The sequence below is a fragment of the Methanosarcina mangrovi genome (genome assembly GCF_052057765.1).
Classification (GTDB): Archaea; Halobacteriota; Methanosarcinia; order Methanosarcinales; family Methanosarcinaceae; genus Methanosarcina.
Genome location: NZ_CP195120.1, coordinates 1,035,622 through 1,093,292, shown reverse-complemented (window position 1 = coordinate 1,093,292; position 57,671 = coordinate 1,035,622). Strand labels below are relative to the sequence as shown.

Annotated in this window: 43 protein-coding genes and 1 pseudogene (2 of these 44 only partly in view); 23 read left to right on the top strand and 21 right to left on the bottom strand. The window is 42.3% G+C overall.

Annotated elements, in window-relative coordinates:
* Nucleotides 1-4,988 carry the 3' portion of a tetratricopeptide repeat protein gene (locus ACSAZL_RS05120; protein ID WP_440948786.1) on the top strand. It extends 640 nt beyond the left edge of the window, so the window shows 4,988 of its 5,628 coding nt (coding positions 641-5,628); its start codon lies off the left edge, out of view; its stop codon occupies nucleotides 4,986-4,988.
* Nucleotides 4,989-5,720: 732 nt separating this feature from the next.
* Here the strand turns inward: ACSAZL_RS05120 and leuS are convergent.
* The 6 genes from leuS to ACSAZL_RS05090 form a co-directional block, all read right to left on the bottom strand.
* Nucleotides 5,721-8,606, bottom strand: coding sequence for a leucine--tRNA ligase (leuS, locus tag ACSAZL_RS05115; RefSeq protein WP_440947652.1), 2,886 nt, complete (start codon nucleotides 8,604-8,606; stop codon nucleotides 5,721-5,723).
* 282 nt (nucleotides 8,607-8,888) lie between these two features.
* Nucleotides 8,889-10,106 (bottom strand): threonine synthase, encoded by a 1,218-nt coding sequence (thrC, locus tag ACSAZL_RS05110; RefSeq protein ID WP_440947651.1) that lies wholly within the window; start codon nucleotides 10,104-10,106, stop codon nucleotides 8,889-8,891.
* A 608-nt stretch (nucleotides 10,107-10,714) separates the two neighbouring features.
* Nucleotides 10,715-11,050 carry a DUF1622 domain-containing protein gene (locus ACSAZL_RS05105; protein ID WP_440947650.1) on the bottom strand — a complete coding sequence of 112 codons (336 nt, stop codon included), beginning with the start codon at nucleotides 11,048-11,050 and terminating at the stop codon, nucleotides 10,715-10,717.
* 704 nt (nucleotides 11,051-11,754) lie between these two features.
* A complete protein-coding gene (locus ACSAZL_RS05100; RefSeq protein WP_440947649.1) occupies nucleotides 11,755-12,087 on the bottom strand; it encodes a DUF1622 domain-containing protein in 333 nt (110 codons plus the stop codon).
* An 18-nt stretch (nucleotides 12,088-12,105) separates the two neighbouring features.
* Entirely contained in the window at nucleotides 12,106-12,444 is a 339-nt protein-coding gene (locus ACSAZL_RS05095) for a DUF1622 domain-containing protein (protein ID WP_440947648.1), read from the bottom strand.
* Nucleotides 12,445-12,759: 315 nt separating this feature from the next.
* Nucleotides 12,760-15,606, bottom strand: coding sequence for a DUF3458 domain-containing protein (locus ACSAZL_RS05090; RefSeq protein ID WP_440947647.1), 2,847 nt, complete (start codon nucleotides 15,604-15,606; stop codon nucleotides 12,760-12,762).
* 257 nt (nucleotides 15,607-15,863) lie between these two features.
* Here ACSAZL_RS05090 and ACSAZL_RS05085 point away from each other — a divergent pair, with 257 nt between their 5' ends.
* Together ACSAZL_RS05085 and ACSAZL_RS05080 are read left to right on the top strand one after the other, a co-directional pair.
* A complete protein-coding gene (locus tag ACSAZL_RS05085; RefSeq protein WP_440947646.1) occupies nucleotides 15,864-20,486 on the top strand; it encodes a hypothetical protein in 4,623 nt (1,540 codons plus the stop codon).
* A gap of 467 nt (nucleotides 20,487-20,953) precedes the next feature.
* The gene (locus ACSAZL_RS05080) at nucleotides 20,954-21,310 is read left to right on the top strand and encodes a carboxymuconolactone decarboxylase family protein (protein ID WP_440947645.1); all 357 of its coding nucleotides are present in this window, start codon (nucleotides 20,954-20,956) and stop codon (nucleotides 21,308-21,310) included.
* A 542-nt stretch (nucleotides 21,311-21,852) separates the two neighbouring features.
* Here the strand turns inward: ACSAZL_RS05080 and ACSAZL_RS05075 are convergent.
* The 5 genes from ACSAZL_RS05075 to ACSAZL_RS05055 form a co-directional block, all read right to left on the bottom strand.
* A complete protein-coding gene (locus tag ACSAZL_RS05075) occupies nucleotides 21,853-22,080 on the bottom strand; it encodes a type II toxin-antitoxin system HicA family toxin (protein WP_440947644.1) in 228 nt (75 codons plus the stop codon).
* Nucleotides 22,049-22,294 (bottom strand): type II toxin-antitoxin system HicB family antitoxin, encoded by a 246-nt coding sequence (locus ACSAZL_RS05070; protein WP_324445927.1) that lies wholly within the window; start codon nucleotides 22,292-22,294, stop codon nucleotides 22,049-22,051. The genes ACSAZL_RS05075 and ACSAZL_RS05070 overlap by 32 nt, the downstream gene beginning before the upstream one ends.
* A gap of 358 nt (nucleotides 22,295-22,652) precedes the next feature.
* Nucleotides 22,653-23,420: an ABC transporter permease gene (locus ACSAZL_RS05065; RefSeq protein WP_440947643.1), complete on the bottom strand. Its 768-nt coding sequence runs from the start codon at nucleotides 23,418-23,420 to the stop codon at nucleotides 22,653-22,655.
* Nucleotides 23,407-24,363, bottom strand: coding sequence for an ATP-binding cassette domain-containing protein (locus ACSAZL_RS05060; protein ID WP_440947642.1), 957 nt, complete (start codon nucleotides 24,361-24,363; stop codon nucleotides 23,407-23,409). Before ACSAZL_RS05060 ends, ACSAZL_RS05065 begins: the two co-directional genes overlap by 14 nt.
* A 961-nt stretch (nucleotides 24,364-25,324) precedes the next feature.
* On the bottom strand, nucleotides 25,325-25,864 hold the full coding sequence (locus tag ACSAZL_RS05055; RefSeq protein WP_440947641.1) for a protease inhibitor I42 family protein: 540 nt from the start codon (nucleotides 25,862-25,864) through the stop codon (nucleotides 25,325-25,327).
* A gap of 431 nt (nucleotides 25,865-26,295) precedes the next feature.
* Between ACSAZL_RS05055 and ACSAZL_RS05050 the strand changes: the two genes are divergently transcribed.
* The 10 genes from ACSAZL_RS05050 to ACSAZL_RS05005 all read left to right on the top strand — a co-directional run bounded on the left by ACSAZL_RS05050 (nucleotide 26,296) and on the right by ACSAZL_RS05005 (nucleotide 36,521).
* Entirely contained in the window at nucleotides 26,296-26,523 is a 228-nt protein-coding gene (locus tag ACSAZL_RS05050) for a hypothetical protein (protein ID WP_440947640.1), read from the top strand.
* Nucleotides 26,524-26,824: 301 nt separating this feature from the next.
* On the top strand, nucleotides 26,825-27,070 hold the full coding sequence (locus ACSAZL_RS05045; RefSeq protein ID WP_440947639.1) for a hypothetical protein: 246 nt from the start codon (nucleotides 26,825-26,827) through the stop codon (nucleotides 27,068-27,070).
* A gap of 449 nt (nucleotides 27,071-27,519) precedes the next feature.
* On the top strand, nucleotides 27,520-27,813 hold the full coding sequence (locus tag ACSAZL_RS05040) for a hypothetical protein (protein ID WP_440947638.1): 294 nt from the start codon (nucleotides 27,520-27,522) through the stop codon (nucleotides 27,811-27,813).
* A 479-nt stretch (nucleotides 27,814-28,292) separates the two neighbouring features.
* Nucleotides 28,293-28,994 (top strand): helix-turn-helix transcriptional regulator, encoded by a 702-nt coding sequence (locus ACSAZL_RS05035; RefSeq protein WP_440947637.1) that lies wholly within the window; start codon nucleotides 28,293-28,295, stop codon nucleotides 28,992-28,994.
* 455 nt (nucleotides 28,995-29,449) lie between these two features.
* Complete coding sequence (locus ACSAZL_RS05030; RefSeq protein WP_440947636.1) at nucleotides 29,450-29,740, top strand: hypothetical protein; 291 nt, start codon at nucleotides 29,450-29,452, stop codon at nucleotides 29,738-29,740.
* Between the two features lie 533 nt (nucleotides 29,741-30,273).
* Nucleotides 30,274-30,498 carry a formaldehyde-activating enzyme gene (locus tag ACSAZL_RS05025; protein ID WP_440947635.1) on the top strand — a complete coding sequence of 75 codons (225 nt, stop codon included), beginning with the start codon at nucleotides 30,274-30,276 and terminating at the stop codon, nucleotides 30,496-30,498.
* A gap of 638 nt (nucleotides 30,499-31,136) precedes the next feature.
* Nucleotides 31,137-31,319 carry a hypothetical protein gene (locus ACSAZL_RS05020; protein WP_440947634.1) on the top strand — a complete coding sequence of 61 codons (183 nt, stop codon included), beginning with the start codon at nucleotides 31,137-31,139 and terminating at the stop codon, nucleotides 31,317-31,319.
* A 398-nt stretch (nucleotides 31,320-31,717) separates the two neighbouring features.
* Entirely contained in the window at nucleotides 31,718-34,957 is a 3,240-nt protein-coding gene (locus ACSAZL_RS05015) for a LamG domain-containing protein (RefSeq protein WP_440947633.1), read from the top strand.
* A 15-nt stretch (nucleotides 34,958-34,972) separates the two neighbouring features.
* Nucleotides 34,973-35,464, top strand: a complete 492-nt coding sequence (locus ACSAZL_RS05010; protein ID WP_440947632.1) for a hypothetical protein — start codon at nucleotides 34,973-34,975, stop codon at nucleotides 35,462-35,464.
* A gap of 31 nt (nucleotides 35,465-35,495) precedes the next feature.
* Nucleotides 35,496-36,521: a hypothetical protein gene (locus ACSAZL_RS05005; RefSeq protein ID WP_440947631.1), complete on the top strand. Its 1,026-nt coding sequence runs from the start codon at nucleotides 35,496-35,498 to the stop codon at nucleotides 36,519-36,521.
* 285 nt (nucleotides 36,522-36,806) lie between these two features.
* Here ACSAZL_RS05005 and ACSAZL_RS05000 read toward each other — a convergent pair.
* A protein-coding gene (locus ACSAZL_RS05000; RefSeq protein WP_440945076.1) for an IS630 family transposase occupies nucleotides 36,807-37,818 on the bottom strand; the annotation gives its coding sequence in 2 pieces (ribosomal slippage) (nucleotides 36,807-37,335 and nucleotides 37,334-37,818; 1,014 coding nt in all).
* A gap of 317 nt (nucleotides 37,819-38,135) precedes the next feature.
* Between ACSAZL_RS05000 and ACSAZL_RS04995 the strand changes: the two are divergent.
* Nucleotides 38,136-39,311 (top strand): annotated as a pseudogene (locus ACSAZL_RS04995) (IS256 family transposase).
* A 166-nt stretch (nucleotides 39,312-39,477) separates the two neighbouring features.
* Here ACSAZL_RS04995 and ACSAZL_RS04990 read toward each other — a convergent pair.
* Together ACSAZL_RS04990 and ACSAZL_RS04985 are read right to left on the bottom strand one after the other, a co-directional pair.
* On the bottom strand, nucleotides 39,478-39,885 hold the full coding sequence (locus ACSAZL_RS04990; protein ID WP_440947630.1) for a hypothetical protein: 408 nt from the start codon (nucleotides 39,883-39,885) through the stop codon (nucleotides 39,478-39,480).
* A 447-nt stretch (nucleotides 39,886-40,332) separates the two neighbouring features.
* Nucleotides 40,333-41,838 (bottom strand): tyrosine-type recombinase/integrase, encoded by a 1,506-nt coding sequence (locus tag ACSAZL_RS04985; RefSeq protein WP_440947629.1) that lies wholly within the window; start codon nucleotides 41,836-41,838, stop codon nucleotides 40,333-40,335.
* A 238-nt stretch (nucleotides 41,839-42,076) separates the two neighbouring features.
* On the opposite strand from ACSAZL_RS04985, the gene fae reads away from it, so the two are divergent.
* From fae to ACSAZL_RS04970, 3 genes are all read left to right on the top strand, one after another.
* The gene (gene fae / locus ACSAZL_RS04980) at nucleotides 42,077-42,352 is read left to right on the top strand and encodes a formaldehyde-activating enzyme (protein WP_440947628.1); all 276 of its coding nucleotides are present in this window, start codon (nucleotides 42,077-42,079) and stop codon (nucleotides 42,350-42,352) included.
* 537 nt (nucleotides 42,353-42,889) lie between these two features.
* A complete protein-coding gene (locus tag ACSAZL_RS04975; RefSeq protein WP_440947627.1) occupies nucleotides 42,890-43,831 on the top strand; it encodes a hypothetical protein in 942 nt (313 codons plus the stop codon).
* 283 nt (nucleotides 43,832-44,114) lie between these two features.
* Nucleotides 44,115-44,390: a hypothetical protein gene (locus ACSAZL_RS04970; RefSeq protein ID WP_440947626.1), complete on the top strand. Its 276-nt coding sequence runs from the start codon at nucleotides 44,115-44,117 to the stop codon at nucleotides 44,388-44,390.
* Nucleotides 44,391-44,502: 112 nt separating this feature from the next.
* Here the strand turns inward: ACSAZL_RS04970 and ACSAZL_RS04965 are convergent, their stop codons facing one another.
* The 3 genes from ACSAZL_RS04965 to ACSAZL_RS04955 form a co-directional block, all read right to left on the bottom strand.
* Nucleotides 44,503-45,129, bottom strand: coding sequence for a histidine phosphatase family protein (locus tag ACSAZL_RS04965; RefSeq protein WP_440947625.1), 627 nt, complete (start codon nucleotides 45,127-45,129; stop codon nucleotides 44,503-44,505).
* Nucleotides 45,130-45,363: 234 nt separating this feature from the next.
* Complete coding sequence (locus ACSAZL_RS04960; protein WP_440947624.1) at nucleotides 45,364-46,278, bottom strand: nitrilase-related carbon-nitrogen hydrolase; 915 nt, start codon at nucleotides 46,276-46,278, stop codon at nucleotides 45,364-45,366.
* Between the two features lie 80 nt (nucleotides 46,279-46,358).
* A complete protein-coding gene (locus ACSAZL_RS04955) occupies nucleotides 46,359-47,120 on the bottom strand; it encodes a hypothetical protein (RefSeq protein WP_440947623.1) in 762 nt (253 codons plus the stop codon).
* Between the two features lie 473 nt (nucleotides 47,121-47,593).
* Here ACSAZL_RS04955 and ACSAZL_RS04950 point away from each other — a divergent pair, with 473 nt between their 5' ends.
* The 5 genes from ACSAZL_RS04950 to ACSAZL_RS04930 all read left to right on the top strand — a co-directional run bounded on the left by ACSAZL_RS04950 (nucleotide 47,594) and on the right by ACSAZL_RS04930 (nucleotide 51,962).
* Nucleotides 47,594-48,091, top strand: a complete 498-nt coding sequence (locus tag ACSAZL_RS04950) for a pyruvoyl-dependent arginine decarboxylase (protein ID WP_440947622.1) — start codon at nucleotides 47,594-47,596, stop codon at nucleotides 48,089-48,091.
* 655 nt (nucleotides 48,092-48,746) lie between these two features.
* Nucleotides 48,747-49,784, top strand: a complete 1,038-nt coding sequence (locus tag ACSAZL_RS04945) for a deoxyhypusine synthase (protein ID WP_440947621.1) — start codon at nucleotides 48,747-48,749, stop codon at nucleotides 49,782-49,784.
* Between the two features lie 64 nt (nucleotides 49,785-49,848).
* On the top strand, nucleotides 49,849-50,370 hold the full coding sequence (locus tag ACSAZL_RS04940; protein ID WP_440947620.1) for an ArsR family transcriptional regulator: 522 nt from the start codon (nucleotides 49,849-49,851) through the stop codon (nucleotides 50,368-50,370).
* The gene (locus ACSAZL_RS04935; protein ID WP_440948785.1) at nucleotides 50,370-51,158 is read left to right on the top strand and encodes a DUF7839 domain-containing protein; all 789 of its coding nucleotides are present in this window, start codon (nucleotides 50,370-50,372) and stop codon (nucleotides 51,156-51,158) included. Before ACSAZL_RS04940 ends, ACSAZL_RS04935 begins: the two co-directional genes overlap by 1 nt.
* A 255-nt stretch (nucleotides 51,159-51,413) precedes the next feature.
* Complete coding sequence (locus ACSAZL_RS04930; protein ID WP_440947619.1) at nucleotides 51,414-51,962, top strand: metallophosphoesterase; 549 nt, start codon at nucleotides 51,414-51,416, stop codon at nucleotides 51,960-51,962.
* Nucleotides 51,963-52,106: 144 nt separating this feature from the next.
* Here the strand turns inward: ACSAZL_RS04930 and ACSAZL_RS04925 are convergent, their stop codons facing one another.
* From ACSAZL_RS04925 to ACSAZL_RS04910, 4 genes are all read right to left on the bottom strand, one after another.
* Nucleotides 52,107-52,328: a hypothetical protein gene (locus tag ACSAZL_RS04925; protein ID WP_440947618.1), complete on the bottom strand. Its 222-nt coding sequence runs from the start codon at nucleotides 52,326-52,328 to the stop codon at nucleotides 52,107-52,109.
* A 406-nt stretch (nucleotides 52,329-52,734) separates the two neighbouring features.
* A complete protein-coding gene (locus ACSAZL_RS04920; RefSeq protein ID WP_440947617.1) occupies nucleotides 52,735-53,304 on the bottom strand; it encodes an RPA family protein in 570 nt (189 codons plus the stop codon).
* On the bottom strand, nucleotides 53,305-54,558 hold the full coding sequence (locus ACSAZL_RS04915; RefSeq protein ID WP_440947616.1) for a replication protein A: 1,254 nt from the start codon (nucleotides 54,556-54,558) through the stop codon (nucleotides 53,305-53,307).
* A gap of 410 nt (nucleotides 54,559-54,968) precedes the next feature.
* Nucleotides 54,969-56,807: a cation:proton antiporter domain-containing protein gene (locus tag ACSAZL_RS04910; protein WP_440947615.1), complete on the bottom strand. Its 1,839-nt coding sequence runs from the start codon at nucleotides 56,805-56,807 to the stop codon at nucleotides 54,969-54,971.
* A 249-nt stretch (nucleotides 56,808-57,056) separates the two neighbouring features.
* Between ACSAZL_RS04910 and ACSAZL_RS04905 the strand changes: the two genes are divergently transcribed.
* Nucleotides 57,057-57,671 carry the 5' portion of a calcium/sodium antiporter gene (locus ACSAZL_RS04905; protein WP_440947614.1) on the top strand. It continues 354 nt past the right edge of the window, so the window shows 615 of its 969 coding nt (coding positions 1-615); it begins with the start codon at nucleotides 57,057-57,059; its stop codon lies off the right edge, out of view.

The following is a 57,671-nucleotide window of genomic DNA, read 5'->3' as shown; positions in this document are numbered from 1 at the left end:
CGCTCGAATGTTTTGATTTCCTTATCCGGGAAAACCCAAAAGATACTGATGCTCTTGAACAGAAATGCCTCATCCTTGCAAATCTCGGGAAAAAAGAAGAGGCTCTGGAAGCTCTTGAGGACTTTTTAAAGAAATTCCCTGCAAATGAAGCTACCCTCTACCATAAAGGCATCCTTTTAAGCGAACTTTCAAAATATGAGGATGCCGAAAGAACCTTTTCAAAAGTATTGAAACTCAATCCAGGACATCGGGAAGCCTGGTTCAGGAAAGGTTTCGCCCTTGTACAGCTGCTCAGGCTCAACGAAGCGATAGAAGCTTTTAACGAAGCCATCCGGCTCGACCCTGCTTATTTTGAAGCCTGGAATTACAAGTGCTTTGCCCTCATGAAACTTGAGGTATATGAAGAAGCCCTGGAAGCCTTCGATGCCATGCTTGAAACCTATCCCGATATGAAGGAGATCTGGTACAACCGGGCACTTGCTCTTCTGAAACTGCAGAACCTCCTGGAAGCTGCCCGGTCTTTTGCCCGCGTTACGGAACTTGACCCCGGCAACACGGACGCCTGGTTCCAGCAGGGTCGTCTGCTTGCGCGAGCAGGAAAATATGAAGAAGCCCTGGAAACCTTTGACCGGCTGCTTGAATCTCACCCTGATTTTACCGAAGCCCAGAAGTTCAGAGGCACCGTGCTTGCAGGGCTCGGCCGGTTTGAAGAAGCCCTTGAATCCCTTACGAAAAGCCTGGAAAAGGAACCTGAAAACTACAACATGTGGCTCCAGAAAGGACTCCTGCTCCTGGACATCGGAAAATTCGAACCCTCCCTGGAAGCTTTTGAAAACGCCACAGGTCTGAAGCCTGATGACGAAATCTGCTGGATGAACAGAGGTTTTGCCCTCTATTCCCTGGAACGTTATGAGGAAGCCCTGGAAGCTTTCAGGGAAGGCCTGCAGCTGAACCCCTATCTTGAGAAGGGCTGGAACAAGAAAGGAATAGTGCTCGGAAAGCTTGGGAAAACCGAAGAAGCCCTGGAAGCTTTTGAGGAAGCTGTGAAACTCAGGCCCGACTTCGAAGATGCCTGGAAAAATATGGGACTCCTGCTTTTTGCCTCCGAAGAATACGAAAAAGCCGAAAAAGCCTTTGCCGAAGTCCTTAAAACAAACCCTGAAGATCTCGATTCCCTTTACAACAGGGGCATATCCCTGCTCAGGCTGGGAAGAAATGAAGCTGCCCTCGAATACCTTGAAAAGGCAGTTTCCCTCATGCCCGATTATCCTGACCTTGCCTACAGCCTTGGGGTTGCCCTGATGGAACTTGGGGAGCTGGAAAAAGCCCTGGAGACTTTTGAAAAGCTTGCTGCAAAAAATCCGGAAGACCTGGAGGTCCAGTGCAGGAAAGGAAAACTTGCAATGGAGCTCGGGAAGCATGAAACTGCTCTTCAGGCTTTCGAAAAGGTACTGCTTGAAAAACCCGAATCAAGAGAAGCCTGGTACAGGAAAGGGCTTGCCCTGCTGAACCTGGAACGCTTTGAGGACGCAGTACGAGCCCTTGCCGAAGTAACTGCAAGGGATCCCGCTTATGAAGATGCCGGAACCCTCAAGGGTTTTGCCCAGATGCAGCTAGGAAACTTCATTCCTGCCCTTGAAACCTTTGAAAGTGTACTTGAGAAAAGTCCGGACTCCGGTATGACCTGGTACTACAAGGGTCTGGTCCTGCAGAACTTGAAGAGGCAGGAAGAAGCAGCCAGGGCTTTTGAATCGGCTCTCCGCCTTAACCCGGAACTTTCCGATACCTTTGAATACAGGGCAGTCTGCCTCTTTGAAATCGGACAGTACGAAACCGCTCTCGAAGCCTTTGAGGCCTTACTTGAAAACGACCCGGAAAATCTATCAACCCTGAACAGCAGGGCGATTTGCTTCCTTGAACTCGGGAGGCATAAGGAAGCAGTCGAAGCCCTCTCAAACCTGCTTGAAATTAACCCTGAAAGGGAAGAAACAAAGTTCAGGCTCGATGAAGCAAAGTTCAGGCTCGGGATCGAATATTTCGAGCTTGGACGCTATGATGGAGCTCTCCCCCTTTTTGAGGGAATAAATGAGGAAGTAAAAGCTAAAAGTGGAGAAGCAGGTGGAGAAGAAAGCGAAAATTCTCATAAAGACTCTCCTCTTTACTGGAAGGGGCTTGTATTTATCCGGCAGGAAGCTTATGAAAAGGCCCTTGAAGTCTTTTCAAAGCTCACCGGGCAGGACCCGCAGTTTGCGGAAGGCTGGTATTTTATCGGGCTATCCTGCTCAAAACTCGGAAAACATGAAGAAGCCTCAAAAGCCTTCAAAAAAGTCCTTGAAATCGACCCGGCATTCCGGGACCTTCACGACATATATTACAGGCTGGGGCTTTCCTGCTTTGAACTCGGAAACTTTGAAGAAGCCCTTAAAGCTTTTGAAGAAGCCCTTTCAACAGATCCGGAAAATTCTGAGAGAAACCTCGACGAAGCCAGGGACATTATATATAAAAAGAGCCTCTCCCTGCTCAGGCTCGGGAGATACGCGGAAGCCGAACCCGGTTTTAAGGAAGTGCTTATCCGGGACCCGGCAAATACCGAAGCCCTTGCCCACCTGAGCACTGCCTGTTTCAAGCAGGGGCATTACAAGGAAGCCCTCGAGATCTTTGAGAGGGTGCTCAGCCAGACCCCGGCAAGAAAAACTATCCTTTTCAGGAAGGGGCTTGCCTTAAAAGCCTTTGGGAAAAACCAGGAGGCTCTGGAAGCCTTTGACCTTGCCCTCAAACTGGAACCCGAATGCACATATGCCCTCGACCAGAAAGGATACACGCTTTTCGAACTCGAAAAGTACGAGGAAGCAGCTGAAGCCTTTAAAGCAGCCCTGAAATACTCCCCCAAAAAGGCAGACATGCAGTACCTGAGGGCTCTTGCCCTTTTCAGGCTCGGAAACTTCAAGGAAGCCCTGCAGGAGTTTGAAAAAGCCTTTGACCTCGGGTGCCATAAATCTGACATTCCTTATTATACGGGGCTTTCCTGCTTCGAAACCGGAGATTATGCAGGAGCCGTAAAAGCCTTTGATATAATCCTCGGAGCAGGCTCACAGGACCCGGAAATCCTGCAAAAGAGGGCTCTTGCCCTTTTCGAACTCGGGAAGGCAGAAGAAGCCGTATCCGCAGTAAATTCCCTTCTTGAATTCTCCGCAGAAAACCTGACCGGAGAAATAGTACAGGACTTGCCCGAAGAAACCGGAGGAGAAAATAGAGATACGGAAAAAGCTCCTGTAGGAGAAGCTCCGCAGGCAACAGAAACTCCGCAGACAGCAGAAGCTTCTCAGATCAGACCTGAACTCCTTGAGAAATTCGCATCCGCCCAGATAGAACTCGGGAACTATGAAGAAGCCCTGCTGCCGCTTGAGAAGCTTGTAAAAGGGGGCTTAGCTTCAAAAGAGACCTTTTACAATGCGGGGATAGCACTTATGGGACTCGGAAGGCAGGAAGAAGCCCTTGAAGTCTTTTCGGAGATCCTTGAGGTTTACCCGGACTTTAAGAAAGCGTGGTACGGAAAAGGCCTTGTGCTGTTTTCGCAGGAACAGTATGAAGAAGCCCTTGAAGCCTTCGAACAGGTTGTGATGGAAAGTCCTTACGAAGAGGTAAAAACGGATGAGTCGGAAATTGAGGAAAAAATAAGTGACCCGGAATTGGAAGATGCCTGGACAAAAATAGGGCTTGCCCAGCTTAAAACCCGGAGATATGAGGATGCCTTTGAAACCTTTGAAAAGGTCCTTGAGAAAACTCCGATGGCTGCAGATGTGTGGTACCTGAGCGGACTTGTCATGCGCGGGCTTGATCAGAATGAAGAAGCTGTGGAAGTTTTCGAGAAAGCCCTGGAACTCAACCCTGCCCTGACAGCTGCCCTTGAGCAGAAAGGGCTTGCCCTTCTTGCCCTGTGCAGGTACGAAGAAGCCCGGGATGCCTTTAGTTCGGCCCTTGCCCGGAACCCTGAAAACGCCGATACCCTTTACAGCCGGGCAGTTGCCAGTTACAAGCTCCTTGACTTCGAAGAAGCTGCAAAAGACCTTGAAAGGCTGCTCCTCTTTGCCCCGGACTTCCCGGACTACACCAAAGCCTGCTACATGCTCGGGATTGCCAGTATAGAACTCCAGGACTACGAAAGAGCCCTGCAGGCCCTTGACCTGGTCCTTGAACGCGAGCCTGCACACCGGGATGCACTCTATAACATGGCCCTCGTGCTTTTCAACCTTGAAGAGTACGAAGAAGCTGCCAGGACTTTTGAACAGCTGCTTGAAGCGTCCCCGGAAGACCCCGAAAGCCTGAATTACCTCGGGCTCTGCCTCCTTGAACTTGAAGACCTGAAAGAAGCCCTGAAAGCCTTCGAAAAAGCCGCCCTTTTCAATCCCAAAAACGAAGAAGCCCTTTACAACGCAGCCACGACCCTCATCAAGCTGAACAGGGTTCAGGAGTCCCTGGGGTACTTTGACCGCATCCTTGAGCTCTCCCCTGAGAACTATGACGCCATGAACTACAAAGGGGTCGCCTTCTGTATGCTTGAGCAGTACAGGGAAGCCCTCAGGTCTTTTGACAATGTGCTTAAAAAAGACCCGAACAACATCAAGGCGATCTATAACGTGGGGGTGGTCTGCTTCAAACAGAAACTTTATGATACCGCAGCCAGAGCCTTCAAAGAAGCCCTTACCATCAACCCCTGGCACGAGCCGTCCCTCAGATATCTCGGTCTCTCTCTTGCAAAAACCGGAGATTATGAAGATGCCCTGAAAGCCTTCGAAAAACTGCTCAGGATAAAACCGCAGGACCCCCAGTCCATGAACTACAGAGGAGTCCTCCTCGGAAAGCTGGAAAGATACGGAGAAGCAATAAAAGCCTTCGACGAAATCCTGAGCATTTACCCTGACATGGCGGATGCGAAGGAAAAACTCGAGGTATTAAAGTCCCTTGAGAAAGAAGAAGAGTCCTGTTAAGTGGTCTGCAAAGGGTTCTTTGATGGTTTTATAAAGGAAACAATAAGGAAACAATAAGGAAACAGTTCCTCAGAAAAAGCAGGGATCTTTTCCAAACACTCTTTTTTTGGGTTTTCAAACCATTTTTTAAAAATATTAACTTCTGGTGGTCCCGTATTAATCGATTGATATTATTCAGATATCCGAAGCTGGGATCTTGTGTTTTTTGATACTACTCCTTGCAGGGCTAAACTTTTTGTCCTCAACACAAAAGGAACAAAAGAATTCATATCTTGACCTGGGGAACCTCATTAAAATTCATAGATAAGTATAAACGCCTCCGCCAGTTTGTCTGGTGGCCCTTCACAAAAGGAAAAAAGCAGAATAATTGAAAGAGAAATAAAGAACGAAAATTATACCAGTTTGATCTACTCGGTTCTCGTTTCTGTTTACGAGCTCACGCAGCAGCACTTTTTTGCTTTTTTCTTCATTTTTACGGGAAAGACCGCTCTCCTGCGTCGAGCGGGACAAGAACGGTTCAGGATAGCGAGTGATGTTGTACTGGTCAGATAGCTCTGTAACTTAGTCCGCTTGGAGACAGAGAAAAGCAGCGTTACTTATCCATAAAAAAGTAAAAACTAAGAAAGTAAAAACTAAAAAAAAGAGTAACGGGCTATATTCTACAGCCCGGATACCATTGTTTCAGATAAAATCAAAAGTCCTCTTAAATCAACAGTCTTCTGATTTTACTTTTTACTCGATGTAAATCGCAGGCCTGAGAGGTTCTGCAAACCTGGCCTTCTTCTGGGGGTCATACTCCGGAGAGTCGGCGCTGTAGATCTCGACCGGACAGCCGATTTCTTTTTCCAGGAAGGAAGCGGACTCTTTCAGGAGGGCCTGTTCATCAAGGCCGAGGTAGGCAAAGGTTTCGTAGCGTTCGGCACCCCCGCTCTTGAACTCGGGCACTATCTTCTGCACGAACTTCGGGATCTCCTTGCCAAAGCGCTTGAGCCCGGGGTTTGCCATCAGGGTTTTGATCAGAGTACCCACTTCAAGGGGGGCTTCGATCTGCAGTTCGCAGGCACACCTTATGGCTTCGGCTTTCCAGGCGGGGGCTGTGTAGAGGTAGACTTTTTGAGGAGTCATCTTTGTAACCCTAATGATCTCTTCGATATCGTTAAGGGTGCTCTTTACAGCTTCTTCTGCAAGTTCGGCTCCTTCATCTATCAGGTCTTCGTTGTCGAGCGGGTACTGGGCAAGGGAGATCGGGTCTTCGTGCCCCATGGCTTCCCAGATTTCCTCACAGAGGTGAGGAGTGAAAGGAGCCATAAGCCTGACCCAGTTGTCCAGCACATAATAGAGAAGGGCTTCCCCGCCTCTCCGCTGGTACCATCTGACATCGTTTATGAGCAGGAAGAAGGAGTTCTGGATGGCTTCCCTTGTCTGGATGGAGTCAAGGGCAACGTTTGTCTCCCTTATGTATTTCTGCATCCTTGAGAGCATCCAGCGGTCGATCAGCTTTAGCTCCGTGCTGAGGTCTGCCCGTTTTCCACTCTCGATTACATCCTTTGCAAAGGAGTAGAACCTGTCCACCTGCCTGCGGGCAGAATCGATTCCGGTCTTCTGCCAATCGGCGTCCTGGGTCTGTTCGGCTGTTGAGAGGATATACATCCTTGTTATGTCTGCGCCATAAGAACTGACTGCGCTTTCCAGGGTCAGGATGGGGCCCTTGGACTTGCTCATCTTCTGCCCTTCGAGGGAGACAAAACCGTTTACTGCAAGGGCTCTCGGCCATTTTTCCTCCTCAAAGAGGGCTACATGGTGGAAGAGGAAGAAGAGCAGGTGGTTCGGGACAAGGTCCTTTCCGGAAGAGCGCAGGTCAACCGGGTACCAGTAATTGAATTGGCTGCGGATTTCTTCCACAAGTTCCTGTTTGAGGCCGGTTTCCGCAGAAACTGCTGCAGAATCATCTTTTCCGAGCAGGACGTAGTCAAAGAAGGAAAGGGTAAGCTGTTCAAGGGCAAGGTCGCCTCTTTCGATGAACCTGGCAATTATATAATAGCTCATGTAGATTGTCGAATCCCCGAGAGACTCGATCAGCCATTCCTTGTCAAAGGGCAGGCGGGTCCCGAGGCCTTTCCTGCGGGCACATGCCTTATCCTTGAGCCAGTCTACCTTGTTTTCGAACTCGACCCTGTATTCTTCGGGAATGATCCGCATCTGGCTGAGGCATTTGTAGACCTTTGCTTTCCATTCGGGGTCCGAATAGTTAAGGAACCACTGGCCTTTAACCATGTTCACAACACAGGGAGTCCCGCAGCGGCAGACTACAGGCTCACTGAACTCGTAGAAGATTTCGCCTGCGTTTGAGGCTATAAGGTCCCTGGTAAGGACGTCCTTGATCTTTGAGACCGGGTATCCCTTGTATTTCCCGGTAATCTCCTTAAGGACTCCTCCGTGGAACTCTCTCCGGTATACGATTTTTGTAGCTTCCTCGGCTTTCGGGTCTTTCTGGTTTGCAATCCCCATGCTTTCCACGATCTCTTTTGCCGGGAACTCCCCGAATTCGGGCACCTGGATAAGGGAAATCAGCTTTATGTCCCTGAGGTCTCCGGTAATCTCGTACTCGCTCAGGTCCGCATCGTAGAGGTCGCGGAGGGCAAGGTAGTCAAAAGGCGCGTGGGCGGGGACACTCATCACTATTCCGCTCCCGTTTTCAGGCTTAACGAAAGAAGCCGGAAGCGAGATTACTTCATCTCCGGTTACCGGGTTTGTGAGTTTTATCCCTATGACGGACTTTGCGGGCATTTCCTCAACGTATTCCACGTTCCTGTCCGTAAAGGTGAGTTTTCTGAAAGCTTCCTTGCTGACAACCCAGAACTCCACGTTTCCGTCCTTCTCAACCCTTGCCTTTACATAATCGACTTTCGGGTTGACCCAGAGGTTTGTCACTCCGAAGGTTGTCTCCGGCCTGAGGGTGGCACAGGGCAGAACCAGGTCTTTGTACCTGAACTTGATAAGGGTGTACTCCACGATTGTGGCTTCTTCCCCATGCAGGATATCGTGGTCTTCTACGGGGTTGTTGTCGTTCGGGCACCATTTAACAGGGTGGGAGCCTTTCACGATCAGGCCCTTTTCTTCAAGCCGAATATACTGCCATTCGATAAACTTCTTGTAGGTCGGGTCGGTTGTCGTGAACTTACGCCTCCAGTCAATGGAGTACCCGATCATGCGCATGGCTTTCTCGGCTTCGCGCTTGAAATAGTCAACGATTTTTTCAGGGGTATCGAGGGCAGGCAGGATATCTCCCGGAATCCCGTGGAGGCGTTCATAGACGTCCATGGTCTGCGGGTCCCGGTTTGCGATCAGTTCGGCAAGCCCGACAATAGGCGTCCCGGTTACGTGGAAACCCATAGGGTAAAGCACGTTGTACCCTAGCATCCTTTTGTGCCTTGCCACCACGTCGCCGATGGTGAAGGTCCGGGTATGCCCTGCATGCAGGTTCCCGTTAAGGTAGGGGTAGGGGATTGTTATGAAGAACTTTTCCCGCTTATCCGGCTCAGCCTGGAAAATCCGGCTTTCATTCCATTTTTTCTGCCATTTCTCTTCGATCTCGTGAGGCTTATAGTCCTGCTCCATTCGTGTTCACGCCCACCGATAATTATTATGGTATAAAAGAATCTGAATACGACCGTAAAATATGAATAATAACAGTAAACGGTTCGGGGGAGCTAAGAAGCTGTCCCCGGAAACCTCAAAGGATTGAATCGCACCTGATCCCGGTATGTCAATCTTTCAACTGTTTACGGTTCCGGCACGTAAATATTTATCTTTGTATTTGGCCGATCGGGTTTTGGAACCGACCCGGTTCTTTAATTCAATCCCTGATTCAATATTTTATCTAATGTGTTTCTCCGGATTTTATTTTGCCTTTCCGAAGATTGCTTCCCGGATAGCATCGATGCTTGCATCAACAACTGTCGGCTCCTCGCAGACATCAATTACGGTCTGCGGGTCTTTAAGGAGGTGACCTGTCGTGATACAGACAACGGTTTCGTCCCTGCCTATAACACCCATATCGACAAGTTTCCTGAGCCCTGCAACCGAGGCTGCACTTGCGGGTTCTACCCCTATGCCTTCAAGCCTTGCAAGGTCTTTCTGGGCTGCAAGGATTTCCTCGTCGGTCACGGACTCTGCAGTGCCGCCGGACTCCCTTATGGCACTGAGGGCTTTTGTTGCGTTTACAGGGTTTCCGATTCTGATTGCCGTTGCAACGGTTTCGGGGTTCCCTTCGGGGGTAATTGCCGGAGCCCCGCTCTTTATGGCTTTTACTATTGGGCAGGAACCTTCGGCCTGGATCCCGGTCATTTTCGGAAGAGAGTCCGTTATCCCGAGGATTTTGAACTCCCTGAAGCCCTTGTAGATAGCAGTGATATTTCCTGCGTTTCCTACGGGCAGGACAATTCTGTCAGGCACCTTGAAGCCGAGCTGGTCTGCAATCTCAAAGCCGATAGTTTTCTGGCCTTCAAGCCTGTAAGGGTTGATTGAGTTTAAGAGATAGATCTTTTCCTGAGAGCAGAGCGTGCGTACAAGAGCAAGCGCGTCATCAAAGTTTCCGCGGATGCTGAGGACCTTTGCCCCGTGCATCAGGGCCTGGGCAACCTTTCCGAGGGCTACCTTTCCTGCCGGGAGCAGCACGACAACAGGGATTCCTGCTTTTGCCCCATAGATTGCGAGGGCTGCGGAAGTGTTCCCGGTTGAGGCGCAGGCAACGGTATTCATGCCTAGTTCAAGGGCTTTCGTAACCCCGACAGTCATACCCCTGTCCTTGAATGAGCCCGTCGGGTTCATGCCTTCGTGCTTTACGTAGAGCTCTTTTATCCCTATTTTTTCGGCAAGCCGGTCGCATTTATAAAGAGGGGTCCCGCCTTCCCGGATCGTCACAGGCTCCCTTTCCACAGGCAGAAGTTTTGCGTACTTCCAGACCGAGGGACATTCGGTCTTTAATTTATCCATATCAAGTTTAATTGAAGAATAGTCATAGATAACATCAAGCAGCCCGTCACATTTGCTGCAGGTATAGATCACTTCATCCTTGGAATATTCTGCACCGCATTCGATACATTTCAGGTGATACATTAAATTGCTCCTGTTTCTTATGATTTTGAATTATCCGGATACCGGGTTTTGAGCAGTACCCAATTTCATGTTAGAATTTATTACACGATTATTACAAGGTTTCACGTTTACACGATTTCATGTTGTTGCATAATTTCACGGTAGCATTTGTTAACAGTACCGGTTACATGATTCCATGTCATTGCACAATTTCATATCAGTTTATTATGTCACTTCATTAATACAACCCGGAGTTCAGGTCAGCATAATCTGGATTTCGGATTAGTATAATATTGGAGTTTAATAATATTTTGTATCCTTAACACTTTACTTGCTTTTAAATCATACTATTTTTTAGAGTTGTACGGTATTCAGGCTTTATAATAGCTCCGTAGAAGCAGGCATACCATATGCGTCTAACAGCAGTTTATTCATCTTCAAGAAGCGTGGGGGGAGATTGGAGAAGATTGAAGAAGAGTAGAGAAGATTAGAGAAGGGTAAAAAAGATTGAAGAAGACTCGAAAATTTTTGAATTTTTTTCAGGTACCAGACCCGGAAGGGCGAGAAAGGGTTGGTGTTAAAGGCACAGAGGATCAGGAAGATTTCGGATCAGGCAGTTTAAACCTGTTTTAATCCAGCTCGTATTCCGTAACCTCCTTACTGAGGAAATAGCCAAGGACCGTCCTTATCAATACGACCATTCCCAGCAGGAGCAGTTCTTCCTGAGAGGGGTTTCGTACGGTTTCCAGAACGTCGGCTGCAATGAAAAACTCAAGCCCGAAGACAATTTTGTTTGTTAGCTCTTTTCTCACCTGCTGGTAGCTGTACGGTTTCTTCAAAACTTCAATCAGGAAAACCCCCAACATTGCCCTGAGCCCGCCGTATATTATAAGAAAAGATCCCATAATGTTGAACAGAGCAAAGAATACGTCCAGTAACAGCCCTTCGTAATATAAAAATGTCATTCCACCATCCCCCTCAATCCCCCTCAAAAGCCAGATCTCGAAATCCGGGAAAAGGTTCCCGAATAACAATCATGACATTTCATTTCTCCGAGATAAATATTCTTCTTGCAAAAGTCAGAAAGTGAGACAGGCTTCCAGGCAAGCTGACGGAGACCGCTATATTTCCCTTTAATCGAAAAGCATTCTCAGGGTTTAAGAAAAAAATATTCTCCCAGGAGAGGGGGATTTCTTTAATAATTTCTTTTAATATGTATTATTTCTTAATCGCGGCACCAGGTAGTTTTCAAGCTGTTATTTGCCGATTGACGGGTCAGCCAGGGCCGGGGACGGCACGGAGAAAGAACTCTGATATTTGCTTCCGGATTTCGGAACAGGTCTTTCAGGACTTATTAACAAAACTTGAATCGGAATGAGGGATTAACGTACTAAAAAACCTGCTGTCGGGAGTGGGTTTTGACGAAAATTCATACAGTGGAAGGTGATTTACAGCTATTCATGATAATTTCAATCCATGTGTCTTCGGTAAAGTGAGGAATCGTGATAAATTGCCTCCATTCTCACAACAATTGCCAATAATTTTAATGTGTTGCGGACTGGAACGGGGTATCGATTTCAGGTAATAAGGCCAAAATTTAAGGCAGCTTTTTGGTGCAAAATCGATAGCTTTCAGGCAAGAAAATTCCTTAACCGATGACCGATGAATTTCAATCAAACTTATACTCCTCAATTTCCTTATTTAAGAAGTAGCCGAGTACGGTCCTGATAAGCACTATTACACCCAGAATAGATAGGTCCTGCATCGAAGGGTCCCTCATGGTTCCGAAAACAGCAACGACGATATAAAATTCGAGCCCGAAGAGTATTTTGTTTGTAAGTTCCTTTCTGATATCTCCCAGGTTGTAAGACCTTTTTGATATTTCCTGAAGAATGATTTGAGCTACTGCTCTCAGCCCTCCGTAAATTATAATAATCGTACCGATAGCTTCGAAGACCCATTCAAAGATTTGTAAAAATGTATTAAACAGTCCCTGGACCAATTTTATCCCTCAAGCCCCTCAAGATTCGGTTAAGACAGATTCTTCTGTTTCCTTACTCAGGAAGTAACCAAGAATAGTCCTGATAATCACGATGGCTCCGACTACCAGCAGTTCTTCAAGGAAAGGCTTTCTCAAAGTTTCGATCAAATCAGCAATTATCAGCAGTTCAAGCCCGAAAAGAATTTTGTCCGTGAATTCTTTTCTTATGCTCCTGTAGTCTTCGGGCTGCTTGTGAACCTCCATAAAAAAGATTTTAGTTGCAGCTTTTAGTCCCCCATAAGTAATCAGAACCGCACTCACAGATTCAAAAAATATTGCAAATGCCTTCAGAACCACACCGGTAAGTTCAAACACCATTCTCCCTCTTCCCGAGATAGCCGAATCAGAAAACGTACTGATCTTGAAAATGAAACTTTATAGAGTAAAGAAGCGAGTTTTGAATTTCCCTGTACTTTGCCCCGAATACTCAAATATATTTATCTATCTTAATATAATAGATTTCCCTGCCCTGTCCGCAAAAGACAGACCTGCCGGACCTATAAAAAAGAACGAACTCACTAAATGTGGAGAGATCTGAAAAACAGGCAGGAAATTCGAGTAAAATGTTTTGCTCCGGGAAAATACCGGAGCAAAGAAAACGGCTTTAGGTAAAGCTTACTTGTTCCAAATAATTCAGGATTGCAGAGCCGGAATTTCACCGTGCTCTATCCCGTAGGCTTTGACAGCTTTCGGAGCTCCGAGAAGGAGTTTTCTGATCCTGTTATAGACACTCGGGAAATTCTGCGGGTCCAGTTCTCCGAGGAGGTCTGCCAGGATCTTGACCAGGGGGATATGATACTTTGATTCCATCAGGTCTATGTTTGCAAAGGCATTGAGCATATTGACTGTGCTGTACTCGTTTACGGGGGTCAGTTTTCTCAGGATTTCCTCAAAGAGGGCCCTGCCTTCTTCGGTCTGGAGGGATTTCTTGCGGTTCCTTGCAAAGCTGCCGTAAAGGGCACGCTGGTCGTTTGTCTGCTCGATCCTGAAGGCAGGTGACCTTTCCATTTCCCTGACAAGTTCGACTGCATCAATGCTGCTGTTGTTTCCTATTACTCCGAGGAAGGCTTCCCAGGCAACAAGGTTCTTTTTGGATTCGGCTTCAAAGGCCCTCAGGACTTCTATCTTGTCCGGGGCCGAACTGTTCAGGTATGCGGCAAAGGCGCTCAGCCGGTCCGTTGCACAGGTTGCAGTCTCAAACTGCTGCTTTATAAGGGCATGGATGTCCGGGGTGTCGAGGGTTGCAAGGATGTTCAGGCAGAAGTTTTTGGCCTGCCTGACTTTGATTACCCTTGCAGCCTCTTCGAGGGTCGAGTCCCTTGAAACCGAGGAGTTTTCAAAGAAACGGTAGGCAGAAATTATAGAACTTCTGTATTTCCAGGCAACCGCTTTCAGCAGTTTCTGTTTTACGTCGTAAAGGGCCTGGTAGCTGTGGGCAAATTCTTCGTCTTCTACGGACTCAAAGATGGTCAGGAACTGACCTCCTGCCCTTTCGAGGAGCTGCCGGTCGTTCAGGAGCCTGTAATAGAGATCGACAAAGTCTTCGGAAGGCTTTGCGTCAGGATTTTTAAGCAGCCTGAACTTTTCCCGGTCCACGAGGGTATAGAAAGCCGTAAACCTGCCTATGATATCGCTATCTTTCCGGACCTGCAGCAGGAGCTCTTCCTGGCTTGCTTTGTAGACGAGTTTTCCGTAGAAAGAATAGCCCCTGTTCAGGGAGAGGAAAGCCGGAAGGTCCACGTTTTCAATCGTGATTGTCGAAGTTTCCTCGCTTATCCTTTCCATGACTTCGGCAAGGTCATTCCCGTTTTCGTCAACAAGGGCTGCCTTGAGTGGGAACTCCCAGGGCTTTCCGCCCTCAGGCACCTTCTGCTTGATCAGGAAAGTGAACTTCTTTTCAGCCCTGTCGTATTCGGCAGAGACTTCGACTACCGGGAACCTGATCTGCTTCAGCCAGGTCCCGGACATCTCTTTTAAGGGCTGTCCGCTTTCTTCTTCCACGGCTTCGATCCAGTCCTCTGTGGTCGCATTCGAATGGCTGAACTTTTTGAAGTAGCGGTCCAGGCCCCGGACAAAAGTGTCCCTGCCTATAAGGGTCTCGACCATACGCACGTATTCGGGAGCTTTTACGTAAGTTACGGCAGTGATCAGGTCGTTGGGGTCATTGAAGCCGTCAGGAATTATGGGCATGGAGGCAGCTCCCGAGTCCAGGGCAAAAGTCCCCGACGCCGGGGCAAGCAAATCAAGCACCCTGCCGAGCCTCTGGTAGTCTTCACCGAAAAGGAAGGCGTGGTACTGCTCTTCCACATGCACGGTCACGGCTTCGTTCAGCCAGATCTCAAACGGGCTCTTTCCCGTGACCTCGGACCCGTTCTGGTTGTGGTGATATTCGTGCACCTTGACCCGGATCATGTACTCAAAAGCAGGATCGGTTATCTGCGGGAAAGGCATTATGCGGTTTGTGGTAATCGTGGTGTTCCCGACATTTTCCATGCCCCCGAAGTCCGAGTTCTGCATCCCGATTTCCCTGTAGACGGTCCCGGTGTATTTGTACCCAGACGTGATGCCTGCAGCAAGCCCGGCAAGCTTTTCCCTGAGCTCCTGAAGCTCTTCCAGCCTGACCTCCTTCCCCTCAAGTTTCATGTCCTCTCGCTTGCGGACAAGCTCCCAGAGCTCTTTCCTGACAGGCAGTTTTGTTTCATCAAACTGCTCGGGCCCTGTAAAGAGATAGACCCACATGACCGCGTCGTGCAGGATGTCAAGCGCTTCTTCGGCAGCCTCTTCACTTGAGCCCGGCGGCACCAGGAGTTCGAGCATGAAGGTATCCCCGTCCGGGTACTCGAATTCCCGCTTAAAAGTAGCATAAGTCCCCACGCCCAGGAAAAAGAGATACGTAGCCATCGGAGTTATCGAGTTGTCGTAGACGATTTTGTCCCTGCCCGGCTTTACGGTCTGCCGCTCGACTGCGACGTCCCCGTTTGTTATCAGGTTCGTATACCGCGAATCCGCAATGATGGTCGTCCTGTAAGTACACTTTGCACACATGTCATCAATACACGGCACGATTCTCTGGAACCCCCACTGCTGGCACTGCGTGATCTGCTGAGGAGGAGCCCCTGCCGGCGTCTCGTCATAGTACAGCCCCTCAAGGATGTTCTTTGTAGGCCTGCAGACCGTATCCGTGATAACCGCAATCTCGGTCTGCGGAGGAATCGTATCCATGAAGTCGATTTCGAGAATTGCATCGTCTTTCCTGTACCTGTAAGAGACCTCGGACTGAAAACAGCTCACAGCCCGGACCTCAAGGTCCCTGCAGTTCAACTCCAGTTTCTCAATGGGCTCGTCCTTCGTCCTGACCCTGAGCACGGACTTCACGTTAGTCCTGTCGTCATAGACGTCAAACACCAGGTCCATATGTAAAACATCAACAGTAAGCTCCCCGAAGTCTTCGGGATAATATTTGTACAGCCTATTATTCATAAAAATGTCACCGAGTAAAAGTTATGAGAGTAATATTGTGAGATAGAAAAGGGTGAGGAGGGATTTAAAGGTGTAGTTTGAGAAGGAGAAGAATGTAATATTAATTCAAGGAAGTTTATTTAGCATGTTTAGGATTTCATTTATTTCAAGAAGAAACTAAATAATTATTTCAAAAACTTAAATTACTAAATACTTATACTAAATGAGTATTTGTAACAAATTTGTCCAAATTAGTTCCGAACTTAAGAGGTAATCTTTTGAACTGGACTCGTTTTCGTACATACAATGAAGCGCCAGAAAGAGCTTTTGAAGCCCTATGCGACCAGTTATTTGAAAAATGGTCCCATCGTGAATATGGAAACAAAATTCTATGCATAAACGTTGTGAATGGTGCTGGTGGTGACGGGGGAGTAGAAGCATATACAAAACTCCAAACAGGCGAATACATAGGTCTTCAAGCAAAATGGTTCCCAAGTTCAATAGAAGATACTCAAATCAAACAAATTCAAAGTTCAGTTAAGACGGCAAAAAAAATCAGAAATAATATCACGAAGTACATAATATGCATTCCTCGAAATCTTTCAGATGAAAGAATGGGAAAAGGTCAGAAAAAAATAATAAATCATGAAAGATCACGTGTAGAAAACTGTTTTGAGAATATAAAAAAAGAATATCCTGAAATGGTTTTGGAACTTTGGGATGAAAAGCGATTATCGACTGAATTACAGTATCCTGAAGCAGAAGGAATTAGAAAATTTTGGTTCGAAAGAGAAGAGATTTCATTAGAATCATTAAAAAAACGTTTTGAATTAGCCAAAAACGGATGGTTAAAAGAACGATATGTTTCTTCCCTTCATGGGTCGGGATATATTTGTAATTATATTTCAGAGATGTTAGGTGTCTTCACATATAGGCAAAATTTAGTTTTTGATTTGACACAAGTTGAAACAAAAATTATCAAAGCACTTAGCGAAATTGAGCATTTTCTGTCATTGCCTAACATTACCACTGTTTATAACCATGATGAACTAACAAAATTTGAGAGAGCAAAGAAAGTTCTAATGATATATTTACAAACATGTCAGTACCTTATCGACGCTACAAAATATGGTGCATACATAGATCCATTAAAACTGGAGGAAAACGCAGGTTTTCGGGAACTTTTCGATCTATTAAAGAATCGCTCACAGTGGAAATATAGAATCACTTATCGAGATTTAGAAAGGGCACTTGTAGATGTAAATTCTCCTCCTTTTGACTATCCTGATCTTGCAACTTATTTTAATGAGGTTTCTTCATCTTTGGCTTCTTTTAACATGATAATTTTAGGAAATCCGAGTACTGGGAAAACACATGGATTAGCTAATTATGTAGAAAACAATTTAAAAGAAAACTTTCCTGCACTATTAATCCGAGCTAGAGATGTTCGTGCTGATGAAGGTTGGGGTTCGATTTTAAGGCGATCTTTAGAGCTATCTGGAGAATGGTCTACAGACGAAATATGGTCCGGATTAGAGGCATGTGCCTCAATATGTGATGTGAGAAGAGCTCTGAATGAAGAGTTTGATTCAGAAATTGAAAATGAAACTACTAGATTTTTGATTTGCATTGACGGGGTTGATGAGTCAACTACATGGAATTCATGGATTGAAAGAGTTGGGGAGCTAGAAACAATCAATAAGTGGCATCCTAAACTGAGATTTTGCTTCAGTAGTCGACCATATGTTTTTAAAAATGAACATGTTGAATCTGACTTAAATAGATTGATATATCTCCCACTAGAAGGAGATGTATCTGTCAATGAATTGTTTCCAGCATATGTAAAACACTATAATATTAATGTAATCCAAGTAAACTGGGTACGTTGGGCTATAAGAGATCTGCTGTCTTTAAGGCTTTTCTGTGAAGAATACAGTGACTGTTGTTTAACCCCATCACATCCGATATACACGACTGTTTCGAGTCTACTTAAATCAAAAATCGCTCGCGTAGATAAAGAAATATGTATTATGCTTGGAAATAGGTGGGGAGAACGTGATTCTGTCATTTTAAGGTGTCTTACTTCTCTAGCAAAATTTTTCCTGTCAACCGTTGAAGTGAGCAGGAATGAATGTTGCAGTTTAATCAAAAGTTCGCAAGGTAGGACTGGACTGATAGATGAGAATACAGCTGGAAGAATATTAGATTGTTTGGTCAATTATGGGCTTCTGTATGAATACGTGCTCCAGTCTCATGATCCGCTAGATCCTTCTGAGCAGAAATATCAAATTGCATTTAATCCTCTAAATGATTATTTGATAGCTAGAGAAGAAGTAAAGGAAATTGTTTCTGGAAGATCAATCAGACAAAGTTCAGGATTAAGAGACAATTATTCATCACAACAGATGGCTGCTGTTATTTTACTGGCTGAAAACAATTGGCTTGTTGGAGATAGAGATTTATGGACTGATGACCTCTCAAAAGACACTATTGCTGACTTGAGGTTATCTGCCTTATCTTATGCCTCTATAGAAACAGCTGCAATATATAAGGGTTGGGTTGAAACTAAGCTAAGGGAATCGATGCCCTCATGCAGAAAAACCCTTAAGATATTAGTTGTAAGGGTCGCCCGCATGGAAAATCATCCACTCGGACCAAAATTAGTTCATGATATTTTAACTTGTTTTGATGATGTAGCATCAAGAGATCTAATTTTTTCTGGTCCTGATTATATCCCAAAGAATCAAGACGAGGTTTGGGAAGGATATGGTAGGAATCCAATTCGTGACCTTAAATTAGAAAAATATGATAAATTTGATGGTTTACCTCTATTATTTACTTGGACATTAACAACTGTAGACAATGATTTGCGTCTTTATTGTCGCAAGGAGCTAACTAAATGGGGAACAAATAATTTAGACCAATTAATCAATTTACTTAACCTCACATTTGGCACAGATGATCCTCAAATGAAGGAGGATTTAATATCTGTTGCTTTAGGGGCGGCTTGTTTAGTTAATCAAAGTGACCGAGAATTAGGCAGGTTAGCTGAATGGACAATTAATGAAATTTTTGAAGATGAAAAGATTCAGTCAATTAATAACGTTGTGATTAGACATGCAGGGAGACTAATAGTAGAAAGAGCTTTTTTTTGTAACTTTGTTAGTGAAGAACAAGTTCTCAAATCCAGACCTCCATATAAAATAAAAGAAAAGCTACTTAGATTAGATGAGGAAGCTGTCCAAAGTCAATCAGAAACTTTTACACCAGTTGATATGGACTTGGGTTGGTACGTGCTAAAAGAAAGTTATGAAGGATTTTTTGAAACGGATAGAGAATTAGATAATAATTCCGCTCATCAAAACAATGAATGGGAAAATTTGTCAACAGAATTGATTAAAAACTTATTGGAAGGAACATTTGGGGAAATCGAGCTTTCTGTAGAGAATTGTTTAAAGGAAATTTTAGAAAATAGAGAACGAAAAAAGGAAGAAAAAACTAAACTCTTAGAAGGAACACGCGAAGAAATTGAACTCATCATAAACAACCTTCGGGAGAAAGTTTCAGAAGAGAAGAAGAGAGAAAAAGACGAAGTAAAGAAAGTAAGAGATAATACTAGAAATCCAGAAGCAACAGAGCTGCTCAACAAATATGCTGCGAGTATTGGCGTAGAAAATATAACACCTCATCAATTAGCTCTTGGTGCAAGTATCAGATACATAAAAAATCTTGGTTGGAACGAAAAACAATTTTATGGTATACCTAATGGAGGAGAAGAAGGAGAACTTCTGGGTGCAGATATTGCGATAATCCGTAAGTACCCTCCTGCAACACATGGAGAAAGAAGTCGAATTTCTAGTTTTGCTGAAAAGTATGTTTGGTGTGCTGTTCATGAACTAATTGGATATTTTTCAGATATACTTGAATATCAAAATCCCTATGGAAGTAATAAATTCAAGATTAATGACTATAGTTCCATAATCTATATTTCCAACCCTGCTCAAGAGTTATTAGAAGAAGACCAGGATCAAAACAATGAATTAATAGGTTGGTTTTTACCTAGTGACTTATGTCCAAAATTAGAGATATACGAAAGTGATAAAAAAAGAAATATCGTTAAATGGATTAATGAAGCCGATATCCCTCCGTTTTCGTCATGGATATTACCTACTATCGAAGACATAAAATTGATTAACAGAAATTTAGATGATTTATGGACCTGCTTATATAATTTTACCATTTTAACAGAGAATGAAACTGATGCACAATCACTGCTGTGGATAAGCAGTTATTTTACAACTGAAAATGAATTTAATTTTTTTAAAAGAGAGTGCGCATCAAGAGTTTCAGAGATTGATTCTCTGCTTTATATGGGGGGCACATATTGTACTGTAGAAGGCCATGAATTTTATTCAAGTCCCGTTGATTTATTGTGGATTCCGTGGAAAAGAGAATATAGAGATCAAATAGATTTTTGGACAATATATGAAGGGAAACCATTTAGATATACAATATCTCCTGCAGTACTTGAGGGAATGTATGATTCCGCGAAATATGGGGAATCAACTTACTATCTTCCTTCAAAAAAAGTGCGCAATATCTGTAGTATAATGGATGGAGATAATAAAAGATTCTGTGATAAAAAAGGTAATCTAAAAGGGTTTAATTCGTCATGTGGGGAGAAGTTAAAAGATAATCAGTATTCATTGTTTGTCAGAAGATCGTGTTTAGAATCTGGGCTTCAAAAAGATGGTCTTAAATTGTTTTGGCTTGTTAAGTTGATACGTGAACAATCTCCGCGCGCATGGTATGAACTGGATAGTTTCAGGTTTAGACGTGAAAGAGTATATTTATTATGGGTAGAAAATGATGAAATAGAGTCGTTGCCAATAAAAAAATAGTTTGACGAACAATATAGTCAATGTCATATGAAATAACAGAATTGGCATATATCTAAACGCAGTATGAACATCTCCTATTAAAGCTACCCACCACCTAAAAAGTTACTACCCTGCAAATTTTACTTTTATTGAGTTTTCAGCTTATTTTAGCTCAATATTAACAAAGGCAATTCCGGTAAACTTCAATGGAACCGCACACAGTTAAAAAATAAAAATTCCCTCTTAAAAATCCCCCATCGCCTGAGAAGCATCCGTCCCTGCAAGTATTTCAAAAACTCATCCTAAAACCTATACTTATTCCTCTAAATCCTGAATTCGAAGTTATGAATCGATTTTCTGGTTGGAAGAATCGGTTTTAAAAACTTTATTAACATTGGAGATAAATGGTTCTGGAATTAATCCGGAGTTTAAACTGGATGAATAATCAAATAGAGTTAGAGTGATACTGCAGATAAGGATGTGACTGCATGGATAAATTCGTCAAAGATAAAATAAATCAAAGTAGAATTGACAGAAAACAACATCATTCCCGATTTTTGGAAAATTGCAGTACTTACAACTCTTTTCTTGAATTAGAAAAGAAAGCATTTGAAGCTGGTTCTCTTTCACGGAAACAGAAGGAACTCATGGCTCTGTCTATTTCTATTGTTACTAAATGTGAGCCCTGTATTGAATGGCATGTTCAACAGGCCTGTTTAGCAGGTGCATCGGATAAAGAGATATATGAGACTATAGATGTGGCCATCGAAATGGGAGGAGGCCCCGCTGCTGCTTACTCACGATTTGCATTGAATGCACTGGATTTTCACAGAGAAGAAAAATAGAAAATCTGCACTTGCTGTTTTTAATTTACCTTTTTAGCTGATTTTGCTTTTTAGTAAGTTTCTTCAAAAATAATAAACCGGCTATTTGTAGATTCTGTGGAGAATTGTAGTTTTGCAACGATGGGTTTTAGGAGCCACTTCAAATCAAAAAAAGGAAAAAAGTGAAAAACCTAAGAAACAAAAATGCCTCTCATACAACCTCGATAGCAAGTGTAAAGTTCTCCTCAGTTCCGGTTGTGTTCTCCCATGGCCTCTTGTATATTCCATTCACCTGCTGGCTGCCCGGAGAACATGTAAATGAAAGTAAACGAAAAAGAAAAGGGAATAGTTTCCCGATCTTTCGACGGTTAGTGGGGAGAGAGGAAGAGCCGCCCGCCGGAAATATAATTTTATAGTTATGTTTTGGCAATTTCCGGTAAAATTTGCCTCTTACATTTTCAGAAACTCCCAATCGTCACTTTTTAAGGTCAAAATATCCTTAAAACAACTTATTTTTTCGCGAACTTAAAAAACTTTTCTGAAGTGTTGGGAAATAAAAAAAGTTATAATAACCTGATGAACTCCTCATCGGTCATTCCAGCTTGCCGGATAATGGACTTCAGGGTTCCTGCAGGTATCTCAGGATGGTCGGGGATAATAACTATTCGTGTCTCATCTGGAGATATCCTTTTCATCTTTATATGGCTTCCTTTCTGAGACACAACCTGAAATCCCTGGTTGCTTAGTGCCCTGATGACTTCACGAGCTGACGGGGTGGGAAGTTTTGGCATGGGAAGAAACCTCCACCGTCGTAGTAAAAACCTGTCCGGCTGCGGGGATCTGAGCATCTTCGTCTTCAAGGTAGAGTTCAATAGCTTCTTTCAGGTTCTCGATGGCTTCTTCAATAGTTTCTCCCTGACTTGCAATATCAAGCTCGGGGCACCAGGAAACATACCATTTTCCTTCCTTCTGGACAACAGCTGAAAACCTGTACGTCTCTTCCATAATTATGAGATTAACGCAGGGTTATAAAACATTTCTCTTGCGAGTGCCAATTGAGACTTCTGATCAATATGCGCACTTTACCGGAATTTCTGCAGGTTATTTTCTTGGCTAATAAAGTGCTTTTATGATTTGGCAAGACCCTTAAATTACTCATTTCAACCTACTTATTTATTTTTGGGAAGGCCGTCAGGCAAGCTGGCGGAGGCGTTAGCTCAATCCGGTTAAAAAGAAAGGTATCATTGTTTAAAGAGCGAGAAGAAAGCACTACAGGCAATTTTTTTCCGTTTTTTTCAGCTTTCCGCGGTAAATAAATTTTTATTCTTGTATTAATTAAAATTTAGAGATGCAGTTACGTTGTTCACTCGTTGAAATTCTTATACATATAGTTTGTAGCCAGATGGAAGATTATAATGAATATCACAAGCATTGAAATATCTATAAGTGGAGAAAATAGTGAATTACCCGTAAATGCGTATTCTATCATATCGTTTCCATAAGTAAGTGGGGATATCAGTGCAATCTTCTGACCTATCTGAGGCATAGAAGATATCGGAATGAAAATGCCGGAGATAAATATAAGCGGTAGCCTGACAGTATTAAGAATTGCCATGACCTCGCCCGCAGTCTCGGTGGGGTACGCAGCAAATAGCGTCCCGAGCATAGCAAAACAGAACGATGTGAGAATCATGGAAATAACAAGGATAGGTGCATTTACTATCTGCGTATCGAATATGAAGATGCCGACAACGAGCGGTAATAACGCAATGACGAGACTGTAGAGAAACCCGCTGATGCTCTCCCCGAAAATCATTGAGTTCAGGGAAATAGGTGCTGAGATCAAGCGTTCAAAAGTCTTTACGCGCCGCTCAAGAGTTAATGAAACCGGCTCTATTTGTGAAGCAGAAAACAGTAAAGTGATTGAAATCAATCCGGGTATCAGTGTTTTTGGGGGTGCATTCTTCCCGATAGCAAAAGATAGGAACATAAAAAGAGGAAAGAGTATGCCGGAAACTATAATATTGGACCTGAAGTAGTAGATTCTCATATCCTTTTTGGCGATTGCCCATGCACCGTTCATTTCCCGAGATAGGTGCTTTGTCCATCCTTTATGCTCAATCGATGGCATGAATTCCATCACCTGCCCGTTGAAGACCGGTTAACATTACAAATACATCCTCAAGACTCGGACCGGGAGTTGCTATACTGAGAATTTTTAAGTTATAAGAGTGGGCATAAACAACCAGAGAATCAATAACTTCAGACGGAAGTTCGGTAAAGATCTTAAATTTGTCACCTGCTTTGTGAACTTCGTTTATCATTGGAAGGCAGCTGAGTTCTTTGAGGTGATCTATGGAATTATTATCAAAAGCAACTTCTATCGACTGAACACTCCGAATCGTCCTTTTCAACGATTCAGGCGTATCGACTGCAACGATATTTCCTTTATTGATAATTGCTACCCTGTCACACATAACATTTGCCTCCTCAATATTATGAGTTGTTAAGAAAACAGTGACACCTTCGCGGACCAGACTTGAGATCACTTCCCGGATGATAAGATTGCTCTGTACATCGAGCCCTGAGGTCGGCTCATCCAAAAATATCAGACGAGGACTATTGACCATGCCCATAGCAAGTGTCAGACGCCTTTTCATTCCTTTTGAAAAACCCTGAACTTTGTCATTACGCCGTTCGTATAATTCAAACTTTTTGAGCAGTTCGTTAGCTTTTTTTTCTCGCTCTTTTCGTCCTACATGGTAGAGTTCAGCTGAAAACATCAGGTTCTGCCAGGCAGTCAGGTCATCGTACACGTTTGAATTTTCAGAAACAATGCCTACAGACTGCCTTGCAGCAATGGTGTCGTGTTTAACATCATGACCAAAAATGGTTGCAGTTCCGGAAGTAGGTCTTGATACTCCTGTCAAAATACGAATAGTAGTTGTCTTGCCGGCACCATTGGGACCTAAAAACCCGAAAGTTTCTCCTTCACCGACTGAGAAACTGATGTCATTGAGAGCAGTAAGGGAGCCAAATTTTTTAATGAGATGAGATACTTCAATTGCTTCCATGGTTAGTCCGTGACCTCAGTGCATTAATATTAAACCTTAACTCCTATTTTTTGTAGGGGATATATTAGGACATACAATTTTTTCCAAGTAATTTCGGTCCATTTGATTACGATTTTGATGAGAAAATGAGCGAAAAATTTATTCCCATTCAATAGGGAATATATTAAATATGTATTTTTTTATAATCAAGTTTATCGCATTTGAAAACAAATTAATTTTCAATTTATTGAATATACAGTTTTCGTAAACCTGAAGATTACACTAAGCTTAGGAGATACTAAAGGAAGGAAACGATTTAAACAATTATTTCCCTTCAGTTTTGGTCTGCATTAAGCTATTACTGTTCTAATTTAACCATTGAGTTTTTGAAAGCTATGTAAAGAATTTAGGAATCAATTTATAGTACTTTTGTCATCGAGGCACTTGTAGTTGAAAATTACCATCCTCTTGATAAGATCTCTATATTCCCCACAAAACATTGGAGTTAAGGATTAAAATCAATTGGTAACAGTAATAGGTTCTATAAGTTAAAGTTTGCTGATTTTTAGAATAAAATTTAGTTCTGTATAATCTTCGGTTGCAAATAAGTTGTCCAGAGGCATAAACGATATGGATTTAATTTAAAAGCTATCCATGCCGCAATATTTTATGGGAAGAATCTAATATTCCTGATTTCGTTCCATCAACGAGGACTTAAAGAATCTTAAATTATAAACTCTTTTCTAAATCTTCTAAACAGGATCAGTTTAAAAACATGGCCTGCAAACGTGAATATAAAAGTGATCTCACCTCAGGAAGTAAGCGAGATCATCCATACAGCACTGGAACAGAATCGCAGTAGCTAAACATAACCTAAAAGTCCTCTCTTAAAAAACTCCTGCAACCTGAAAAGCCTCCGACCCCACAAGAAATTCAAATCAAAAAAGTAAAAAGGGAAATAAAACCTGAGAAAAAATCCCTCTCACTCAACCTCAACAGTGAGTGTAAAGTTATCCTCAGTCCCGGTTGTATTCTCCCATTGTTGCATGTATATGCCGTTTACCTGCTGGGTGCCCGGAGCCACGGCCTGAATTATCCATGTATAAGTTCCGGGAACACCAGTAGATTCTTCAGGAGCTTCATCCTGAGCATAATCTTCATCGAGAATACTGAGCCCCTCGCTCACGTTGAGTTGCCAGGAATAACCTGTAGTGGGGTTTCCCCTGAGTTGAAGGGTAAAATTCTCTCCATTATTGAGACTGATGCTTGTCCCGTTGTCAGCTTCGGTTACTACCTGTCCTGTTTCTACGGTTTCATTAGCTTCGGTTGTGTTTTCTTCTGTGATATTTTCGGTAACATTTTCCTCTGTCATGTTAGAAGTTTCCGGTGTTGCAGGCGTAACATGTTCGGAATCTTCCGGAGTTTCATTTTCTGCAGTCTCTGGATTTTCGGCACAGCCGGCTGCAAAGACAACAGCAGCGATGACAAGGAGCATTGCCATTAACTTTAAGATTTTCTTCATAACTATTCCCTCAAAAATTCTCTTCCTCTAACTTAGTAATGCCTAAATTATTGTACTTCCTTACAGGATATCGTACTTCTTTACTGATGCTACTGTTTTTGGGAATAAACCCTTAAAAACGATCGATCCTCATATTTTCATATTTTGAGAATCAATATTCTTGCAAAATTTGACGACGGCTGCCAGGTAAAAATAAATCCGGACGGATCAGGATGGAAAATCAAGATGTTGTTTTGTACCTTTCAGAAAACATCCGGATCTCCTGACAATAAATGTTAAGTAGTAACTTTCTTTTGGATTAAAGTTTTTTCGTTTTAGTGAGAATTATAAAGTAGAGATATAAAAAGTGAAAAACCCCGCTTTTATTCAGACTTCCGGCTCCGGATAATGACTTCTCGATATAATCCTGAAATTTCGAGAAAAGGTATGGAATGGATTCGGACCTTTTTATGAAAAAATTTGACTCGGGAGATCTTGGAGACGACGATGACTTTTTCGAGTGGTATGCAGCAAAAAGAAGCCTTGTATATCTGGAACGAAAAGCTAAAAATTATCTCGGCAATTGGGATCTGAACCCCACTTCCACCCCAAAACCGATTTCAGTCTCACCGCCACCCCTCCTTTCCTCGCAAGTTTTATATATAATCGCACTCAAATAGTAATATTGTATAAAAGTCTCTAAAATCGGAGAGTGTTTTTTAAGGTAATGCTGCACCCAGGGATCAATTCAAACGAACCTTCAGATGCAACTTTTGAAGTTTTCAGCTTTTTATCTCGTTTTAATGGCTTCAAGAAAGCTACGTTATACGTTTTAAAAAGTGGGGGCATTATTTAATTTTTAAGCCGGTTGAAAACTGCAAATAAATTACCTGAACCGAATTCCAAAAAATATACAAAAACTAAGGAAACCAGAACCAAAAAACACTCCATAGAGCCTTTATTCATGAGGTTAGAAACAAGATGTCAGACGAATCCGATGATTCAGACAGTAGTGATAGTAGCGATAGTAGTCGTCAGAAAATGTTCACAGCAGCCGGAATGGTCCTGTGTGTCATACAGTTTGCCTTCTTCGTGGGCATGATTTTGATGTTCATGGAGATGGACTTTGCCCAGGGCTTCAAGTTCATGCTGCTTGCATATTCTTCAGCGTTCATTTATAAGAACATGGAGAATTCCGGGATAATCCGGCTTGTAACCCGGAACTGATGACGGTGTGGATTTAACCAAATCCACACTTTAGTACAGCCCTATCACCTGCCCTGTATCTTATTTTACCTATTTTTCGATATTTCTTTTTTGAAGCTCTTTTCGTTTCAGCCGTAGCTGCCTGCATTTGAAAAACGATACTCTGAGCGGTCAAAATAATATAACCGGCAGAACCTTATCAGCAGAACCTTATCGGCAGAACCTTATCAGCAGAATCGGTTTGTATTTCTGCAGAAACAGGGAACAAAGGAAAGAGTTCTGTCCGAGAATTTTTTAAGTCATATAGTTGTGATTAAAATACTTATATTTATGATCTTAGCCTTTTGCATCCTGTATTCCGTAGATTTCAGAGGTTGCAACTCATTAATAAATAGAAAAAGAAATATAGGATAAATTTTTACTATCAGCAACATTTTTAGTATCAGCAACAATTCTTCTATGGGATAAACATGGACCTTACATTGCAGATTGATACCGATTACTCGCTGCAGGAAGCAAGCGAGGTTATTCGCTCGGCTCTGGAACATGAGAAACATCTTGCGAAATACAAGGTATACCGCTATGCCATGATCTGCGATGAATATGAAGACCAGTTCGACCTGATCTCCACGGAGTTCATACAAAAATTCGAAGCCGGCGAATTTGTTATGGACGACGAGAAATACTTCGACTGGTACGCCGCAAAAAAAGGGCTTGACCACTGGAAGAAAAGGCTGGCCGTCCTTGATGCTGTCAGGTTCTAACCGGCAGAATGCCTCTCACTTCAAGAATCATATCCTTTTTCCGGCAACACTTTTTTCTGAACCTGTAGAATACTTTTCTTTCATTTTTCTTCTTTCATTTTCTTTCTTTCATTTTTCTTCTTTCATTTTTCTTCTTTCATTTTCTTTCTTTCATTTTCTTTCTTTCATTTTCTTTCTTTCATTTTCCTTCTTTCGTTTTCCTTCTTTCGTTTTCCTTTAATTTTTCCTTACTTTTTCTTTTTTATTTTTTTCTTTCTACATTCTTTCCTTTTCCTCACTTTTCCTTTCCGATTTTTCTGTACACTGTAAAAATGTCTAAATTTTATGCTAATGTTTAAATAACTGTTTTACCATAATTTTAACATTGATAGTTTTTTAATGGTGTCGAAATGGGGGAGCAAGTCAAATTAACAGATCTGGTTTTTCTGTCCGAGAAGAGAAAAAAACTTCTTCTTTATCTGAAAGATAAGCCCAGGAGTATGGCTGAAATTCAGGAATATCTTTCATCAGATCCTGTTTCAATTTTACCACAGATAAAAAAATTAAAAGAAGGTAACTTAATTGTGCAGAAGGGGCACACATATGAACTCTCTCTGATGGGGATCGTGATTGCCGACCAGATGCCGCATTTTTTGGGCACCCTTGAAGTTCTGGAGGAAAATTTTGACTACTGGACAAAAAGGAACCTTGAAGGAATCCCCCCTTTTTTACGCAAAAGGCTTTTTGAACTGAAAAACTGTAAGCTCATCCTTCCGGATATGAGCCATATGTTCGAACTTAACCCCGAATTCGTAGAAAAACTTCATCTATCCAAGCATATTTTCGGTTTTGCTTCCTATTTTCACCCTTCCTTTACCACCCTTTACCCTGAAATCGCAGAGAAGGGAGTGGAAATTTCTTTGATATTTACGGAGCCGGTGCTTCGGAGGTTCGAAAAGGATTTCAGGAAAGAAATGCGCATTTTCTTAAGTTTTGAAAATATTAAGGTGTTTATCTTCCCGCAGGACCCTAAAATTGCAGACTTTACAGTAACAGACAGGTTTTTTCTGCTTACCCTTTTCCCAAAAGAGAAAATCTTTGAACACGAAAGCCTTCTGTGTTCCGAGCCTGAAGCCCTTAAGTGGGGGACCGACCTTTTTTCGTACATGCTAAAAGAAGCAATTCAGGTAAAAGATATTTGAACTTCCTGTTCTGCATGAACTCGTATCTGCATGAACTCGCATCTGCATGAATTACTGTAAATCTGTTGTATCCTCATAACTTTTTCATCTGGGTATCTTATCAGTTCCTCTCACCAATTTTTCCTTTACAGAGCAGACAGGAGATGTCTGATATGTCTTCATGGGCCATACTATCGGTTAGAAAGACCAATCAGGAGTTTCCACGCTATCAAGGTTTTTGTCGGGTTCATGGCAGTACTTCTGACAGGAATTGCTGTAACGGAGAAAAAGAAACAATAAAAACGGTATAAACGATAAAAACGATAAAAACGATAAAAAGAAATAAGGCAGTTATGAAAATAGATTCTAAAAATGGAAGGTCTGAAAAAGAGATATTTCGGGTAATAAACCTGACCAATTATTTATTTTCATAATTCCTTTATATGAAATAGAAGACTATTTTTAATGGGATAGACATGAGTTTCACGCTTAACATAGAAACCGATTTTTCACCTCAGGAAGTATGTGAGGCTATCCGTTCGGCTCTGGAACATGAGAAGCATGTTGCAAAATACAAGGTCAAGCGGTATTCCATAATCTGTGAGGATTTCGAGACAAAGTTCGGGTACAGCTCCAGTGAGCTCAAGGCGAGGTTCGAAGCCGGGAACATGGGAGATGAAAGTGATTTCTTCGACTGGTATGCGGCAAAAAGAGGACTCGACCACTGGAACAAAAGGCTTGAGATCCTTTCAGGAATTTCCTTTTGAGAGAGGTCTCAAATTTATCCGTTTTTAAAAGAATTCTGTCTTCCTGTTTTCCGGAAGCTGGCTTTGAAATCCGGAGCACTCTTACGGGATCGTATCTTATCCGAATCTTTTGCTGCCGGACCGCACGACGGAATTTCGGGACGCTCTGGTTCCCTTTGGAGCACTTTCCTGGTCCCTTTTGATACATTACTCCGGTTATAAAGCAGGAAGAGCCAGGACAGGAAGGGCCCGGCCTCCGGACAATAGCCCTTGACTATGATTTACCCAATCCTGATCCTGTGTAAAAATTTTTCCGCTAAAGGGGAAAAAATTTTCCGAGAAAATACTTCTCAATCATCCAGGCTGAGAATTGACAAATTATTTATGTATGTTTCAAAGTATTACAGGCTAATTTATTCTCTACATATGGAAACAGCCTTGTTCTCTACCTCCCCGATTATCTGAACATCATCAAAATACCAGTAGGTTTCTCTTTCCGGAAAAGGGGTCTGGCACGACTTTTCCATTGTATAAACAGACTTGAGGTGTTTAAAGTGGTAAAAACTGTTTTAAAAAGCATGGTAGGAGAAGCTCTCATCGGTTCAGGCCCGGAAATCGCACACATCGACCTTATCATAGGGCCAAGGGGCGGACCGGTCGAAGCAGCGTTTATGAACTCCCTTGCAATGCCCAGGCAGGGGCACACCCCGCTCCTTGCTGTCCTTGAACCGAATGTCCAGCCAAAACCTGTGACCCTGCTAGTAATTAGGGAAACTTAAATTTGGGTTACCCACATGAAATAGCGAAGAGCCCAAAGAACCTTGTTTTAAGCATCTAAACAGGAATGATGTCCAGGCACAATAAAAACATCAGGGATTTAATTTATTTTATGCATTTTACTTTATGACATCAATATTGATAGGTATGACAGGTCCTTAGATGATGTTGTTAAGTTCCTTGCTAAGGCTCTTAAATAAGCTATTTTTACAACTTCTTTATAGCCAGAAAAAGAAACTTCTGTTTCTTTAAGTGCCGAAACTTCAGAAATTGAAGTTTTGCCAAAACTAAAAAAAAAGAGGATTTTTAGTGATTTTAATGAGTTACATTGAGGGGGAGAATCGAAGCCCTATGGAAAAACAGGGATGTTATCCTGGTCGTAAAAGACTCTGCAGAGCAGCAACTCAAGCGTGTGAACTAAGGGCAGGATACCGGCTTCCTTCAAAAAGTTTCCTTTTACGAATATACGGAAGTCCCGGAAAATTTAACATCCGGGTATGCGTCGATTGAACTCTATTATGGAGATGAACTCAAAGCCTCCGACTGGTTCAGGATTGAAGCAAGCCCCATAGAAGATATTACGGCAGAAGCTTTTAACCAGCTGCTTTCGGCAAACTACCAGAGAAACATCCATACATTCATGGAATACGCTATCAATGTCGAGCCTGACATCGAACCCGAACAGATAAAGGTAAGGAAAGTCAATGGAACCCTGCAGCGGGAAATTTCCCCTTCGTATAAAAACTATGCAATTTACTATGTCTTTGAGATTCCTGTTCTGAATTGTAACATTTATTTTTATATATTTGATTTGTTCTATTAATTTTTATTCTAAAGTCAATTTTATCTATCTTTATATAAAATTTATACAGTTAAATAGTATTTTATACTGGGACGTTCATTATTGAATATTACTCCATCACTATACAAAGAAAAACATAAACGGTTGACTGAGATGGAATTCCAAAAAGTATGGTGATAGAGTCAAAATTTCATAAAAAATCAAATATTATTCCTCATCTACAAGAATGCGCTCTTTCATGAAAAAAACCTTTTTTATTTTTTTCCAATTTCAGAAAGAGCATACAAAACATGACTCGTAAATTTACTAGGTTAAGATTAATTCAATGTAATAAACGAAAGCTCGAGTATAAAACAGAAAATATTCGACATCAACTTTGTAATTCAAAATAGATACAATTTTACATGGGTGAAATTAGCATGACAATTAGTGACCCCCGTAATGATGGAAGTTACATATCGATGTCTCTTGATGCCCTTTCTTGGGCTGAGACCAGTGCAGAAGCGGCGAGTCTTTTTACTGGCCAAATTCAATTTTCTGTTGATGCTTGGATACGTTTCAATGGTTTGCCGGCAAATACAGCAGTGATTGGCAAGAACGGAGTGTTCGCTTTTGGTAGTCAAGGCCCATCAATTTATTTTCAATTTGCGGATCTACCGATCATTTTGTCTGACTTAACCGTGTCAAAGCTTCAGGACGACCACTGGCACTATATTTGTGCTACTTTTGATGGTTCAGCAATTAGGCTTTACATTGATGGCCAGTTTAATGCTGGTCAAAACTGTATGGGACAAGTTACCAGTAATAAGAATCCTGTCTTTATTGGACAGGGAGTACAAGGACTCATTAAACGTGTGCGTATTTATAATATTGTCTTGGATTCAGAAACAGTGCTTACCAACATGTATGGTACACCTGCAAGCAGTACACTTGTTGCGGACTTTGATTTCAGTATCAATGCACCCATTGACCGCGGACCTTCCTCCTACCCTATAAATCTGCAAAATAATGCTTTTATGGTAAAGATTTCACCTGCTGTATCTCTTGGCAACACAGGCTTTATACGCCCACTTAATGATAGTAATATTAATCCTGGAGGAGGGCAGAATGATCCATATTCCTTACAGGCTTGGATTTTTGTATCGAAACAGATTAATCCCAACCTTATTCAGACTATTTTTGCCAACAGTGATCTGATGCTCGATACTGGTATGGCACTATATTTACAATATGATTCCTCTGTGTTAGCCTATCGTTTAGTATCTCAACGTGGATCTGGCAGAACCGGCGGCCAAACACTAGCCTCCGCGAAAATAGTTCCTGTAGGAATCTGGACGAATGTTGCCACAACCTTTGATGGAATTAATCTTAGTCTCTATATAAATGGGAAACTAGACAGTTCGATAGCCTGTACACCAATTCCACTTTATAGACAGTTTAGCGACCTTTTGATTGGTGCCACAATTGAAGAAGGTAACCCTTCCGGCGTTACTACTTTACAAGGCTTTATCCGAGAGGTAGATGTATGGTCACGTGCATTAAGTAATGCGGAAATTGCAAATTTTATGGACGCGCCACCAGATGTCGAATCTGATGGTTTACAAGGTGCTTATGTTTTCACTAATTCTCCAGCCCGCAACCAAGTTAATGGTCATCCAATTGCTCTAGCCGAAGGTGCGGTTCTTTCCGGACAACTAGAACCAGCTCCTGTTACTGCTTATAGCTGCAAAAGTGATAGTGTCGAAATACCAGAGATGGGAATCAACCCTGAAATTATGGAAAAGATACGCGCCGAATTAAATATTCGTCAAATTTATGAAAGCAATCGAAAAGCGTTTGATGTAGCACAAGATGCAGATATAGCAGCCTTTGATGATCCAGCCGATAAGGAACTGATACGAAAGGCTTGGGCTGAGTTTCGTGACAAGATGGTTAATGATCCTACTTCATTACCGTTCTTGATGACGCATCATAAGATTGATGGAGAACATCTCCTAATAATCCATAGACCATCAGGTTCCTATGTAGCCTATCGAACAGCAGAGGAAAATATTGATTCATGCACCTTGTGGAAAATTAACCTAGTATTCATTGTTATTGCTGGAGCATTGTCTGCATTTACCGGTATCGGGGCTAAACTGACAGATAAGGCTATTGCCTATATTTTGCGCATTTTGACTACACCAAAAATTAGTTCAATAATGGCTCTTGGAACTTCGATGACGGCTTCCAATATTTTTTCAATGTTAGGTACTTTTTGTGAATTGGGGATGTTGAGGCAGTTAATTTTACTGGTGATTGATGTAGGTTTCTGGACTCTAATTAGAGTGATTGCAAAAATATTGCTAATTGCTGCAGGTATCGGTTCTGCATATGTGATTGCATCCCTCGTTGCTACAGCAGGAATATTTATTATTACTTATGCAAATAGGCCGGCATCCTGCGATCCTCTTCCAACCGTGAATCTAGCAAGCATCTCATTTGATCATGATCCTACTGGAGCTTCAGTAGAGGCATTGACAATACGGCATAATTTTGGTTCAAATATTAGTGTACCTGAATGGATCCCCTCTAAAACACTGCCAGAAGAAGCACCATGTGCCTATGTAATAAATGCTGTATCCGGAAAAATTCCTACTATAAAGGTTGTGCTTAACATCTCAACAGCCACCCCACGTTCTATTTCTATTCGGGCTACTGGCGGCGGAATCTTAGGAGCAATTAATCCAGTTACAGTCAATTTTGGATCGAGTACCACGGTGGAAAAAGAATTGCCTTTGTCTAATCACACGCTTGCAGTAGGAGGGATACAAAGTGCCGATGTAATTTGGAATTGGCAATACCAGGTTGATGACAGTGCTTGGATCAATATGGCTTCTACAAGCCACCGTGTATATGTCACTCTTAGTGCTCCAACTGCTCCTTGGCAACAGACTCCAGATCGTACCAATCTGAACTTGCCATGGACCGATGTTCTAGATTATGCTTGTGATTGGGCTAAGGGAGCGAAAAGCATCGATGAGATCTTAAGTCTGATTACTATCAAAGTAAATTCAGGCATTAATCTAGAATATGATGATTTTATGGGAAAATCATATTACACCATCATATTTATGGGCATGAACCTGTTTCAGTGTACCCAATTCATAGATTTTTTGAAAACAAATGTTGGAAATGGAAAGAATGTCAATTGTACAGACTGTGCCACAATTGTTACCACTTTTGGAAATATTTTGGGTGCTGATGCGTGTGAAGCAGTTATATCCGATAGTAAACCGCCAGTTGATGGTTTCTTATGTAATCAAATACTGGCCATTGGTAAGACAACATGGAAGGTACCCTTCGGTATTGGTTTTAGCTATCATGAAGTTGTATGGACAGGTGCAGGTTCATCCTTAATAGATAACTTGTATGATGCCTGTTTGAGATATCCCATAGACGACGATCCTTGGAAAATAGATCCAAATCATAAAGCGGGATTACCTGTTAAGGTACCGTTTACTACATTAGAATCAACGCCTCAGATCCCAATTTCTGCACCGTTTCTAGATTCAAGTTATCGAGAAAGGCTAGCTGCTAATAAAGACGGCGGTATTCCAAAATGTAAACCCCAAGGTTCATGGGATGGTACCAATTCAGGCCACAGACAGGTCATATGAAAAGGAGATAGTTATATGGATACTAAAGTTTGGCTAGAAGGTGCCAAGAAGAGATTTAATTTTGATGCTTGGCCACTTTCAGAGGAGATTTTGAAACTCCAGATACGAGATTTAAGTCTTGATGTCAAGCAAATGGCTGAAACTTGGAACTTGGAGAGGCATCTGCCCTATGGCAACAAAGGATATGTGGACTATTATAAAAGTGCAGAAAATAAGAAACATAGAATTATGGTATCTATCAGTGAATATCTTAGTAGTCAGGACGCTTATTTGGCATTGCTTAAGGAAATCAGTTTTTCTTCTGCGAGAACTCTGCCTCGTTTAGATCAACTAGGAATAGATATTGGAGATGTTGGATTTACAGGTTATGGCAATATATACGTTAGTATCATCTTTGTTCGCCATAATGTTCTTGCAGATGTTAGAAGTATTGGTGATGAATCTTTTTCCGTTATAGAGTTTGCTAAGGAAATTGATAACAAAATAAAAAATCTAGCTTCACTGTGACTATAAAAACATAATTTAAGGAGGTACCTTAATGACAAAGTATAATGATTTGTATATCCGTGATGCATATAGTGATACTGGAATCATTCCTTCAAGTGGTGACGCATACATGTCACCAGACATAATTCCCTATCAGAACAAGATGCTCAATTGGAGTACTGCCAATTCTACTTATGCAGGTCCAGATATCAGTAAATCCATTATTAATAATGCGGTAAACAATATCTATGTCCGATGCAAAAACCTCAATAATTCTGCAGGTTCTGGTACTGTCAGCCTTTATTATGCAAACTTTTCATTTATTCTTTTACCAACAACGTGGACTAAGGTGATGAGTTCTGGAGGGATAGGTTCCTTATCATTTGTTGACGAATCGGGAAATACTTCGATCTCATCAGGCAGTGTGGCACTATCAAATCCGTCTTTTTATCTAGCAGGTTTACCTGGTAATTTTCATTACTGTTTTATCGCAGTGATACAAACACCCACACACCCTGTCACGATTCCAACTGATTTTTCATCAAATGCAGAATTTGTCCAATGGGTACAAAAAAATCCCTCTATAGGTTGGCGTAACATTAGTTATTCGCCCAATTCTGTCAAGCAACTTAGCCGTTATTATCGCTTTGGTAACATCAATCCATATGACACCTATTTCATCTTCACAATTACAGCGGTAAATCATGTTCCTGGTACGAAGGTAAATTGTCAGTGTACCGATATATCATGTCCCATCAATTTTGATGGGTCGATTCCAGAACCTGACAAAAAGGGGAATCAGATAGTCACCTTTAACGTTCTTATTCCTCCTAATTTCAGTGGTGATCTGATAACAACAGTTACTTCACCAAGTGGGAGTTTCCCAATAGGTGCTGACTTTCATACTGAGTTTTTACAAGTACCCGATATGTCTAACGAATTGGATTTAGCAGTGTCTAAACGATTTACTGTGGTAAGTGGAACGGAAGAGAATCGGATTTACCAAGATGCCATGCTAATCAAGGTAGGGGAATGTACGATTACCATTACAGATAACCTAGAGAAAGTCCAAGGATAATCAACATTACTTGGACACTAATTTAATCCCTTGAGAGGACAAATGAAGTCTTTTCTATTTTTCTCTATGGTTTTTTTGGAAACGGGTTCTGTGGGAAAAATATTTATTTAATTGTAAAAAACTGAAATTAGATAACTAAAAGTGTATATGGCTATCCAGTATTAATTAATTGAGATTCACTGTTTTAGAGAGATTCTGCAGAGCCCGAAAATGGGGCTTTGCCTTCTCAAATCACATAAATTCCAAAAAATCTGTAGCTGCTGAAGAACCCAAAATGAAGTATAGTCACCATTTTAAATAATGCGACATTTTGTGTGTAAATTTGTGTTTCTCCCAAAATTCATCCAGTTCTTTTCTTAATACGTTAATATTTTTGAATGATTTTATTGACGTTAACTCTTCTCTTGTCGTTTTCCAACAATATTCTGTTGGATTCCTATCTGGAGTAGCTGGAGGAAAAAACAGAATTTGCAGCCACTGTTTATTATTTTGATAAAATTCCTTTGCCTTTGCTGATCTATGCCATGTAGCTTTGTCTAGTATGAGAAATATCTTTACCCCTATCTCTCTCTTAAAATCGATTAATGACTTTAAGTAAGAGTCTGTATTCTGTGTAACTCCTAAATCATACCCATAAAACTCTTCGTTTTCAGTGTAGAACCCTCCAATATTGACTTTGGCTTTTGAACCACTTGTAAACTTAATAGGCTTCGAACCTTTGATAGCCCAACATTTTGATCTGTTTGAATCCACACAAAAACTGCTCTCATCTTGAGTTACGAATAAGTGGTTAGGATTTAGGAATCTTTTTTTGAACTTCGGCTAGAAATTCGTTTGTGAGAGTCTCATTTCGCCTTTTTGATTGAGGTCGACATGTTATTTTGCTAAACCCTAAATTTTTAATGATTTGTCTCATTCTTGATTTTGAATAAGATATGTTGAATTTCTCTCTGACAAATTGAACTGCATCCTTTGTTTGCCAACCACGATAATAACCGTCATCTGTTGGTATTGGCTCGGATAATGCTTTTTTTAGCTCAGATACTTGTTCTGCCGTTAAAAAAGACTTTACTCCTCGACCGGGTTTACATTTAAGGCTAGACAAACCTTCTTTTTCAGCTCTCTTTATCCAACGATGTACTGTTGAACGATGGACTGAAAACTCTTCGGCAATTTTAGCGGGACTTAAACCATTTTTAACCAATAATAACGCTTGAAGTCTAATCTGCTCAGTTTTATTGCAGGAGCGATATATAGCAGTAGAAATATCAGAAGTGGTAAACATCTCCAAGCTCATAGGTAACTAATATATTGATATTAGTATAATAATGTTGCATTAAATGTAGAGGTAACTATAGTATATCCTCCATTGAAATTGAAAATCTATTAGAACCTCAGTTTGACAGTACCCACTAATTGGTACTGAATATTTTCCTTCTTTTTTGGTTCAACTGGAATTGCCAGGTTCTATAAATTTATAAAAATTTATTACATATGTTATATAATTCAATTCCATTTTGCTACTATCAAGCTATTGATCCTACTAAAATTCGCAAAAATATACTTTTTGACTCCATTTATCTGGTAGCGTACCGAAATTTCTGTAAAATATGATTGACTCTGTATCCTTTTTCTTCACCACAAAAAAATAGGAAGCAGAGTCAATGGCAAATTTATTCTCACTCAAAAAAGATTATCTTTTCGATCAGGAAGATGGAATTCGCCAGTTAATTACCTGGTTTTTAAACCTTGTAATGGAGGAGGAAGCCCTCCTCCAATCTGGTGCAAAACGTTATGAGGGGACCAATTCTCGCAAAGCCAGTAGAAACGGTTACAAATCTCGTACCCTACAAACCAAATATGGCGAACTCGAATTATTAAAGCCTCAATTCCGTGAGTTTCCCTTTTCAACTCAAGTATTTGATAAGTATTCTCGAGTTGAAAAGGCCATTTTAGCTGCCGTAAGTGAGTCTTACCTTCAAGGTGTTTCCACCCGATGGGTGGAAAAAGTCATGGCTGCTTTAGGAGTTGAAGGAATCTCAGCTTCCTCTTTTCAGGATTACCAAAGAACTGGATGAAAAGGTTGAAGATTTCTTATCAAAGTCAATAGAACACGAAATTCCTTATCTTTTCATTGATGCAACTTATCTTAAAGTGAGAGATGGACTTCACTAGGAAAATAAAGCTCTTTTCATAGTTGCTGGAGTCAGAGACGACGGTTATCGTGAGATTCTTGGAGCAAGATTAGCAGACAGTGAAGACTCTCTATTCTGACAAGATCTATTCGAAGACCTGAAAGAAAGAGGATTAAGAGGTGTCAAGTTAATTGTTTCTGATGGGCATAAAGGAATACAAAAAGCGGTTAGAGAGTCTTTTATTGGATCAAGCTGGCAGATGTGTCATGTTCATCTGATCAGGCAAACTCTTAAGAAGATTCCAAAAAAGAAGCAAAAAGAAGTAGCGGATAAAATAAAAGAAGCATTGGTAGACTGTCAGAAGTTACAGGAATTGATTAGAGAACTGGATAAGATGGGATATAAAAGCGCAGCTGATCCCCTTGAAAGGTTCCAGTATGATATAATGAATTATTTGCAGTTTCCACAGAACCATTGGAGAAGAATAAGGACAACAAATATGATGGAGAGAACTAACAAGGAGATTAAAAGAAGGAGTAAGGTAGTAGGGGCATTCCCGAATCAGGAATCAGTATTGAGACTGATTGTCTCAATACTGATCGATATAAATGAAGAATGGATTACTGGAAACAGGTATATAGTAATGGAGCAGTAATCAAAAATAAGAGTAAAAGGGTATAGAGAGAATTTTACAGAAATATAGGGACACTACCGATCTTATACAAAAAACCGTAAAAACGTTATCTTTTGACTTTTTCTGTTGTGCCAAAATACCATTCTGGGATCTGAATCCAGGTGAATTCTATATTTTGGATAGACTCTTAGTTTATTTCCAGCTTCTTAATTATTTCTTTAATACGCTCCAAATCTTCCCTATATTCTTTAACCATCTTAATAAGGACTTGCCCGGATATATTAGACTTAGATGAAATTTCCAAGTCTTGAAGATTACGAAACCAACCCGTAATAATTCGGAACTCCTCTGCACTTAAATTTTCGAGATATGCCAAATGCGTATACCAATCCTTATCATATACTATAAATCGGCAATCAATACCTTCATTTTCGTTTACGTTATCGAGTTCTGAAAACATCTCAGAACTAATTTGTAATTGAGTTAATAATCTTTTTCTATGTGATTCAGATTCCCTTTTATCCGAATATTTTTGGTTGTCTAAAGACAACTTTACACCAAGAAATGTAAACATCCCTCCGATAATTCCGCCCAATATTGACCCGAAGTAAGATAAAGAAATACTATCCTTATTGTAATTTACAAAAAGGATGTATATCAAAAATAGAAGAAATAAGCATACTAAAATAATATGAAACTTCTTAATAATTTCATTCTTCATGTAGAATCTATTAAGTCGATTGCTATATTAAATTGGTGTAAAATTATTATATGATATTTCTAAACTCTTTTACATTGAGCTCATCCTAAAATTTCAACGTCCTGAACCAAGACAAGAATTTTGTCTGATTTTCGAGGAAGTTGTGCCACAATAGGTTTGTACTCGCATACCCTTCGGATCTTCCAGGATCCCGCAACCTGCAGGCCAATCTCCCGGGATAGGCTTTCCTAACTATGGCCTACTTTGGTAAAAGTATGTCCAGGAACTCAAGCGACAGGTCCTCGAAGGTCTACTACCGTAATTGGCTTTTTTGCAGCGGGCCTAAAAGCTTGATATGAACTTTTCCCTTGAGGGAAGAGCATTCCGGAAAGGGGGGTCCCAACCTGCAGAAAGCCGAACCCGGACGCTATGGCAGGCCACACAGTTCGCAGCTATCTGCCTTCCACACATACAGATTTTTCGCGTATATAGTTTTGTTTTAACATTTTCTATAAAACTATCATAATATGCTTTTGTATTTTCAATTTGTTCTTGTAATTCATCTGTTTTTTCAGGAAGCATATCAATCATCATTTCTAATGATTGCATTCTTGAATCTTTTCGTGTTTCAAGCATTTGAATTTGAGTATCAATTTTATATTCTTCAAATTCAATATTTATCCTTTGAATTTCGGCTCTTTCTACTGTTGCCTTTGCGGTTTCTCTTGCGAGAACTTCATTCTCGTTTTTAAGTTTTATGAATTCGGGACTTTCGGAAATATTCAATTCTTTCTGAATTGTGAGATATGGAACATATTTTTGATATTCATCTCTTAATGCCTTTGGATCAGCACGATAATAAGCATCTCTTGTACTGTCTATCTGGTGACCCATTAGGAAATCAGTGAAAAACAATTCAGCATGATTCGCTAATAAAGTGCTATTGAAAAACTTTCGTATATTGTGCGATCTTACTAGATTCCATTCACCAGAAGGACTTGCTTTTCTTGAACGTTCAGAAAGCTCACGGTATATTTTTTGAATGGCTTTTGTCTCAAGCTTTCTTAATTCTTCAGCGTTTTTCTTTGCCGTGAGATATTCAGAAGGTATATACCTTCCAATGAAAAGATATCCTATCACTTTTCCGTTTTTATCGTACTCTACTTTTTGCTTTAAAAGATGCTCTTGTCTTTGTTTATCATTGATTTCAGATGTTCTATTTCTGAGTTCCAAATATTCAATTATTGCTCTTGAAGCTTCGGGACTCAAGAAAGTGTAAAATTCGTATCCTACCTTTTGTCTGACTAGGTGAAGGGTTGTAATTTCTGTTTCAGGATCGTAACCATCTAAGAATTCTTGTACTTTCAGGTTTGAAATTTCATTCACTGCTAGACCTGAACTAACACCTGTAAGAACTATTGCTTTCTCTAGTGGATCAGCTATACTAATTATTTCCCTGATATCGTCTTTTGTGGGGATATCACGATGCTTAAAAGGGGGTCTTGCTTTTGTGGTGGATTTCGGCAAAAATGGAAGCTGAATATCATAATATCGGTAGAAACTACGAACTGCTGTCATCCTGCCTTTTATGCTCATTGGTGCAGCATCAGAGTTTTCAAGATATTCACGGAACTCTCGAAGATCTGAAACAATTCTTCTTTTTCGCATTAGAAGACCTGAAAGTATTTCTTCTTCAGATTCCTCAATTAGTTGTTGAGGGGTTTTTTCAAGAAAATCTGTATAAGCTCTCATTGAATCCGTATATATTTCTCTTGTACTTGTTTTTGCTCCAATTCCTGAGAGCCAATTTTTAATATATGTGTCCTGCTTTAGTTCATTGAATTTCATTTTTTAACCCCACCACTTAAAAAATAATTATCATAAATATAAATGTGACAACTTCTTTAAAAATGTATCCGGGTGAAAAATCAATTTCCACAAAACAAGAATACAAAGCCGATCCTAAAACAAAACAAGTTGCTGAAACCATCAATACGTTCCATATATCACGCATTTATTCACTTCCAAAACTTGACAAGGTAACGTATAAGAATATATCCTAGTAAACAAGGTAACGATCAAGAATGTGGCACAGGCTGCCCTGATGTTCGGGCCGGCGCAGGCTGCGGTTGCAAAAGCGGTTATGGACTCGGTAGCTGCCGGAATACTCCCCGAAGAGCAGGCAGATGACATATTCATCATTGTTTCGGTCTTTATCGAATGGGACGCAAAAGACAGGGGCAAAGTCTACGAATATAACTATGAAGCTACAAAACTTGCAATAGCCCGTGCAATGGAGAGCAAACCGACAGTTAAAGAGGCACTGGCCAAAAAGGACTCCGCAAAACATCCTTTCGCATAAAACAGGCCTTTTCGGACTTTTCAGGGTTCGCAGAAAGATACAGGCAAGGATATTCAGGAGATCTCCGGGTTTTTCAGGAGATTTCCGGAATATAATTTTCCCGAATACATTGCCTCAAGATATCATTTACCCGGAATATATATTCCCGGAACCTCATTTATCCGGAATGGAGTCCGGGATTTCTCTTTTTTAAGGAGTTTCCATGCCTCGGCCCGTCCACAAACATTTGTAAAAAAGAAGTCTGTCCGAACCGGTTTTTGGAGATAGTTGAGTAAAGAAGAAACGCCGAAAGGCGCTTCTTCAGCACCGAGCCTTTCTGCAAGCTTAAAGGTATAAGGAAGCGTATTTTGGAAGCGTTTGGTTTGCGGAAGCTGAAAGGCCTCAGGCCTCAATTCTTCTTTCTTATACAGCCCTTACTTAAAAGTTGTCATGCCTTCTGTCCGGGAGCTGCACTAAACAGGAGAAAAAAAACAGAAGAAAAGATAATGCACCTGAAAGAACAAAAAATAAAAGTGGAGTAATAAGAGTGGGATAGTAATGAAAAACTCAAATATTATCGGAAATGTGCTTGAAAAAGCAGGCAATGAGAACTTAATAAATGAGCTTACAACCAGGCTGTCACAATCCGAAATTACTACATTTTTGCTCGCTCTTTCAAAAGAGATGGCGAGTAAAAATACTCCGAATGACATCTTAAATAAGTACGGATCTAACCGGTTTGTAAAGCCCTCCGAACTTAACCCTATAAAAGTCAAACGAGTCGAACTATTAATGCTAGAGATGGCTGAAACTTCCGGTTTTTCACCTGTTTTGCTCTCTCCTGCAAGCCTATTAGGAAGCTGCTCCGTGATAGCCAGGGTCGACCAGAACAATGTAATCTCCGCAACAAGAGGACTGGAACTCATTGCAGACAGCACCAATATGCTCGCCATCTACCTTGCTAACGGAATAAAAAACAAAACTATTGATAATACAAAAAATCCGATTCATTTATCCGCAACCTGCAGGGTTACTCGCGGACAGATGTTTCAGAGCACGGCATTTGTCCCTCATTTCAGCCTGTTTACTCTTGTCAGTTCCGGCAAAGACACGGGTTCTTACGGTTTCGAAAAGGACGCAATAGCCAGACATATGGAGTACTATATAAATTATTTTGTGGAGAAATTGGGGCATAAGCTCCGGGTATCGCTTAATATGAGAAATGGCTATACCGATAAAACGGGCTTTATTGAAAGAATACACTGCCACCTTCGGGAGAGATATCCCAATATTGATTTTACAGTTAACCGGGAAGAAACCGACAACAGTTATTATCAGGGAATTAATTTCAAGCTCAATGTGAATGATGTGGAAATTGTGGACGGCGGCTTTGTTGACTGGACACAGAAGTTGCTTGGCAACAAAAAAGAACGCTTATTAATCAGCGGAGTGGGAGTTGATTTGCAGCTTATTACAGGGATGCTGGATAAGAGAATTTGAGGATTTGATGACTGGTTATTCGTAAGACCGATCATTCGTAAAACCGATCATTCGTAAAACCGATCATTCGTAAAACCGATCATTCGTAAAACCGATCATTCGTAAAACCGATCATTCGTAAAACCGATCATTCGTAAAACCGATCATTCGCAAGGCCGATCATTCGTAAAACCGATTACCTGTAAAGCGGTTAAACTCGCATTGTCCGTAAAGCAGTTAAACCCGCATTATTTTTGAAAAGATGGTTTCACAGCTTTATCACGGCTTCGAAAAATAAGCATCGATGAAGGAGATGACCTTTTCAAATACGGATTCGATACTGGAATTCTTCACATCCGGGACATTCAAAGGGTTCGATAGGAATACTAACCGTGAAGGGGGATTTTTTTGCGGAGACCTGCTTGAAAATATAGACGAACAGGCTCCCGGCTCTATTATCGATGACCCTGCTGATTTTAATGCCAGCATTGAAAAATTGGAAAGCCTGAAGATAAATACTATTTACCCGAGCCACGGAAAGCCGTTCCTGATGGCGATGCTTACAAAAAGCCGCAGATAATTAAGTAAAACAGGAGAAAAAGAGAAATTTTGCCGGGATCACTAAAAGGTCAGAACCGGCAGGGAAACGTTTTCTTGCAGTTTCGGGAAAATAAAGCTTGCAGTAGATTTCATTAAACGGGGTTGGATAAGTAAGATAAATCGTTTAACTTTCGAATAATTCTTACCCCTTTATCATTTTCATTTAAAACTGAGACTCCGCCGGGTAGGCCCCGAAATTCCGTATTTTCCAGATTATTGATATCTTGGTTATGCCACATGTAAAATAACATACTTAATGTGCCGCCGTGCGAAACTATTATGAAATTTTCTTCCTGAGAATTTTGTATTTCATGTAAAAAAGGAAGCAGCCTCTCATATAGATCTCGTTTTGATTCTGCGTCCGGCAGGAGTTTATAATCCAGAGAAGATATATGCATGTCCTGCTTAATTTGATTTTTACGTAACCACTCAACTGATTTCCCTGCGGCACTTCCCAAATTAATTTCACGAAGTTCTTTTTTATAAATCGGTACGGTTTCCAGTGAGGAAGCTACGATATCTGCGGTTTGTCTGGTTCGCAATAAATCGGATGCATACATCACATAATGTTGATCTGTTATTTCTTTACTCAATGCTTCACCGATATTAAATGCCTGTTGCTTTCCCAGAGCAGTTAATTCCCAGTCAGTCCAAGCCCCTATCATTCCATTCGTATGATGGACAGATTGTGTGTGCTGAATCGTAATAATATTTTTCAATTTTCTACTTCCCTTAAATAGTTCCGATAAAGGACTTACGCATTTGAACTGAAAAACCAGGTTTCAATCAAATCGCGGACGGCGCGCAGTTAAAAACAACACAGGTTTAATAAGATAGTCTGCTAATAAGATTGGCCTGCTAATAAGATTGGTCTGCTAATAAGATTGGTCTGCTAATAAGATTGGTCTGCTAATAAGATTGGTCTGATTTTTCAAAAAAATTCCGAAAAGGCACTAATTATCGGAATAAAGTTCAATTCTCCGATCTTCAAAAACAGGAATATCCTTTCTGATTTCTTCTTTTCCTGCAAGATCAAGGTCGCCGACAATCACGCACTCTTTGCTGTCTGCTTCAGCTTTTACCTCGCCCCAGGCATCGATAATCATCGAGTTTCCGAAGTATGTGCAGTCAGGAGCAGAACCTGTCCTGTTGCATGCAATATGCGGGATCTGATTTTCGATCGCCCTCGCCTTTGCAAGGGTTTTCCAGTGTTCAGCCCTGGGGTTGGGAAAAGCAGCTACGGTCACAAGCAGGTCAGCCCCGGCAAGGGAAAGTTTTCTTGCAACCTCGGGAAAGCGGAGCTCGTAGCAAATTTCAAACCCTATTTTCAGGTTCTGTTTTTTAAGGGAAATGGGCTCTATGGAACTGCCTTTTGCGAAATAACCGTTTTCGGCTTTGAAGGGATGAGTCTTCCGATAAGTACCTGCAAGAGCTCCAGACTCAAAACAAAAACCAAGATTATAGTAGAGAGCAGACTTTTTACTTCCCGGTATTTCCTTTTTTTTCCCGGAAAAACCATTTTCTCCTTCGATAAAATCTTTTTTCGCATCATTTCCGCTCTTAACTTCTATGCCGCCTTCTCCAACATCTTCTCTATAGGCCTCTCCTTTATCCTTCTGAATGATCGAACCCAGGACGATGCAGTCATTTGCTTCGGAAAAACATGCCAGGTTCTCAAGAGTGGGAGACGGGAGGCTTTCGGCTGCATGGCTGAGGTTTTCATAGCAAAAACCTGTTGAAAAGACCTCCGGAAAAACGATTAATTCGGCTCCTTTCTTAACGGCTTTGAGAGCCATGTAAAGGGCTTTTTCAAGGTTTTCCTGCTTCCTGCATTGAAGCACGTCCATCTGGATACAGGCAACTTTCATATCTGACCAACATATCTGCTTTTTGAGTCCTGATCGGACTCTGATTTACATAAAGATTTTCAGGATAGTGAAAAAGTATTTCAGGGTAATAGAGTGGTTTGTTTACTTTTTGCTACCAGACCTTCGAGGTCCATCCTGTGCCGAATCATCCCTGCAAGCACTTCGTTTGCAAGTCGGGTTATTTCTTCCCTGTTTTCCCGGAGTTCGTATGCAGGGTCATCTGTGGGAATCTCAATTTTTGTAATGTCGACTCTGGCTTTTTTCAGGGAGGAGTCTGAAACTTCGCAAACCGTTCCGGGTTTTTCCATGTACTGATCAAGATGTTTCTGGGTGATTCCCGCAAGTTTTAACTCCCTGCGGAAACAGGGCCTTTCAAACAGCCTGGAAATTATATAAACGCCAACTGGAATCCGGAAATCAAGATCGATTTTCAGGAGCTGTGTCCTGAAAATGAGGTAAATGTCTTCGGAATCAGAGGGGACTGCCGGCTCGAGTTCACTGCCTTTTTCAGGCAGAGCTTCCCCATCCTTTTCGGGCAAAGCATATATTTTGGAAGGGGGAACTTCGCTTTCCTCCAGAAGTTCAAGGTCCCGGAGTGCCCTGAGATAGCCTGTCAGGACCAGCCGGTGTTCTTCAATCCCTTCGGCTTTCAGTTCCCGCGAGAGTCCGCTGATTGAGAGCTGCTTGCCGTCAAGCAGTTCCATAACTTTAAGGTTGAGTTTCTCGGCCATTGTCTCTGCCTTTATATTAACATCAGGGTTAATTAATGGTAGTTCGGTCTTCAGGCCCATGGCCAGAAAAACACAATCTCCTGCTCCAATAAACACATAATCAGGTCCCATTTCCGGGAGCTTCCGGAAAAAACCGAATTTCTCCTGTCATTAAAAGGCTGAACAGGAAAATTGCAGGGAGTAACACACGATGTAATTATCCGGCATGATATAAAGCTTATGAGAGTTTGGCAAAAGGGCTGGAAAAATTGAAGAAATTCATTAAAGGAACGAAAATGCGGGATAACCAAAATGAAAAAAGTGTAAAAGCAAAAGAATTTTTGAAGTAACGGATTAATTTTGAGAAAAATAATTATCGGCCAGATTGAATAAAAGTAAAAGAACTTCAGATTGCAAGACTACACATAAAAAGTTCCTGAAAAATACGTTTAAATATAAAAGTATAGATATGAACACCTGCACTCCACTGATGCCTGAAGAAACAGCAATAGGACTTTTTTCCGGCGAAATTGAAGGGCAATGCTTAAAAATGATAATTGCTATCTCAATTAAGTTTAAATTGATGACTTCGCAAGGATGTAAAGATGATCGCAAAGTTAATTCCAAGAAAAGTATTCTTTACAAGTGGAGTCGGTACACACCCCGAAAAACTTGAATCATTCGAGGTTTCACTTCGGGATGCAGGTATTGAAAAATTTAACCTTGTAACTGTAAGTTCGATCCTGCCTCCAAACTGTGAAATTGTGACAAAGACAGACGGTCTGAAAGAACTGAGCCCTGGAGAGGTAGTTTTCTGTGTGATGTCCAGAATCTCTTCCAATGAGCCGGGAAAGACCTTAAGCACTTCCGTCGGATGCGCACTCCCCAGGGATATAAACAAACACGGCTATATTTCCGAGTATCATGCTTACGAAGAAAGCGCACAGGACGTGGGGGAACATGCCATAAAACTTGCAGGAAGCATGTACAGCACCTGGATAAATGAAGCCCCCCTCAAAACTTTCAGCATTCCCAGGTCGTCTTCCGTACAGGAAAGCGGAGACTGGACGACCGTAATATCCGCAGCAATTTTTATTATTTAAAGAGGAATTTCATACAGGAACTCCAGCTGGAACTGCGGTTAATGCTGTTGTTTAATATACATTACAGGACTATTACAGGCATTAATTACCGACTTACCCGTTTACGGACATTACCTATTTACTGCAATACACCTATTTACATCATTATCTATTTCCCTATACTATCCCTCATACTCCCTTCAGATCACAATTATTCAGCATCCGACCATTAACCAATATCAATCAGCATCCAATCAGCATCCAATCATCAATCCGATCATCAACTCAGCATTAATAATCGATCCTCATCCAATCATTAATCCAGAATCCAATCAGCAATCCGGCACCTGATCAGCAATCAAACGTCAATCAGCAACCCGGATCCAACCATTGTTGAAAGTTGCCCGGTTATTATTAGGAACTATCTTGCTATCCACAACACACCTTTCCCCCTTATCTCAGAACTTAAACACAGCAAATAAGTCTTCCTTAGGAGAAGCCTCCCTATGTAAGGAAGCTTCAGGCGAGAGAGTCTGCATATATTGATATTTAATAAAAAATATATAATCCCTTAACGTTATTTGCGTCTCTTACCGTCTATTGCCGGGGTACCTGCCAGACAGGATTCCGGAAGCACAGGCAAACCTATCGCTATCTGCTTATTATGGAGAATGGCATGCATTACAATGTATTTACGAACAACCCGACCGTTCCGATTGATGTAAAAGCCAGGTCTGTGAGCGAATTAATGGACGGAATGCTCAGGACCGGCTTTCAGGGCAGGAAGCTGGCCGAGTCAGTCCAGGCCTGGCACAACATGCTCAAAGAGAAGAACACGACTGTGCTTATGGGTTTATCCGGCGCCATGGTTCCTGCCGGGATGCGCCGGGTTATTTCCCATATGATCCGGGAAAGAATGATCGATTGCCTTGTAAGCACAGGGGCAAACCTGTTCCATGACTGCCACGAAGCCCTCGGCAGAAAGCATTATGTGGGCTCGCATCTGGCTGATGATGAAAAACTCTTTGAACACGGAGTAGACAGGATTTATGACATTTTTGCAGTGGAAGAAGAGTTCAGGACCGCAGACAACCTGATTGCTGATTTTGCAGAGGAGATAGGAGAGATTACCTGTTCTTCAAGGGAGTTCATGTACCTGCTCGGGAAGGAACTTGTCAGGAGAGGAGGTGCTGAAGACTCGATAGTTGTAAGCGCATACAGGCACAATGTCCCGATTTTTGTACCTGCACTGTCAGACAGTTCCATAGGGATAGGGCTTACCATTGCAAGGAGAAGAGGACTTAAACTTGAAATAGACCAGATAAAAGACGTTGACGAGATCACACAGATTGTAGAAAAATCCGGACGTACAGGCGTTGTTTATGTAGGAGGCGGAGTCCCGAAGAACTTCATCCAGCAGACCGAGGTAATAGCTTCGATCCTCGGGATGGATATTGGCGGGCATGACTATGCAATCCAGTACACCGCCGATTCTCCACACTGGGGAGGGCTCTCAGGCTGCACTTTTGATGAAGCGGTCTCATGGGGAAAGATTGCCCCTCAGGCAAAGAAAGTACAGGTTTTTGTGGATGCTACCATCGCTCTTCCAATTGTTGCCCATGCCCTGTATGAAAAATCCCACGACCTGAAACGTGCTGCCCCTGTTTTTTCCTGGGACAGCCCCGAAGGGCTTGATATCGTTTATGAAGAGTAATCACATCACAAATCTTTATCATATTTGAAAGCTGATAACATAAGGCGAGAAGGAGAGGACATAAATGGGTAAACGAACTCGAATAATTAACGATCCTTCCTATTTAGTACCATTACTCAGGACATTTGGATCCAGAACCCATAAAAAAATATTCGATGCACTTTCTAGCAAATGGATGACGAGGGCAGAAATTGATGAGTTCATAGGTTCGGACTCATCAAAAAGCCTTCATATTCTGAAAAAGGCCGGGCTCCTTGAGAGCCAGTGGAGAGTCCCTGAAGCAGGACAAAAACCCTCAAAAGAATACCACAGTTCTTATTCGAAGGTTCAGGTGAACTTCCAGTGTTCCTTTGAAGACCTCAGTGACATCATTATGCTGACCTTCAAACCGTACGAGGAGGTAAAGGATGCCATGGAGGAACTGGAAAGACTGGTAGAAGAGGGCAACACTTCGATGAGCAACCTCACACGGACTCTCAACAAAAACCCGTTTTATATCTGCGCTGTTGCCCGCAGGTCCGAAAGGCTTTCAGTAATGGGGCAGAGGCTAAAAATAATTGAAGATGTTGAGGAGAATTACGATTGATGATTAAGATCCTCCAGACCAAGAGCGGCGTCACCAAATTTCAGGTCCTTATTGAGATTGCTGCCCACCAGCCCAATGTCAGGCAAAAGGAGATTGCCGCAAAGATAGGAATAACCCCTCAGGCTGTTTCCGAATACATAAAGGAGCTTGTAAATGACGGGCTCATTGTAACCGAAGGCCGCGTCCGGTACAGGATTACTAAAGAGGGCGTGGAATGGGTCCTTGAAAACGCTGCTGAAATGAAACAGTACGCCCGCTTTGTCATGGAGGACATCATCAGCCATGTCTCTACCTGGACAGCCATCACAAAAGAGGAACTCAAAGAAGGCCAGCAGGTCTACCTGAAAATGGAGAACGGACTCCTCTACGTAAGCAGCACGGAAAAGACAGGAGCTTCAGGCACTGCCATATCCGATGCCGCCGAGGGAGAAGATGTGGGAGTAACAACCCTCAAGGGCCTTATAGACCTGGAAAATGCGACAATCACGATCTGCAAGGTGCCCAGAGTCGAACGCGGAGGGTCAAGAAAAGTTGACCTCGACCGCCTGAAGGCACTGGCAGCTTCAAAACCCTATATAGCAGCAATCGGGGTGGAATCGTTAATCGCCCTTCGCAAGATTGGCATAAGCCCCAATGTCATGTTCGGGACAAACGAATCCGTAATCGAGGCTGCATATCATGGCCTTTCATCCCTGGTTGTGTCGGTGGACGAACAGGTCTCTGCGCTCCTGAGCCGGTTAGAAACCGAAAACCTCGAATACGAACTTGTTGACCTGACAGTCGAGTAAATTTCCTGATTTTTAGTTTCCGGTTCGAGGTATTCCGGACTCACGGGCTGGAATCCGAACCTCCTGTTTTTCTGTAACAGGCGCCGTTTTTTATCAGGCATAGATGCAATTTTGGGAGTGTAACGGAAATTCATAGAGTTTAACTTCAATTTTTAAAGTTTAACCGTAAGTGCCCTCTCCGATACGCTGCACATTTTTATCTTAATACTGCATAATCATCTACCTACTGCATAATTATCTACCCGGAGGTTTTCCATGAAGCTGATCGCAATTTCCGATACCCATCTTAGGACCGGCGAAGTCCCCTCGCAACTTCAAAATATTCTCAAGGACTGTGACCTGATCGTCCATGCGGGGGATTTCAGTACTGTAGAAGCTTATCAGGCTTTCAATGCCAGCGGCAAGTTGAAAGCCGTTGCCGGAAATGCTGATACCTTCGAACTCCGGAAGCTCCTTCCGGAAAGGCTGAAATTCGAGGTTGAAGGGGTCAAAATAGGAGTGGTGCATGAAGGGGGGCTGTCAGTGATGGATACAACTGCCCAGGGATACCTCGCCAGAGAGATGGGAGTGGAGATCCTGATTTTCGGGCACCTTCACCGCCCTTTGATTGAGAAAAATGATGTCATGCTTGTCTGTCCGGGCTCCCCGACAAAACCCAGGATGTCAAATCCGAGCGCCGTGGAACTGATAATTGAAAAAGGAAGTATCAAAGGCCGAATACTTACCCTTGAAGGGGATAGCTGCGAATATATCAGGTTCCGGGATGCCCTGAAAAAACAAGAAGAGGAAGAGAGCCTGAAATAAAAGGGCCTGAGCACATGAGCCGACTGGCAGGATCCGAAAAAGGTGGAAACAGGAACCTTCCAGGGGTTTTATTAGCAGAATTCCGGCACATGCCGCGCTAGGCGAGGTCACTGGAACTTACGTATCTGGCGAACTCCTTTCAGTTCACATGGTCTCCAGTTTGAACATTACCCCTGTCCCCTGAAGGCTCAGGTAGACTTTGTCTCCAAACTCGAGAATCCTCTCGACGCCAACATTGCTGTTCCAGTTATACACAAAATCGTAGCTCCCCTGCATAGGTTCGAAACCCAGGGACAACAGCCTCTGGTTGACCTCAGACGGGCGAACTCCTTCACTACTGAACCAGACCACAAGATAGGTTTTCACAGGATCATCTCATATGCCAATTAATTAACTTATTTTAGCGGCGACTCTTATCCAAACACTTATTGCTTATTTCATATCATGCTTCGTTTATTTATCTATATTTTGCCTTTTTACGCTCCTATAGCCTGAAAAATGAAAAAAAATAGTCAGTACATTAAAGATTTGAAGAAAACTATCCGGAAAATAAAGAAGAAAAAGGAAAAAGCAAAATAAAAGGAAAAAAACAAAACAAAAATAGAGTAAAAACCAAGGAAAAAGAAAAGAATTAACGGAAAATTAAAAGCACAAAGGGCTTCCTGTTATGAAAGTGTGAATTCAGGGTAAAGAACCCCTGAATTTCACGACTATTAATTACTGCTGCTTTTTACGATTCTCAGAGATTATATCCGGGATATTATATTAGATCTCAGAGATTATCTTTAAGGGATTCAAGGGCTTTTTTTACCATTTCACGGTAAATCGAAGTATCAGTTGAGTAGTGCTCCATTGCAAGCTTTGAGTTGGGATCTTCCTGTGCCTCAACTGCCCTTATTCTCTCAAGAGTCTGCTTTGCAGTATCGAGTACCCACAGATTTCTTGTCAGCTCATCTACCTGCTGGATAGATTCCGGACGGATAGAGGTCAGGACATTTCCATCGTCCGTAGTATAGGTGCTGGTTTTGCCGATGACTGCCACGAAAGCAGGCAGTTCGCACTCAGCAAGGAACTGGGCAGCTTCGGGCTGGTACTGCCCTGCATAGACAAGGAAAGAACCTGTAGGGTCGGAAACTCTGCCTCTCCAGTACTCGGAATCAGTACCTATATCCTCTTTCTCGATAAGAGTCCCGACAATGAAGATGCGGTTCACCTTTGCCCCCGTAGGCGTAAGGAGATACTGTGGAGCATACTGGTCAGTTTCGTCTCTGGATGTGAGGTTTGAGTCTTTCAGTTCCTGAGCGAAAACCCTGCGCGATATTTCCCTAAAGAAGCCTGCCATTTACTCCACCTCCAGTTCAGCAAGCATTTCATCAAGGATCTCCCTGTCCAGAGAAGCCCTCGGAGTGATCGATTCGACAAGGATGTAACGGTCAAGCCTGTGCCCGCTAACGGTATAATACCTGCCGACAAGCTCGTGTTTCAATTTATCCAGCACAACTCCTGGATCAAGGGCATCCGCAGCCATTGCAATGGCGCTGTCAAGGGAGATTCCTGCAAGCTCTTCGGTAAGCTCCCGGTTAATCAGGGCATCCTGTGTGGACGTTCCGGAATCAAGGACTGCCTTTATCCTGAGGTCATATTCTCCTTTGACTTTCCCGTGCTCTGCACAGGCCCCTTTAACCAGAGCCCGTTTGCACTCAGGGCACCTCTTTATAAGTCCGGACCCTGTCTGGATGTCAATCATTGCCCCGAAATATGTAAAAGCGGAAGTACCCACTTCGATATCTTCATCGAGTGTTTCTATGGAGCTTGATTTGTTAAGCTGGACCTGAATCTTGCCATTCCACTCGTTAACGACTACATTTTTCAGCATGTAACTTTTGCCTTCCTCCATATCAGGAAGTTCGGAGCTTGCCCAGTTGGTGAATTTAATAACACCGGTTTCGTCTCCTATAAGCCCTGCCTGTTCTATCGATTCATGGGAGTTTTCCCAGAGCTGGACCACTTTTCCTCTTACCGTAGCCCACTGGTTTCCCACAAGGTCGGCAATGTTCCTGAGTTCGGCTTCTCTTGCTGCGGGAGTGAAATCGCCTCCCCCTACTTCAACAGGTTCGGAAAGCTTCTCTGCGGAACTGTTTTTATTAAACTGGACCTGGAACCTTCCGTTGTATTCCCCGACGACAACACTCCGGAGAAGGTAACTCTCACCCTGTTCAAGGGGAGGAAGTTCGGCATTTTTCCAGATGGTAAACTTTATGATCCCGGTCTCATCTCCGAGAAGCCCAACCTGGGAGATGGACTCATGGGTGTTTTCCCAGAGCTGAACAACCTTTGCCTTAAGGTTTGCCCACTGCCCGTTCTCCGTAATATCCACAATTTTGGTGAGCTGGGGTTCAGCCTGCCGGACGTAAAACTCATTTTTAGGAATGGAATATTTCTTCAAAAAATAGTTTGTTACGCTGCGCTGTGCCTCGTTTGAAGGCACTTTGAACTTCGTGATCAACTCGTCGAGTCTGCTTTCGATGTCCTCAACAGGCACATCGATGCCAAGTTTCATAAACCGGTCTCTAATGGATTCTGCAATCTGTTTCATCTTTAATCTACCTCAAGCCTCATGGTTATTTTCATCAAATTGTGAGGCACTCTAAAGTACCGCAGCAGAGAATATAAAGCTAAGTGAGGCGGGGTGAAAGTATTCGGTCACAGTTGAAAGTATTCGGTTGCGGATGAAAATATTCGGTTATGGTTGAAAACATTCGGATATAAAACATTCAGATATATGCATTCCACACCCCCTTCAAGGAAAAATCCGGGAGAAGGGCATCGGAGTGCATATCACTTCAGTGCATGTTTTCCACAGCAAAGGAAGGATTTTCTCTTCCTTTCCAGGTCTGGAATCCATGATGCAAAATTACTTTCTCTGATATTCGATTTTCGGAAAGCGTGTTATCAGAAAGTGTGTTATCAGATTATCAGGCAGTATACTCCGCAATGTACTAAAAGTTATTTGTGAAGTATGGAAGCGGTCCGCTTGGCTGCATCTCCTTCTCCGATGACGGTTATGATATCCTCATATTCAAGTACGAGGCTTCCGTGGGCGATAATAGAATCACTGCCCCGCTGGACCATAACCAGAAGGCTCTTTTCAGGGAACTGGATATCCTTGATGGCTTTTCCGATTACCCTGGGGTTCGTGACCTTGACTTCCATCATGTCTCCTTCACCTCCCACCTCACACATTGAGAAAAGATGGGGCCTTCCGATCATGTTGTCGAGCACCACTGCAGTGGTCATTGCAGGGCTCATGGCGCGGATTCCCAGGTTCCAGAAAGCCTGCAGGTTTTCGATCTCGTTTACCCTGGCTACGAGCTGGTCACCCCTGAATCCGAAAGAAGCCTTAGCAAGCTGGCAGAAGAGAAGGTTCGTGTTATCCTTATTGGTTGTTGCAACCACATACTTGGCATTCTCTATCCCTGCCTTTTTCAGGACATTCACGTCCCCTGCGTCCCCCTGGACAGTCCTGATTCCGAGTTCCATGCATTTCTTGCAGTTGTCTTTGGAGATGTCCACAACAACTACATTTTCTCCTCTTTTGTCAAAACGTTCGGCAAGAATCCTGCCTACCTTTCCTCCACCAATAATAAGGATTTCCATAGGAATTACCTCCAGCACCTCTGCCACTTTTTTTGACAGGCTGCCACTCATGAAGACCGTGATAATGACCGTAAGGAAAACAAGCCCCACAAGGGTCTGCCCTCCGGGAATGCCCATTGAATCGAGCTTGATTGCAAAATAAGTCGCAACCGCAGTCGGCACAACGCCCCTTGGCCCGACAAAGGAGATAAAAAGTTTCTCATTCGTGCCTATCTGAGAGTTCCACATCGAAACAAAGACTGCAAAAGGACGGATCACGAATATGAGAAGCAGTACAAGGGCTATCCCGCTTGCCCCTATTCTCAGAATATATTCGAATTTAATCATTGCGGCAAGCAGGATGAAAATCAGGGAGAGCATCACAATCACAATGTCGCTCTTGAATTCCTTGATAGTCTCCTTATAAGGGAATTCCGAAGTCCCGAGGATGATCCCGAAGACGGCTACCGCCAGAATCCCGGACTCGTTGCCCAGGTATTCCGAAAAGACGAAGCAGGAAAATACTGCGGTCAGAGAAACCAGCCTTGCTGTCCGATTGCTGATAGCCTTTCCCCGGGTAAAGAACCAGCGGAGGGCAAACCCGCTCAAGGACCCCAGTGCTATTCCGATCCCCAGCCTGTAAAGGATAAAGACCACAGCATCAGTCCCGGAAAGTTCTGCTGCGACCCATTCGAAGACCATGGCTGCAAGGATCACACTGGCTGCATCATTCAGGACTCCCTCAAGCTCCAGGATCTTGCCAAGCTTGTGGCTGATCTGGATATTTCTTACAATGGGGGTTATCACTGTCGGGCCTGTTGCCGTGACAAGAGCTCCGAAAAGGGCGGCGAGCTCGAGAGGGAGCTCTATCAGGTAGCTGGTCAGAACCGTGGTCCCCAGGAAAGTCACAAAGACCCCTATTGTTGTCAGCTTCAGGACACTTTCCTGAACCATCCTTATATGCTTCAGGTCAATGTGAAGCCCGCCATCAAAAACAATCACGGATACCGAGATTGCCACGATAGCGCTCAGCCCGTTGATATAGAGGGCCGGGTTCAGCAGATTAAGGACCTCAGGCCCTGCGATGATTCCTTCAATCAACAGGAAAATGATAAAAGGAATCCGGAAATAGGAGCTAAGTGCCTGTGCGACAAGGGACATGGCAAGCACGGCAACCACGAGCCCGAGTAGAGGTATTGGATCAAGCATGAGATTCCCTGTAATGATGCATTAACTTACCAAAAATATTTGGCAAATATCCGAGATAAATTGAACGGAAAGATATGTAAAGGTCGTATTGCCAAAAAAGCACAAAATACTTGATGATGCATACATAATCATACAATTGTTTTATATAAACTTGACTCTGTTGTCAACCTCCGAAAACTAAAGAACAATTTTGTACAACACCTGCAAACCCTAAAAACTGAAAAAACAAGAGCGTTTGAGTTATATTCCTTGTCCTCTTTAAAGGACTCCATGGAGTTGCTTTTGATCTTTCTTTTTCTGCTCAGCCTTGTCATGATAAGCAAGGGTTCGGACTGGTTTATTGAAGCGGCGGTTGCAATTTCAAACAAAAGCGGGATCCCGAAAATGCTTATAGGGGCCACAATCGTGAGTTTTGCGACAACAGCCCCGGAGTTTGCAGTTTCTGCAACAGCAGCTTATCTAGGGCATACGGACGTAACAATAGGAAATGCAGTGGGCTCGGTCATATGCAACACCGGGCTTGTACTGGGCTCGATTATAGCTGTAAAAGCAATCCCTATAAAGGACGATACGTTTCCCATTAAAAGCGGGCTTATGCTACTTTCTGGAATTGTACTTATCATAGTCAGCCGCGACGGAAATGTGAACCGATTCGACGGGATTATACTTCTGCTTGTGTTTTTTGCCTTCCTTTTCCATGCCTCAAAGACCCAGCGCGTATTGTTCGGAGATGATGAACCCGGCAGAGAAAAACTGAAAATCAAAGATATTCGGAAAGACATAGCTTTCTTCATTCTCGGCTCCCTTTCCGTAGTCATAGGAAGCAGGATTCTGGTAGATTCCGGGATAAAAATAGCCGAATGG

Coding starts and splice junctions, on each gene's coding strand:
- leuS (WP_440947652.1), bottom strand. CDS start 8,606: ATGGAGCAGGACTATAAGCCTCACGAGATCGAAGAGAAATGGCAGAAA.
- thrC (WP_440947651.1), bottom strand. CDS start 10,106: ATGTATCACCTGAAATGTATCGAATGCGGTGCAGAATATTCCAAGGAT.
- ACSAZL_RS05105 (WP_440947650.1), bottom strand. CDS start 11,050: ATGACATTTTTATATTACGAAGGGCTGTTACTGGACGTATTCTTTGCT.
- ACSAZL_RS05095 (WP_440947648.1), bottom strand. CDS start 12,444: ATGGTGTTTGAACTTACCGGTGTGGTTCTGAAGGCATTTGCAATATTT.
- ACSAZL_RS05090 (WP_440947647.1), bottom strand. CDS start 15,606: ATGAATAATAGGCTGTACAAATATTATCCCGAAGACTTCGGGGAGCTT.
- ACSAZL_RS05080 (WP_440947645.1), top strand. CDS start 20,954: ATGGATAAATTCGTCAAAGATAAAATAAATCAAAGTAGAATTGACAGA.
- ACSAZL_RS05075 (WP_440947644.1), bottom strand. CDS start 22,080: ATGCCAAAACTTCCCACCCCGTCAGCTCGTGAAGTCATCAGGGCACTA.
- ACSAZL_RS05070 (WP_324445927.1), bottom strand. CDS start 22,294: ATGGAAGAGACGTACAGGTTTTCAGCTGTTGTCCAGAAGGAAGGAAAA.
- ACSAZL_RS05065 (WP_440947643.1), bottom strand. CDS start 23,420: ATGCCATCGATTGAGCATAAAGGATGGACAAAGCACCTATCTCGGGAA.
- ACSAZL_RS05060 (WP_440947642.1), bottom strand. CDS start 24,363: ATGGAAGCAATTGAAGTATCTCATCTCATTAAAAAATTTGGCTCCCTT.
- ACSAZL_RS05055 (WP_440947641.1), bottom strand. CDS start 25,864: ATGAAGAAAATCTTAAAGTTAATGGCAATGCTCCTTGTCATCGCTGCT.
- ACSAZL_RS05050 (WP_440947640.1), top strand. CDS start 26,296: ATGGATTCGGACCTTTTTATGAAAAAATTTGACTCGGGAGATCTTGGA.
- ACSAZL_RS05045 (WP_440947639.1), top strand. CDS start 26,825: ATGTCAGACGAATCCGATGATTCAGACAGTAGTGATAGTAGCGATAGT.
- ACSAZL_RS05040 (WP_440947638.1), top strand. CDS start 27,520: ATGGACCTTACATTGCAGATTGATACCGATTACTCGCTGCAGGAAGCA.
- ACSAZL_RS05035 (WP_440947637.1), top strand. CDS start 28,293: ATGGCTGAAATTCAGGAATATCTTTCATCAGATCCTGTTTCAATTTTA.
- ACSAZL_RS05030 (WP_440947636.1), top strand. CDS start 29,450: ATGAGTTTCACGCTTAACATAGAAACCGATTTTTCACCTCAGGAAGTA.
- ACSAZL_RS05020 (WP_440947634.1), top strand. CDS start 31,137: ATGGAATACGCTATCAATGTCGAGCCTGACATCGAACCCGAACAGATA.
- ACSAZL_RS05015 (WP_440947633.1), top strand. CDS start 31,718: ATGACAATTAGTGACCCCCGTAATGATGGAAGTTACATATCGATGTCT.
- ACSAZL_RS05010 (WP_440947632.1), top strand. CDS start 34,973: ATGGATACTAAAGTTTGGCTAGAAGGTGCCAAGAAGAGATTTAATTTT.
- ACSAZL_RS05005 (WP_440947631.1), top strand. CDS start 35,496: ATGACAAAGTATAATGATTTGTATATCCGTGATGCATATAGTGATACT.
- ACSAZL_RS04985 (WP_440947629.1), bottom strand. CDS start 41,838: ATGAAATTCAATGAACTAAAGCAGGACACATATATTAAAAATTGGCTC.
- ACSAZL_RS04975 (WP_440947627.1), top strand. CDS start 42,890: ATGAAAAACTCAAATATTATCGGAAATGTGCTTGAAAAAGCAGGCAAT.
- ACSAZL_RS04970 (WP_440947626.1), top strand. CDS start 44,115: ATGAAGGAGATGACCTTTTCAAATACGGATTCGATACTGGAATTCTTC.
- ACSAZL_RS04960 (WP_440947624.1), bottom strand. CDS start 46,278: ATGAAAGTTGCCTGTATCCAGATGGACGTGCTTCAATGCAGGAAGCAG.
- ACSAZL_RS04955 (WP_440947623.1), bottom strand. CDS start 47,120: ATGGGACCTGATTATGTGTTTATTGGAGCAGGAGATTGTGTTTTTCTG.
- ACSAZL_RS04950 (WP_440947622.1), top strand. CDS start 47,594: ATGATCGCAAAGTTAATTCCAAGAAAAGTATTCTTTACAAGTGGAGTC.
- ACSAZL_RS04945 (WP_440947621.1), top strand. CDS start 48,747: ATGCATTACAATGTATTTACGAACAACCCGACCGTTCCGATTGATGTA.
- ACSAZL_RS04940 (WP_440947620.1), top strand. CDS start 49,849: ATGGGTAAACGAACTCGAATAATTAACGATCCTTCCTATTTAGTACCA.
- ACSAZL_RS04935 (WP_440948785.1), top strand. CDS start 50,370: ATGATTAAGATCCTCCAGACCAAGAGCGGCGTCACCAAATTTCAGGTC.
- ACSAZL_RS04930 (WP_440947619.1), top strand. CDS start 51,414: ATGAAGCTGATCGCAATTTCCGATACCCATCTTAGGACCGGCGAAGTC.
- ACSAZL_RS04920 (WP_440947617.1), bottom strand. CDS start 53,304: ATGGCAGGCTTCTTTAGGGAAATATCGCGCAGGGTTTTCGCTCAGGAA.
- ACSAZL_RS04915 (WP_440947616.1), bottom strand. CDS start 54,558: ATGAAACAGATTGCAGAATCCATTAGAGACCGGTTTATGAAACTTGGC.
- ACSAZL_RS04910 (WP_440947615.1), bottom strand. CDS start 56,807: ATGCTTGATCCAATACCTCTACTCGGGCTCGTGGTTGCCGTGCTTGCC.